Raw genomic sequence first — 57,671 nt, forward strand, 5'->3', positions numbered from 1 at the left:
TTGACCTGAACTTCCCGCTTAACGGTAAAGTTGCTCTGGTAACTGGTGCTGCTTCCGGTATTGGCGCGGCTGTTGCTGAAGCCTTCGCTGCCAAGGGTGCAAAGGTTGCTGTGCTTGATATCAATGCTGATCAGGCGCGCGCCAAGGCAGAAGCGCTTGGAGACGGTGCTAAGCCTTTCGTCTGTGACGTATCTGATCCGTCTTCGGTGAAGGCTGCGGTATCAGGCGTGGTCGAGGCATTCGGACAAATCGATATTGCTGTAAACAGCGCCGGCGTAGTTTTCCTCGCACCCGCCGAAGATCTGACGATTTCCGATTGGGATCGCACGATTGCAATCAACCTCAAGGGCAGCTTCCTTGTTACGCAGGAAGTGGGTCGCGCCATGATCGCTGCAGGCAAAGGCGGCAAGATCGTCAATCTCGCCTCGCAGGCCGGAACTGTGGCGATTGAAGAGCATGTTGCTTACTGTGCGTCGAAGTTCGGTGTCATCGGCATGTCGAAAACCTTTGCTGCCGAATGGGGCAAATACGGCATTACCGTCAACACGATCTCGCCTACCATTGTTCTCACAGAACTGGGCAAGAAGGCCTGGAACGGCGAAAAGGGCGATGCCGCCAAGAAGCGTATTCCAACCGGACGCTTTGCGTTTCCGGAAGAAATTGCAGCCGCCGCAGTCTTTCTGGCGTCAAGCGGTGCGAACATGATAAATGGTGCGGACCTTCTGATTGATGGTGGCTACACAATTCTTTAACAAAGCGACCAATTCTGACACGTCCTGACGATTGTTCGGGTCAGAAAACAAGGCTTTAAAATTACAGAGCGGGAACTGATCTCTCGCCTTCGATAGGTGCAAAATGCAAAGATTTATCAATAACCCGGATGAAGTGGTCGAAGATACCGTCAAGGGTTTCGTCAAGGCGCATAAAGACCTTGTCCGTCTGTCGGCGGAAAACTCGCGCGTGGTTGTCGCTAAAGATGCACCGATTGAGGGCAAGGTCGGCGTTATCACCGGCGGCGGCTCTGGCCATGAGCCAGCTTTCATCGGCTATACCGGCGAAAACCTGCTTGACGCTGTGGCCGTTGGTGAACTGTTCTCCTCGCCAACTGCCAAGAGCTTCTACGATGCTGCTCGTGAAGCCAATGGTGGCAAGGGCGTCGTTTGCCTTTACGGAAACTATGCTGGCGACAACATGAACGTCAAAATGGCGATCAAGCTTGCTGCCAAGGTCGGAATTGAAATCCTGACCGTTGTTGCTAATGACGATGTTTGCTCGGCACCTGCCAGCGAACGCGACAAGCGTCGCGGTGTTGCTGGCGAAATTTTCATGTGGAAGGTTGGCGGTGCAAAAGCTGCATCGGGTGCAAGCCTTCAGGAAGTACAGGCAACAGCACAGAAGGCCATCGACAATTGCCGTTCGATCGGCGTTGGCCTTGGCCCTTGCACGCTGCCAGCTGTCGGCCATCCGAACTTTCAGATTGAGCCGGGCACAATGGAAGTCGGCATCGGTCATCATGGCGAGCCGGGCGTCCGCGTTGAACCATTAAAGCGTGCTGACGAAGTTGCCAGGGATATGAGCAAGATCGTTCTCGACGATCACAATTTGCCCGAAGGCACCGAAGTTGCGGTTCTAGTTTCCGGACTCGGCGCAACGCCGATCAATGAGCTTTATATCCTCAATGATACCATCGAGCAGGAAATTACTGCACGCGGCCTCAAGATCTATCGCACCTATGTAGGCAACTACTTTACGTCGCTCGAAATGGTTGGCGCGACGCTGACAGTCATGGCGTTGGATGATGAACTGAAGGCACTGCTGGATGTAGAAGCCCGCTGCACTGCGGTTTTGTAAGAAAGAAGCATATCATGCAGACATTCAAGAATGCCGGATCGGGTGCGATCGTTCTTTCGCTTGCAGACCGGATTATCGAAAACAAAGCCTACTTAAGCGAAATCGACGGCAAGATCGGCGATGGCGACCATGGTGTGAACATGGCCAAGGGTTTCGGCCTCGCAGCCGAACGCCTGCGGGGCAAGGATGTAACCCTTGCTGAAGGTCTTGATACGCTTGGTACAATTCTGTTGACCGAAATCGGTGGCTCGATGGGCCCGCTTTATGGCGTAATGTTTAACGAGTTCGCAGAAAAGCTGGAAGGCGTGGAAAATATTGACGCAGCCACGTTCAGCATCATGCTTCATGCAGGTCTTGAAGGCATCCAGTCAATCGGTTCAGCAAAGCTTGGTGACAAGACGCTGCTCGACACGCTGATCCCGGCAATCAATGCTTTTGACGAAGCAAATGGCAAGGGCCAGTCTTTTGCTGAAAGCTTGGACGCTTTGTCGGCGGCGGCTGAAGCCGGTCGCGACTCCACACTTAATCTCGTGGCAAAGATCGGTCGCGCAAGCCGTCTCGGTGAGCGTTCGCTGGGTGTCCTTGATGCGGGTGCAACATCCTGCGCACTGATTCTAACTGACCTTTCAGCACAGGCAAAGAGCCGCTTGCAGTAAGGCTTTCTGTCCTGTTTTTAAGTTTGGCGTCTGAAAACTGTGTGGGTTCACACGTTCAGGCGCCAAATTTGTTTCATGATGTTGCAATTGTGTTTGAACGCTTTCATGTTTGCTGCGCAGGAGAGAGGCAACAGAAAACCGCATGACGCTCAAGCCCAACACATCGCGCAAGGTCGGCAAGCCAAAGGCCGTTGCAAGCGAGAATTCGATCACGATTCCCATGCGTTATGGCGACGATCCCTATGTGTGGGCCTGCTGGCTTTATTACGAAGACGGCCTGACGCAGAGCGAGATTGCCGATGTCATGGGCATTTCGCGCGCAACCGTGAACAGCTATTTGGCGGAAGCACGCGATAAGGGTATCGTCAATATCTCTCTTGAGGCTGGACGGCTGGAATCCCTGTCTGTGGCTCAGGAGTTGAAGCGTCATTTCGGCCTGACCGACTGCTTTATCATTCCGCATGATGACAATGCCCGTCCGCTGATTGATCGGCTCGGCGTTGCGGGCGCACATGCGCTTAACAAGGTTCTTAAATCCGGCGATACGCTTGCGGTTGCCTGGGGACGGACGGTGCTTTCGGTCGGCGAGCGGACCGCCATCGGCTCGTTACAGGACATGACCGTCGTGCAGGCGACGGGCGGCACCACGGCGTCATTCTCCTATACGCCTGAACGTTGTGCGACAGCGCTTGCAGAAGCTGTCTCGGCACGCTGCGTGAATATTATGGCACCTGCCGTGGTGCGTTCGCAGCAGACGCGGGATGTGTTGCTCGAAGAGCCTTTGCTTCAAGAACAGTTTGCGACCCTTGAAACTGCCAATCGCATTCTTTTCGGTGTTTCGTCGCTGCGTTCCAATTCCACCATTCACACCAGCGGCTTTTTTGAATCGGTTTCTCTGCAGCAATATCTAGCAGCGGGCGCTGTCGGTGTTGTGGCAGGCCGTTTCATCGATGAACGCGGAAAACCGGTTGCAGGTCCGCTTGATGAGCGGACAATCGGCATTTCACTGGATAAGCTGCGGCAGATTCATACGCGTATTGCGGTTGCAGGCGGTTTCGACAAGGTGCCAGCACTTCTGGCAGCGCTCCGCGGCGGATTCATCAATGTGCTTGTGACCGATGCTGCGACGGGGCTCGGTATTCTGCGCGCCGATGGCGTCCTTGATCTTGACGCGCGTCTTTCGCAGAAACCCAAGACCAATCAAGTTCCTACAGCCTTTCGCGTGCGAGTGAAGAAGCTCCTCAACAATCCGAACGAGGTGGTTGAGGAAATGCTCGACGGCATTGTTCGGGCCCATAGCAAATTCCTGCAGCCGATTGGTGGCTCTAATCGAGCCCTGGTGGCGCGGGATGGTCCGCGCCCCGGCAAGGTGGGGCTGGTGATTGGTGGTGGTGCCGGTCACGAGCCATGCTTTGTGGGTTATGTGGGTAAGGGACTGGCTGACGCTGTTGCGGTCGGCAATGTTTTCTCGTCGCCTCCGCCCGATCCGATCGTGCAATGCGCGCTGGCAGCTTCCAACGGCGAAGGCGTTCTCTTCGTCTATGGCAATTATGCCGGTGACGTGATGAACTTTGAGATGGCAGCTGAAATGGCCGAGGAAAAAGGAGTCAGGATCAAGACGGTTCTGACCACCGATGATATCGCCTCATCACCAATCGACGACAAGGACGGACGCCGCGGCGTAGCCGGCAATTTTTTTGTTTTCAAGGTGGCAGGAGCTGCCTGCGACAAGGGGTTGTCGCTCGATGCCTGCGAGATCGTTACCCGCAAGGCCAATTCGCGCACTTATACAATCGGTGTGGCCCTTGAGCCGGGCTCATTGCCGCAAACCGGTCGGCATAATTTTGAAATCGGCCCAGAAGATATGGAAATCGGCGTTGGCATTCACGGCGAGCCGGGTGTATCGCGTGATCGCATTCGTCAGGCTGATGAAATCGTCGATGGCATCATGGACAGAATCTTCAACGAAATGAAGGCTGATCCAGGTGATCGCGTGGCTGTGCTGGTCAATTCATTCGGAGCGACACCGCTGATGGAACTTTACGTACTCTATCGGCGTGTGGGGCAGCGACTTGAAGCCAAGAATATTCACATTGAAGCCAACTGGATCGGGCATTATTGCACGTCTCTGGATATGGTTGGAGCGTCGATATCAATCATGCATCTTGATCATGAGCTGTCGGACCTGCTGCTGCATCCATGTGAAACGGCAGGCCTCAAAATCAGCTAACGACTGTGTTTGGGTTCTATCGTTTCACTGTGCCTGAAACTAAATTAGCATATGCCATATGACGAGCGACGCGCGTTGCAGTTGTAAGGTTTGAGGAGAAAATCCATGTCGGAAACTGCGGCTCGTCGTCTTGCCCATATGTTTGATGCTGTGTCTGCGTCGCTTGAAGCGGAACGGGATCGGCTGTCCGAACTCGACGGCGCAATCGGTGACGGCGACCATGGAACGACAATGGCCTTGGGCTTTCAGGTCGTGCGCACTGAATTGTCGAAACTTAATCTTGATGAAACCGACATTTCGACGGTTCTCAATACAGCGGCGACCGCATTCATTAATGCGGTCGGTGCATCGACTGGGCCGCTTTATGCCACTGGCTTCCGCCGTGCAGCGCAGGCAACGGCAGGCCGCAACGATCTTGATCTGGCGACTTGTGCGACCATCATTGAGGCCATCGGCGTTGGCATTCGAGAGCGTGGCCAAGGACAGCGTGGCGACAAGACAATGCTCGATGCATGGCTACCTGCTGCTGAAGCCGCTCAAAGTGCGGTGAATGAAAATCAAAGCGCGAGCGAATTCTGGGATAATGTTGTCTCAGCCGCCTCAGCCGGTGCCAACACGACCCGATCAATGATTGCAGCCAAAGGACGTGCCGCGCGTCTTCGCGAGCGTTCGCTTGGACATATTGATCCAGGCGCTGCTTCCACAGTCATAATTCTACAAGCGATGGCCGATCGTTACGGTTATTAATACTCACCCAAGAAAATAGCTATCAATATGTGAAATCTACAAAACGATCGCGTGAAAGAGAATAATAAATCTGGTTATGAGACAGTCTTGTGCTTAACCAGATCCATATCGATTTAACTGGATGAACTTATGACTGCCCAACTCGATCCAAATCTGCTGAACGATTTGTCCTCCTTCGTACAGAAGCTTACCAATGACATAGAACCGCATCTTATTGAGTTGCGCCGAGATATTCATGCTCATCCGGAAACCGGATTTGACGTTGAGCGGACCGCAGGAGTTGTTACGCGCGAACTGGAAAGCTTAGGCATTGAACATCAAACAGGCATTGGTCGCACCGGTGTTGTCGGTCTGATTAAGGGTGGTCGTCCAGGACCGACTTTGATTATCCGCGCTGATATGGATGCGCTGCCAATCGAAGAACAAACAGGCCTTCCATTTGCCAGCGTTCATCCAGGTAAAATGCATGCTTGTGGTCATGACCTGCATACCGCAACACTGATCGGCATCGGCAAGGTTCTCAAAGATATTGCTCCGCGTCTGAGCGGTAATGTGAAGCTGATGTTCCAACCGGCGGAAGAAACGCAGGAGAGTGGAGCGCGTGCCATGATTGCCGATGGTGTTCTCGATGGGGTTGATTATGCTCTTGGCTTTCATAACCATCCTGATGAACAAACAGGCACATTTACGTTTGTCGAAGGTGTTGCGAACGGCTCATCTGACGAGTTTGATATTACAGTCCATGCCGCGTCTGGTCATGCCGCGCGTCCACATCAGGCTATAGACCCGATCGTTGCTACAGCGCAGTTGATAACGCAGTTACAAACGATCGTATCGCGTGAGGTTGATCCAATGCTCTCAGCCGTTCTGACCATTGGTTCGATCCATGGTGGTCATACGCACAACATCATCCCGGATTCAGTATCAATCATGGGAACAGTGCGTTGTCAGGACCGCGAGGCGCGCAACATTATTGAAGCTGCCGTTCGTCGTATCTGTAGCGGGCTGGAAGCGTCATTGCGTGTGCGTTGCGAAATCAACTATGTGCGCGGTGTTCCATCGATGGTGTCGGATCCCTATCTAATCGAGACGACTGGCGCGGTTATTCGCGAGCATTATGGCGATGTGTTCTTCAAGCGCGGCGGAAGCCTGGGTTCTGAAGACTTTGCATTGGTTGGCGAACGAGTGCCATCGTTCCAGCTTGGCATTGGTGCCGCACAGGAAGGCCGCGACGACAAGCTGCATAATTCCGATTATCAGCCGGATGAGCGCTCTATTGCGAATGGTGTTGTGGCACTTTCATTGGCGGCAGCGCGTATTTTATCTTAGAATAAATTGGGCGGCTCTTTAGCCGCCCTTTTTCGTTAAGCGCAAAGATACTGGTTTGATAATGCGTGAATATGGTTGGTGCCAATACCACAGCAGCCACCAATAATGCCCGCACCGTTTCTGACCCAACGCTGCGCCCATGCACCATAGGCATCCGGATCAAGATCAGCGCGAATTTCGGTAACGGTTGCGTTCGCCTCTTCATCGCCTTGTTGCGATGGAAATGCATTGGCATAAACGCCAATCGGAATATCCTTGCCCAGTTCATCAAAGACCTGCTTTGCTGCAAGAATAGCTGCATCCATAACTTCAGGCATTGCGCAGTTGAAAAGCAGCGCTTCCGCTCCAAGTTCAGCCGCAAGCCGCGCACCATCAGCTACCGTTTCGCCTGAACGAAGCTGTGCCTCAGTCATTGCTTCTGGTGCAACATCATCGCGCAATGTGTAAGAAATCCAGAGAGGCTTTCCAGTTGCACGGATGGCTTCGTGTGCCGCTTTGACTTCGATGAGACTGCTCTGGGTTTCGGCAAGCCAGAGATCAACGGATGGTGCTAATCCATCCACCAATACATCAAGTAACTGACCTGCGCGGGCCGGATCGAAAAGCTCCGGCTGATACGATCCAAAAACAGGCGGCAATGATCCGGCGACTTTAACTTCACGGGTTGCTGCATCGGCTGCTTCGCGTGCTAGTGTTCCAGAGAGAGCTGCGAGTTTGTGTCCTTCCGCAGCAAAGCGTTCTTCGCCGATGTGAAAAGGGACAACTGCATAGCTATTGGTGGTTATAACATCAGCACCGGCGGCGATATAATCGTCATGTACTTTACGGACATAATGCGGAGCTTCGATAAGCGCGAGTGCGGACCATTCCGGCTGACGGAATGGTGCGCCGACGCGCTCCAGTTCACGACCCATGCCACCATCAAGAATGACTGTCCTGCTGCTCATGCTTTTATGTCCTTGTTTATATCTGCTGCGATAGTAACTGCTGCGCGCTGCGCAATGATTTGGTCAAGCCAGCCCGGCTTCATTTGCGGAGCTGATGCCAGAAGCTTTGCGGTATAATTGTCATAGGGTGGGTTTAGTACGTCTGATTTTAAGCCATAACGCACCACCTTTCCTTGGTGCATGACGGCAATTTTGTCGGCTATCGCGCGAACAATTGCGAGATCATGCGTGATAAAGAGATATGAGGTCTCTGTTTCGCTCTGCACGCGGCGCAACAGTTCTAGAATGCCCTCTGCCACCAATGGATCAAGAGCCGAAGTTGGTTCATCGCATAACAGCAATTTCGGGCGTGCAGCAAGCGCGCGCGCAATACAGACACGCTGTTTCTGACCGCCTGAGAGTTCTGCCGGATACCGTTCAAGAAGGCTCTTTGGCAGTTCGGTGAGGTCCATCAACTCAGTAACCGACCTGCGCCGCGCATCGCGTGGCATTCCGAAATAAAACTGCAACGGTCTGCTGATGATGTCCGCTATGGTCCGGCGCGGGTTAAGCGCCAGATCGGGCAACTGGCTAATCATTTGGATATTGCGCAGCGTCTCTTTGGAGCGACGTTCCAGACTGGCGGGTAGTATTTCGCCATCGAAACGGATTTCGCCCGCTATTGGCTCAAGAAGTCCGCTTACGACGCGCGCAAGTGTTGACTTACCGGAACCGGATTCTCCTACGATAGCCAGCGTCTGGCCTTTTGCGAGATCAAGGGTAATGTCGGTGAGTACAGGTGTCGCCGGATTATAAGCAGCCGAGATGTTTGCAATGGAGAGCAGAGAAGTAGAGCTTTCTGCGCGGCCTTCGACTTCCTTTTGACGAATGGCCACAAGTTGGCGCGTATAATCTTCGCGCGGTGCATCAAAAATTTCGCGCACCGACCCTTGTTCTACTATTTTTCCGTGGCGCAAAACCATGATGTCATCGGCAATCTGCGCCACCACCGCCAGATCATGCGAAATATAAAGCGCTGCTGTTCTTGTCGTAGTAATTGCCTTCTTGATGGCGATCAACACCTCAATCTGGGTTGTCACATCAAGCGCGGTCGTCGGCTCGTCAAACACCACGAGATCAGGACTGGCACAAAGCGCCATTGCGGTCATGGCACGCTGAAGCTGACCACCCGATACCTGATGCGGATAGCGCTCGCCAAAACGTTGCGGATCAGGCAGGCCGAGTAGCGTGAACAGTTCAACTGCGCGGGCTTTCGCTTCACTGCGTTTCATCAGCCCATGCCAGATGGCGGCTTCTGCCACTTGATCAATCAGCTTATGCGCCGGATTAAACGCAGCCGCAGCCGATTGCGCAACATAGGCGATCTTGCTGCCGCGTAGTTTCTGCGTGCTTTTGCGGGAAAGTGACAGTATATCTTGCCCGTCGAGCGTAATTGTGCCGCCGGTGATCTGAAGTCCGCCACGTGCCAAACCGAGGGCAGCAAGGCCGACGGTTGATTTGCCAGCGCCAGATTCCCCGATCAGGCCAAGGACGCGGCCCTTTTGCAATGTCAGATCAACGCCATCAACGACGAGGCCATTGCCTGAGCTTATCTTAAGATCAGTGATTTTCAGCAATGGTTGTTTGGTGGGATTATCCAATTTTTTGCGTGCCTCGCTTGAGACTGGTCGTGCGCTGTAACGTCCAGTCCACGACAAAGTTCACGCTGATCGCAAGCAAAGCAATAGCGCCTCCCGGAATAAGCGCAGCAAACACGCCGAACATCAGCCCGTCCTTGTTTTCCTTAACCAGACTTCCCCAATCGGCAATCGGCGGCTGAACACCGAGTCCTAGAAAAGAAAGGGTCGAAAGAAACAGGATGGAAAACACAAAACGCAACCCAAATTCTGCAAGCAGTGGTGACAATGCATTGGGCAGGACTTCGTGGAAGATGATCCAGCTTTTGCTTTCGCCGCGTAATCGCGCGATTTCGATATAATCGAGCACCACAATATCGGATGCGATGGCGCGGCTGACCCGGAAAACACGGGTTGCCTCCAGAACTGCGATAACTGCAATGAGAATGAGAATACTTTTTGGTAGAACAGCCAGCACGACGAGCGCAAAAATTAGCGTTGGTATTGCCATCAGCAAGTCGTTCCCACGCGAAAGAACCTGATCCGGCCAGCCGCGCGTGAGCGCTGCAAGAAAACCAAGTGGCACACCGAGTATAAATGCGAGAATTGTGGCTGCTGCGGCAATCGAAAGCGTCAGCCGCGTGCCCCATATGACGCGTGACAGGAGATCACGGCCAATATTATCGGTGCCGAGCAGCGCTTCGCGAGAAGGTCCCTGCCACACGCTGCCGACGACTTCCGAAATGGGATGCGGCGCAAGCCATTCCGCAAAAACTGCAACGAATAAAAAGAAGGCGATTCCGCCAAATCCGATCACGGCTAAGAGCTGGGAGCTTTTGTTGAACTTTTTCATCCTGAGTGCCTCAGCCGCGGATTGGTCAGAATGACGATGACATCAGCAATGATGTTAAGGCCAATGTAAACCGCTGCAAAAATAAGCCCGCAAGCCTGTACTACTGGCACATCGCGTTTGGAAACGTGATCCACCATATATTGCCCCATGCCGGGATAAACGAAGATCACTTCGACAACGACCACACCGACAACCAAGTAGGCGAGGTTGAGCGCGATGACATTAATAACGGGTGAGAGTGCATTGGGTAGCGCATGTTTTAGCAGAATGCGCCAGCGTGGCAGGCCTTTCAGCTGAGCAGTCTCAATATAGGGCGATGACATGACCGCAAGGAGCGAAGCGCGTGTCATGCGTACCATATGTCCGGTAACAGCGATCACGAGCGTCATGCAGGGCAGGGCGATCGCTGTCAGGCGTTGCCAGCCGCTCATCGAAGGATTTACGATGGCGCTCGATGGTAAAAGACCAAGCGAAATCGCAAAATAGGCGATCAGAATATAGGCTACGAAAAACTCTGGCAGCGATATGGTGCTAAGCGTTGCGACCGCGATCCCACGATCAATCGCAGTTCCTGCATAAAGAACGGAAATGATACCCAGCAACAGGGCAATCGGTATTGCAAACAGCGCGGCCATTGCCGCGAGATAGAGCGTATTAGACAGGCGCGGCGCTATGCTTTTTGCAATGTCCTGCCGGTTGGAATAGCTACGGCCGAGATCACCCTGAACTGCATTGCCGAGCCACTCCGTATAACGCTGCATAGCCGGTCGCTGTAAGCCTAGCTCTTTGCGGATGTTTTCGACGGCTTGCGGTGTTGCCTGTTGCCCCAGCATTGCAGTGGCCACATCACCGGGCAATATTTGTGTTCCGGCAAAGATGACAACTGAAATAGCCCAGAGCAATACGACGCCCAGCAACAAGCGCTTGAAGATCAGTCCCGAAAGTGAGTTGCCGCGCAAAAAACCGAGGGAATATCTCCGATCGGAAATTGCGGCTTTATTGCTATCGCTGGGGAATTTGTCTGGTGACATATCTGTCATTGGCGGTCCGGACATAGTCGGTCAAAACGGGGAGGTGTCGCCGGTGTTACCCGTTCGACGCATCAATGCCAAGACCCTTGTGGTAAGCATTACCCCAAAAGCGGAATCGCCTTTGGGGAATGCAATGGTAGCAGAGATAATTATCCGTTATTGCATCTGCTATTCTTCAAGCCAGACTTTTTCAGCCAAACGATAGCCGCTCATATCACCGCCACCCGGCACAGAAACATAACCCTTCACCTTGCCGCTGGCGGCAGCAAGATTATCGGTAAAGACAGGGATCAGTTCTCCGCCATCTTCCACGATCAGGACCTGCATGTCGTGATAAATCTGTTTGCGCTTTGCTTCATCCAGCTCAACGCGGGATGCGGCAAGCAATTTGTCAAAAGTCTCGTTGCTCCAGCCGGTTTCGTTCCATGGAGCGCCAGTCTGAAGCAGCATCGAAAGCATCGCATCAGCAGTTGGGCGAACTGACCAGTTGGAAGCGACGAAAGGCTTTTTCAGCCAGACTTCATCCCAGTAACCATCGGATGGCACGCGCTCTACATCAATCGTGATGCCTGCTTTTGCAGCCGATGCCTGGTAAAGCTGTGCGGCATCTGCCGAGCCGGTAAAGCCGTTATCCGAAACGCTAAGCGGAATTGAACCGGAGAAGCCTGACTTTTTGAGATGAAATGCTGCCTTTTCAGGGTCATAAGCACGCTTTGGAACATCCTTGGAATAAAGCGGGTTCCATGACGGGATTGGGTGGTCGTTGCCAACCGCGCCGGTGCCGACGAGCAAACTTTTCTGTAGCTCTTCGCGGTCGATTGCATACTTGAGCGCAAGACGCAGATCATTGTTTTTCAACAGTTCTGAATCCGTGCGCATCGGGAAGCAATACATCGAGTTTTCCGGCGTACGCAGAATCTGGATGTCAGGACGCGCACTCAGATGGCTGACAAGACGCGGCTCAACAGCGTTGACGATATGTGCCTGGCCGCTCATCAGTGCTGCCATGCGCGCAGTTGTGTCGTCCATAGCGATGGTTTCTACCGAATCCACATTCGCACGATCAGGATGCCAGTAGTTTGGATTGCGGCGGGTTAAGGCGCGCACGCCCGGCTGGAAATCTTCGAGAATGAATGCGCCGGTGCCAATACCTTTGTCGAAGTCTTCGCCGTCAGGTCCGATGCCCAGATGATAATCGACGAAAGCTGCCGGAAAATCGACATTCCCCGCATTGAGCGTTACAGTCACCTCATGCGTGTCAGACGCTACAACGTCGGTGACGGCGAGAAGCACACCCTTGCCACCAGATTTAGTATCGTCACCACGATGATTATTGAGTGAGTAAACCACGTCCTTTGCAGTCAGCTCTTTCCCATTGTGGAAGGTCACGCCCTTGCGCAGGCGGAATACCCATTTGCTTGCATCGGCATTAGCTGGTTCCCAGCTTTCCACGAGAGCGCTCGTGAGCTTACCATCAGGACCAAGTTCTAGTAGCGTGTTGAAGAGCTGAAAGCCTACGGTGTACATGTAAGCCATCGTGTAGGATGCTGGATCCAGATGATCCGAGCTTGAAGCAGAATGCATAGCAATGACCAGATGGCCGCCTTTTTTGGGCTGTGCATCTTGTGCGCGTGCCTGTATGGGCAGCAGCAATCCTGATGCAGTCATCCCTAAACCAGCGGCGACCGCAGCTCCAGCTGACATGCTAAGAAATTGCCGCCGTGAAGGCTGCAGCGAAATGAGTGGGCTTTTCTGGTGGGGCATTTTTCACTTTAACGCTTAAAAGATGAACACGACTTTGAAGCCTTGTTAATCTCATTCGAGGAAATGCTCAACAAGCAATAAATAAAACGATATGGATTAAAAATTAAAATATTATTCCAGTTGGCCATTAATCGATGCTCCATACTGGAACCCGTTAAATCTTTTACGATGGTCGCGATTTATAAGGTAATTGGTATAATCAGCTATGGCCTCAGCATTTTAAAAATATTGCCGCCTATGTTGCGTTCGATCTCGATGATCGCGGCCTGCGCGCGCACAGAATTACCAGCATCATCCAGGGGAGGCGAAAAGGCTGCAATGGCAAGTTTGCCCGGAATAACTGCGACAAGTCCGCCGCCTACGCCGCTTTTTGCAGGCAGTCCCACCGTGTAAGCCCAGTCACCGGATGATGTGTAAAGGCCTTCCATTGTCATTTCCGCCAGCAATGGCGCGACATGTTTCTCCTCGATCACCCGTTCTTTTGTTACAGGATTTATGCCGCCGGCCGCGAGTGTCGCGCCCATCGTTGCAAGTTCAACACAGTCGACCAGTGTCGAACATTGGCGCGTATAGACATCAACCGCACGCATCGGATCGCTGTAGCAGGTGCCCGCACTGTAAAGCAGCCATGCAATGGCTCTGTTATGAAAATTCGTGTCCTGCTCCGAGCGGTTTACCTCATCGCTCAGCTCAATAGAACGTCCCGCAAATGCACTTTGTATGTGGAGGATATTATTCCAGCAACTCTCAGCATCATCACCTGGCACGAGGCTGGCTGCGGCTATCGCGCCCGCATTGACGAGCGGCGACAATGGCTTTCCATCGTGTAGCTCTAGTGCCTGAACCGAGTTGAAAGGCAAGCCCGTCGGGCTGTCGCCAAGCTTTTCTTTCACGGCATCCGCACCTATATTTTCCATCACCAGCGCAAGTGTAAAAACCTTGGATATGGATTCAAGCGCGAATTTATAGGCTGTGTCACCACGCTTAAAGCAGCGTCCATCAGCGGTGATTATAGCAATTCCAAACAAATCACTTGGTAATTTTGCGAGGAATGGAATGTAATCAGCATTCTTTCCACCATAAGAGGCCATACCCGCCTTGTAGCCGGCATCAATTGCATTAATTAATTCTTGTGTCATGGCCCGCCCTCAAAAAATAATATTTAAAGAAAATATTAATTTTACAATGAAAGCAACATATATTTTTATATTAACTATAAAAGAGACGTTTAGGGGGAAGTTAAAATAGGTCAATGGTATTCTTTTAAAAATATAGGTATTGACATATTGTCATTGCTGAAACGTAATTTAGTGTGCGGTTATAAATGGGCTTGATTGCGTCTTTGACGCGTTGGGAGATTCTAGGATGACGACGAGATCTATCAAAGCAACGTACAATGGCCTCGATGATGTTTACGCATCGCTGGAGCTTTCTGCTTGTCTGCCAAAGACAAAATTTCCAGACGAAGAACGCGATCCTCGAAATGTGTTTTCTGCCGTACGCGATGAGCTGATGCTTGATGGCAACTCTCGTCAGAACCTGGCAACATTCTGTCAGACATGGGTTGATGACGAAATTCGCCAGCTGATGGATCTGTCGATCGACAAGAATATGATCGACAAAGATGAATATCCACAGACCGCCGAAATTGAATCGCGCTGCGTGCACATGATAGCTGATCTGTGGAACTCGCCGGATGCTGAAAATACGCTAGGCTGTTCTACCACTGGTTCTTCGGAAGCTGCAATGCTTGGTGGTTTGGCGCTCAAATGGCAGTGGCGCAAAAGGCGGGCCGCAGCTGGAAAAGATACCAGTAAGCCAAATCTGATCTGCGGGCCCGTACAGATCTGTTGGCACAAATTCGCACGTTACTTTGATGTGGAACTGCGCGAAATTCCACTCGAAGGGGATCGTCTGATCATGAGTCCTGAGGAAGTTCTCAAGCGCGTTGACGAGAATACCATCGGCGTAGTGCCGACAATGGGCGTTACTTTTACCTGTCAGTATGAGCCGGTTAAAGCGGTCCATGATGCGCTTGATAAGTTACAGAAAGAAACCGGTCTCGACATTCCCATTCACGTTGATGGTGCAAGTGGTGGCTTTCTGGCGCCGTTCTGCGCATCGGAGATCGAGTGGGATTTCCGTCTGCCACGCGTCAAATCGATCAACGCCTCCGGGCATAAATTCGGTCTGGCTCCACTGGGGGCGGGTTGGGTTGTATGGCGAGAAGCCGCTGACCTGCCAGAAGAACTTATTTTCAATGTAAATTATCTTGGTGGCGATATGCCGACATTCGCATTGAACTTCTCGCGCCCCGGCGGCCAGATTATCGCACAGTATTACAATTTCCTGCGCTTAGGTCGTGAGGGCTACGCCAAAATTCACAATGCTTGCTACGCAACAGCCCAATATCTTGCAAGCGAGATCGGCAAAATCGGACCGTTCGAAATCATCTTCGATGGCGATAGCCAAAAGGGTATCCCGGCACTGGCCTGGAAACTGAAAAAAGACCAGGCGATTGGCGGTTATACGCTTTATGATCTTGCTGACAGACTGAGAAGCCGCGGTTGGCAGGTGCCGGCCTATTCGATGCCAGCAAACCGGGAAGATCTTGTCGTGCAGCGCATTCTTGTTCGCCATGGCGTGAGCCGTGATCTTGCAAGCCTGCTGATTGATGACATCAAACGGTCTCTCGATTATTTTGATAAGCATCCGGTCAGCCAGCCATTGTCGGCGGAAGAGGCTGGCGGCTTCAACCACGGATAACTGAAAGCCTGCTGGATGTTTTCGGCAGGCTTATCTTTTAGCTTCATAAACATGCGCCTACCATCACGCATATTTATGATCTTGGTTGACGTGATAAACTACGTGACTTTTCAGGTGTCGACTTGGGCAGCCTGCAGATACCTGACAGCCAATCGCTTACTCGTGTGCAACGCGCTTTTGAAATGGTGTGAATCCACATCAATCAGGCGCTCCCCTTTGGGAGAAATGCTATGGCGAATGCAAAGACAGCCACTCCGGCTAAACAATTATCAATGATAGGCTTTTTTGCCATTACCGCATCCATGGTCATGGCCGTCTATGAATATCCGACCTTTGCGACATCGGGTTTCAGTCTGGTATTTTTCCTGCTGCTGGGTGGAATTCTCTGGTTTATTCCTGTTGGGCTTTGCGCTGCAGAAATGGCAACCGTTGAAGGATGGGAAGAAGGCGGCGTCTTCGCCTGGGTTTCCAATACGCTCGGTGAAAGATGGGGCTTTGCCGCAATCTCGTTTTGTTATCTTGAGATTGCCATCGGCTTTCTGCCTATGCTCTATTTCGTATTGGGTGCGCTTTCCTATATTCTGAGTTGGCCTGCACTCAATCAAGATCCGGTCACAAAGACAATAGCGGCGCTGGTGATCCTCTGGGCGCTTGCGTTCACCCAGCTTGGTGGAACCAAATATACAGCAATCATCGCGAAGCTTGGTTTCTTTGCCGGGATTCTTCTTCCAGCACTCATTCTAGCAGCACTGGCGATCAGCTATCTTGCGAGTGGCGCACCACTTCAAATTGAAATGTCTGCGCAGACGTTTTTCCCCGACTTCACACAAATCGGTACTCTTGTCGTATTTGTGGCTTTTATCCTCAGCTACATGGGCGTCGAAGCATCGGCAACGCATGTCAACGAGATGGAAAATCCCGGCCGGGATTATCCAATTGCAATGATCATGTTAATGGTCGCTGCCATCGTTTTGAGCTCGATTGGTGGTCTATCGGTGGCTGCAACGATTCCGTCCAACGAAATTAATCTGTCATCGGGTGTTGTGCAGACCTTTAGCGCTTTGATCGGTCATTTTGGTCCGGGTTTTGAGTGGACAGTACGCATCATCGCTGCTCTGCTCCTGCTGGGCGTTCTTGCGGAAATTGCAGCATGGATTGTAGGGCCATCACGCGGAATGCTGGTGACAGCGCAGAAAGGCATCCTTCCTGCGCGCTTTGCAAAGGTAAACAAAAATGGCGTGCCGGTTGCGCTCGTTGTTGCTCAACTGCTTCTGACGTCTGTTGCGATTATAATTCTCACCAACACTGGTGGCGGCAGCAATATGTCGTTCCTGATCGCGCTCGCTCTGACTGTTGTGATTTATCTGTGCACATATTTCCTTCTATTCCTCGGCTATATTCACCTCATCCTGAAGCAGCCGGAACTCAAAAGAACGTTCCGTGTTCCCGGCAATAACGGTTTCAGGATCGGTGTCGCTGTGGTTGGATTCCTCGTCTCACTCATAGCATTCTTCGTGTCGTTTTACCCGCCAACCTCAATCGGAGGGGAAACAGCCGACGAAACCTATGTGACATTGCTCGTCGTCTGCTTCCTCGTTGTGCTGGTGATCCCGTTTATCGTCTATGCACTGCACGACAAACGCGACAAGAAAACGAATGCCACTCTGGTGCCAATCAAAATGCACAATGCACCGGAAGGACATTTTTTCATGCATCCTCGTGCACGTTCACCACATCATGTGATTGTCGATGATGGCGCGTCGCACCACGCGAAAAAGGGCCTCTGATCCAGACTTGCAACAAAGAACTGGGCGTTTCTTCCCATCTGCCACAACAGAAACGCCCTTTTCCAGCTTCCCATGTTCTCGTCTTTAAAAGGCAAACTTTTATGAAAATTTCTACCAATAAACCGAGCAATAGCCATTCTATTCTCGGAAAATCTCTGGCTACGCCGGCAATACGGTCCGATCAGTGGTTGACGGTTCTCTCAGAAGGGCGCTTTTGGGTAAACGGCGACGATAGCCGCATCGACACAATCCGACAGGTACTCGACGGCCTTGAAACAATCGAGCGGTTCTTCGCGTATCCCGGTAGCTCGGTGCTTAACAAACTGCATTCACGTTTGAATGATAGGGATGCGCGCGGCTTTTTGCGTGCGGCGCAAAATATCTCCACCAGCATCCTTTCCCAGAAATATATGGCTGATATTTCCGCATGGGATAACTGGGACGCAGATGACAGTCAGCCAGCGGAGCGACTTCCGCAGGCTATAAGTCATATCGAACGAAAGCCCTATTTTGAAGTGCTTGCGGTCGTGCCACATATCACATCGCGCTGGCAACACATCGCCTATGAAGCGCGTTCCATTCGTCGCCCTGAAGACGAGTTCATTTATGAAACCGTCGTCGCCGGGAATGCAGAAGACGCATTGACTGCTATTCTGGTAAATCCTTCCATCACTTCGGTCGTTCTCTATGAAGGATTTGCGGCAAAGGCAGCCGAAACAAACCCTCTCATCACCGCAATCGCTGAAGTCATCGATCTGGGTGAAATCAAGGACGACAGCCGTCTGGCTCTGCGTACGGGACAAGCCATCAAAAAGATTCGACCCGAGCTCGACATCTACCTGCTCAGCGATCGCGAGATCGAACATCTTGCAGGAGATCCTGACAACGAAATATTTAGCCGACTATTCTATCAGGTTGAAGAGCCGCTTGAACTGCACCTCTCTATCCTTGAAGGCGTGCATAAACGTTATCACACGCCTTTCTTCGACAATCTCAAGCATTATGCGGCGCGGCCAATCGCAACCTTCCATGCGCTGCCCATTGCGCGCGGAAAAGCGGTATTCAAGTCAAACTGGATACGCGACATGGGCGAGTTTTACGGGCCGAACCTGTTTCTCGCAGAAAGCTCTGCAACAACGGGTGGGCTCGACAGCTTGCTGGAGCCCACTGGCAATATCAAGGAGGCACAGGAACTGGCAGCCCGGGCTTTTGGGGCGGATCATGTTTTCTTCGTGACCAATGGCACCTCGACCAGCAACAAGATGGTTCTGCAGGCCCTGCTTGCGCCGGGGGATATCGTTATCATCGACCGGAATTGCCACAAATCTCACCACTATGGCTGCGTCCTTGCCGGTGCACAACCCTATTATGTGGAAGCCTTTCCACTCACCGAATATTCGATGTATGGCGCAGTTTCCATCAATACAATCAAGCAGGCTTTGTTGACACTTCGTGCTGAAGGACAGCTTGATCGTGTCAAAATGATCGATCTGACCAATTGTACATTTGACGGACATGTCTACAACACACGACGCGTCATGGAAGAATGTCTGGCGATCAAGCCTGATCTAGTTTTCCTCTGGGATGAAGCCTGGTTTGGCTTTGCTCATTGGTCGCCTTTCCTGCGGCAGAGAACGGCAATGGGTGCTGCGCAGACCCTGGAATCTTACCTTGCAACACCGGAAGCAAAGAAGGCCTGGCAGGATCAGCAGAAAGAGCTGGGTGAAAGCCCGTCTGACGATGTGCTGCTCAATACACGTCTGATACCCGACCCCGATGCTGTGCGTCTGCGCGTCTATCAGACCAATTCCATCCACAAGTCCATGTCAGCGCTGCGTCAAGGATCGGTGATTTTGGTGCGTGACGTCGAATTCAAGGATGTGGAAGCACAGTTCCACGAAGCCGTTTTCACCCACGCATCGACCAGCCCGAATTTGCAGATCATTGCCAGCCTTGATGTTGCACGCCGCCAGATGGAGCTTGAAGGCTATGGTCTTGTATCCAATGCCCTTCAAATTGCATTGGAAATCCGCAGGCAGATCAACAGCCATCCACTGATCTCCAAATATTTCCGCGTCCTGAATAACGCTGAAATGGTGCCCGCCGCGTTTCGCGTATCGAACGTAACTGACTTCAACGATGCGTCGCTGACCTGGGCTGATGCGGTAAAAGCAGTGCGTGACGACGAGTTTCTGCTGGACCCGAGCCGTATGACGCTAAGCTGTGGCGAGGCCGGTTTTGACGGAACCAGCTTCAAGAATATGCTGGCGGACCGCTTTAACATTCAGGTCAACAAGACGTCGCGCAACAGCATTCTGTTGCAGTCCAATATCAACAATTCCCGCAGCGATGTTGCTTTGCTGGTGCGCGTCTTGCTCGAAATCTCGCAGGAGATTGAGGCGAACTTGAAGGAAGGCGGCGAGGCCCGTACCCGCAGCTTCGCAGAAAAGGTCACAACCCTCGTCAAGGATGTTCCGAACCTCCCGAACTTTAGCAAATTCGACGATATGTATCGTGACAATCCAAAGTCTGCGACGCTCAATGGCGACATTCGCAGCGCGTTCTATGATGCCTATAAGAAAGCTCAGTGTGAGTTTATCCCTCTTCATGACCAAGCCGTTGACGAACGTCTTGAAAAGGGTCCTGCGCTTGTGTCGGCTAACTTCGTCATCCCTTATCCGCCGGGTTTTCCGATCATGGTTCCAGGTCAGGTCATCACGCGGGAGATCATCGAATTTATGCGCAAACTTGATGTCACGGAAATCCATGGATACGACAAGGCAATCGGTTTGAAGGTCCTCAAACGCAGCTGATAACGCAAGAACTTAGAGGCGTCTTCTCTCAAAGAGTGCAGGCGCTTTCGTGAAAGGAACGCCGGAAAAATGCACCTTCTGTCTGAAGCGCTGCGTTTTTTCAGCCGCTATTGGATCAGAAAGAAACACAATGCACTTGTTTGAATGGATAGGTGATGTCCTCCGATCGGCGCCTGAGCTGGCTATATTCTTAGCGCTTGCGGTCGGATTCTGGATTGGTGCTTTGAAATTTGGCTCGATTAGTCTCGGATCTGTTACTGGTACCTTGCTGGTTGGGGTATTGATTGGCCAGTTGGGGATTGAAATTTCGCCGCAGATAAAATCCATTTTCTTCATCATGTTTCTGTTTGCAGTCGGCTTCGGTGTCGGCCCGCAATTTGTGCGCGGTATCGCAAGCGATGGCCTTCCCCAGGCGATTTTTTCCGTCGTTGTTTCCTGCCTGTGTCTTGGCTCAGTGTATTTCGCAGCTATTGTTGCAGGCTACGGTCCCGGTTCGGCAATTGGACTTCTAGCGGGTTCGCAAACCATTTCTGCGTCGATTGGCATGGCATCAGATGCGCTTAACAGATCAGGTCTCAGTCCATCGGAAATCAGCGAGCAACTCAATGCAATCCCTGTCGCTTATGCTGTTACCTATCTTTTCGGGACCGTTGGCACGGGCCTGATCATCGCATTTCTTGGACCCAAATTGCTTCGGATAAATCTCGAGGAAGAATGCCAGCGTTACGAGCGAGAGATGTCAGCCGGTACACCGGAGGGTGGGATTGAAACCGCATGGCACCAATATATCGTCCGCTCTTTCCGTCTGACTGTTCCAGGCATTATTGCGGGAAAAACTGTCGGTGAAGCCGAAAAAATGGCGGGCGCACGGATTTTTCTAGAGCGGCTGCGTCGGGACGGCAGGATTATCCCCTTCGATGATGATACGATGCTTGAAACCGGCGATATTGTCGCTGTATCTGGCCCCCACGATGCGATGGTTGAGTGGTCCAATAGAGCCAACGAAGTTGCAGATCGTGAACTCCTCGATATTCCGATTGAGACAATGGATGTTGTGATAACCAACAAGCGACTGCATGGACGCACGCTGATTGCTCTCTCCCACGAGCCTTTTGCGCGTGGGGTTTATATCAATCGTATCCGGCGTGGTTCGATGAATGTCGATGTACCCGTTCAGGCACAAAGCAAGGTATATCGCGGCGATATCGTTAGTTTGACGGGCAGTCAGAAACACATCGAAGCGCTCATTGCGGAGATTGGCTACGCCGATAGACCGACCAGTGCAACCGACATGGTGCTGGTTGGATCTGGTATTGTTATTGGTGGTCTGCTGGGGTCGATTGTTCTTCCCATCGGAGGCGTTCCTATTACCTTGTCAACGTCTGGTGGGGCACTTATTGTGGGTTTGATCTTTGGCTGGTTACGTAGTTTTACACCAAAGATGGGCAATGTTCCGACCGCGACGGTCTGGTTCATGAATACGGTGGGTCTGAATATCTTCATCGCTGTTGTCGGCATATCGGCAGGGCCAACATTTATCGCGGGTCTGCGTGAAGTTGGCTTTGAAATGTTCCTTTGGGGATTGTTTGCAACATCGGTTCCAATGTTGCTGGCGCCTTTGATTGGGAAGTATATTTTCCGCTTTGATCCCGCGATTAATCTTGGTTGTTGCGGCGGCGCCCGTACTAGCACAGCATCTGCTGCAATGGTGTCGGAAGCCGCAAAAAGCAACGTCCCGATGCTGGGCTATACCGTCCCTTATGCAATTAGCAACACGCTGTTGACCTTGTGGGGTATGGTCGTCGTCTTGCTAACGGTCTGACACGGTTTTCGGGAAAATACACATCAAAATAGTTGATAAGAGCGGCGATCTTGCCCAGTCAGATCGAAATGTGCTCCAGTAAAAGCAAAAATACACGTGTTATCTTTAAAAGATCGCGAATGAATTCATTCACGTCTTAATATTTTGATTTTCCAACTCCATCGTTAATGTTGACTATATTATTCAATTTTAGAGAAAAATCACGGCGATGGAATTAGTGCGACATTTCGCAGCAATATTGGATGTGAATTTCGTAATGCTTATATTTAATATTTGATAGATAGTATGAAATGGGGCACTTTGATTCATAAAAATCTATCTATTAGAGCCCTTTTTGTTGATTATCTGCGGATCAGATAAATAAAAATTAAGGTGGGGCTCATTGTGGTTAATGATCTGGTAGTCGATCTTTCACGAATTCAGTTTGCGGCGACAGCACTATATCACTTTCTGTTCGTCCCATTAACCTTGGGGTTGACCATATTGGTCGCCATCATGGAGACGGTGTATGTAACAACAGGCCGAGAAGTCTATCGCCGCATGACCCAGTTTTGGGGAAAGCTGCTGCTGATTAACTTCGCACTGGGTGTTGCGACCGGCCTCACCATGGAATTCCAGTTTGGTATGAACTGGTCATTCTATTCGAGCTTTGTCGGTGATGCTTTCGGTACGGCACTGGCGATTGAAGGTCTGATGGCCTTCTTCATGGAATCTACATTCCTCGGGCTGATGGTGTTCGGTTGGGATCGTCTCACTAAGATGCAGCATCTCGTCGTCACCTATCTGGTGGCGCTTGGCTCAAACCTTTCAGCATTGTGGATCCTTGTGGCCAACAGCTTCATGCAAAGCCCGAAAGGTGCAGACTTTAATCCAGTCACCATGCGTATGGAGCTGAGCAGCTTCTTCGACATGTTTTTCAACCCGGATGCACAGGCGAAATTCGTGCATACGGTGCTTGCAGGTTATGTGACCGCTGCAATTTTTGTCTGTGGCGTCAGCGCTTTTTATATGCTTCGCAATCGCCATATGGATGTGGCGAAGCGTTCTTTCCGTATTGCGGCTCTGTTCGGCGTGCTCGGGACCGGCGGTGTGCTGACTCTTGGCGACGCGCTCGGCTTTGTCGGTGCGCATGCACAGCCAACCAAGCTTGTGGCAATGGAAGCGCTTTGGGAAACTGAAGAAGCACCAATGTCGTTCAACGCAATTGCCTTTCCTTCGCAAAGCGAGCAGAAAAATCTCTTCGCCATTAAGATACCGGCTATGCTGTCTATTCTTGTGACGCACTCGCTTGAGGGGACGGTTCCTGCGGCCGACGTCTTGGAGGAGCGCGCGAAAACGCGCATTCGAAACGGTATTCCAGCGATTGAAGCCATGCAGGTGCTCAGTTCGAATCCAACGGATCCTGCAGCGCTGGCAAAGTTCGATGCCCATAAGGATGATCTTGGCTATGGCTTCCTGGTTCAGCGTTATGCGCCCGATGGCGACATTACGCGGATCACGGATGCAGAAATTGACAAAGCGGCAAAAGATACCATTCCAGAAGTCTGGATCATTTTCTGGGCTTTCCGTGCCATGGTGGGTCTGGGTCTTTTGATGCTTGGCTACTTTGTACTGTCCTTCATTTTGACACTGACCAATACCGTTCACAACAATCGTTGGTTCTTGAGAGCGTCCGTATGGATGATCCCTGTGCCGTTCATAGCCTGTGAAATGGGCTGGCTGGTGGCAGAGGTCGGACGACAGCCATGGACAGTCTATGAAGTCTTGCCGACATGGCTTTCGGCCTCAACGCATACGGTTGCCTATATGATCGTGTCTCTGTCGGGCTTTATCCTGCTCTACACAATCTTCGCTATCATTGAGCTGTTTCTCATGCTGCATTTCATCCGCAAAGGACCGGATGCATCAGAAACAACCGCCCCTGCAACTGCACCAGCTCCGGCTGCGGCTTATTAATCGGGAGATATTTCATGGATATTTATCTCGTACTTCAGCTTGTATGGTGGTTGCTACTTGGTGTTCTGCTGATGGGCCTCGCCATTATGGTCGGCATGGATATGGGCGTTGGCACATTGCTGCGCTATGTGGGGCGCACCGATACAGAACGGCGTGTCGCGCTCAACATTATCGGCCCGCATTGGGATGGAAATCAGGTCTGGTTCATTCTGGGTGGCGGTGCAATTTTCGCAGCATGGCCTTTGGTCTACGCAACCGCATTCTCGGGCTTTTACATCGTTATGCTGGTCTTGCTGTTCAGCATGATCGTCCGTCCGCTGGGCTTTGAATATCGCAGTAAGATGCCATCTCTACGTTGGAGAAACGCATGGGACTGGACGCTGTTCGTTTCCGGTTTTGTGCCGATGCTGGTGTTTGGCGCGGCTTTCGGCAATGTCATTCAGGGCGTGCCGTTTAACTTCGACTGGCGGATGACATCCTATTATACAGGCAGCTTCATTGAACTGTTCAATCCGTTTGCAATCCTGTGTGGTCTCCTCTCTGTCTCGCTTTCGATCTATATGGGCGGCGCGATGCTGATGAGCGGCGGCGTTGGCAATCTCGCAGATCGTGCGCGAAAAGCTTCGCTATTCGGCGGTATACTGGCACTGGTTCTGTTCACAATTGGTGGATTTTGGGTGTCGGGCATGGACGGTTACCAGATCGTGCAGGGTCCAAATCCGGGCGTGCCACAAACACCTCTTCATCAGGTGGTTGAACGTACACCGGGTGCACTCCTCTCGAACTTTCATGAATATTCCGTACTCTGGGTCATTCCAGCGCTCACCTATATCGGTGTTGCCTTGGGACTGTTGGCACTCCTTGCACGCAAGGCATTGCTTGGCTGGTGGCTCGGAGCCATCGCATGGATTGGCGTTATCGGCACCGCTGGTGCTGCAATGTTCCCGTTCATGATGCCATCAAGCACCAACCCATCGCACAGCCTCACAGTTTGGAACTCTGGTTCCAGCGAGCTGACGCTGATGTGGATGCTGGGCTTTACGGTTGTCTTCATGCCTCTGATCGTCGTTTACACGAGCTGGGCTTTCTGGGTGATGCGCGGCAAGGTCGATCCTGATCATGTCGAGACGTCGCACCACGCATTTTAAGGAGAGCATGATGAGCGTATTCTGGCGTTTTGTGCTGGCAATGATCGTCGCAGTCATAGCGATCCTTATTGGCATCATCCTGGGCGATTACGGTCCATGGTATCTTTCGTGGCTTTTGGGCACAGGTTTCATGATCCTTGTTGCAGCGCTCGGTGGTGTTCTTTTTGAAGAACAGGACGATGCAGCAAGCCAAAAACGGCGCGGTGAAGATACACAGAAGTCGAAGACATCTCAGCGACATCTCGAATATTGAGGGCTTCGATTTTTTACTGAGTATCCCATACGGAGGATCACTCCGTATGGCTTATACGGGGTGTGATGCAGTGTTTTTATCCAATAAGTGCATAAGCTTCGCCTCCGTTTTTTGATTTTATAGGGCATGTTTTCAGATGCTGCTTCAGCGTGTCGGATTCTGCTTTGAGGGGAAAAGCTTATGGCGTCTGGTCTTTCACGTCGCGATTTTATCAAGCTTGGCACGTTTGCCGGTATCACTGTCATGCTTGGACGCGTTCCAACAGCAAATGCTCTGGAAGTGCACTCCGGCCCGACATCAACCGACTGGATCGGTAAGGATGGTAAGGCACGTTTCCGCTGGGATGGTGTGCGCAAAGTAACCGGACAAAAGAACTTTGCCCGCGATTATCGCGCCCGTGACATTCCCGGCTGGCCGAAACAACAAAGCCATGCCTTCATGATCAAGGCGACCCAGGCGGATCGCACGTTTGAGGGCATCGACCTTTCCATTCTAAGCGCCGATCTGCAACCGGACAAAGTTTTGCTTCAGGAGGATCTTGTTCGTGATGGGCTGAATATCCCGCAAGACACGAATATGGGCAAAGGCTTCTACGGCTATAATATCCTTGTCCCGAAAGGTGAAACGCCCCCTATATTGGGTCATCCGGTTGCAATCCTGATATACAAGGATTTTGATCGTTTTGATGCCGCAAAACGACAGCTGCGGTTCGAGGATAGGGCCGTCATTTATGGCGAAAAAACTGGCCCTAAACCGCCGGCAAATTATGGAGCTGCGCGCTATGTGCGGATTGGTGGTGAAACACCGTATGATGCGTCAGTTTTTTCTCCTTATCAGGATGCCGGTATTAAAGGCGGATTTGACGGCAACACTCCTGTCTGGCCGCCTTATGCGCCGGATAAGGCAATTTCCATTCCACCGATTGTCCGGAAAGATCGCGGCGGCGGCTTTATCGAAGCTTTGCATCGGGCAGAAGAAAAGCCTGATACGCAAGGTATAGCAATGGACTATGCGAAGAGCATATCAGACGAGGTGGAAGCCGCGCGCAACAACCCTGACAAAATCGTACTGGAACGACATGGCTTCTCGCAGTCCATCGATCCATGCGCAATGGAGCCAGACAATTGCAATGCCTGGTATGATGCAGCGACAAAAACAATGCATGTTATGACCGCAACGCAGTCACCGACAGGTATAGTCAATGCCGTGGCAATGTTGGCTAAAAACAACAAGCTCTTTCCGGTTGAGAAGATTGTTTTGTTAACAGGCTCAACGGTTGGCTATGGTTCAAAAGATTACTCGGTCTTTCCGTTCTATGCGATGGCAGCGTGTTTTTATGGAGAGGGTCATGCGATCCGGATGGCCAACGACCGTTATGAACAATTTCAGATGGGCATGAAGCGCCACTCGGTTGAGATGGATGTTTCAATCACCGCAGACCGCAAAACCGGCAAGTTCGAAATTCTCAAAGGCTTTTATAACTGTAATGGTGGTGGGCGTGAAAATCTGTCCGTTGCAGTGTCGCATGTTGCCGCGCGCGGTGCGCAGTCAATCTATTACTTCCCAAAATCTGATCTGACGGCGCTTGCCATGGCAACACCGGCCGTCGAAGCGGGTTCGATGCGTGGTTTTGGCTCCCTGCAATCAATGGCCATTACCGAACTTCTGGTTGATGAACTGGCCAGTGAACTAAAGATTGATCCGATAGAATTGCGTCGCCGCAATGCTATTCTGGAAGGTTATCCCAACACGCAAGGCGGCATTATTGCTGGCGATCCACGCAATGTGGAAATGCTCAATCTCGCCGAAAAGCATCCGATCTGGCAGAACCGCGAAAAAGCCAAAGCTGAATACGAAGCCGCCAATCCGGGCAAACTCTATGGGGTTGGCTTTGCTCAGGTTCAGCAGGTTTATGGCTCAAGCGGTGTTCCAACGGCTCTCGTGCTTGAGTTTGATGCAAATGGCAAACTGACCATGCGCCATTGCGTGCAGGAGATCGGGACGGGCGGCACGACGGCACAGCAAGTGATGGTCTGGCAAGCGCTCGGCAAGGCGCCCGATGTGGTTGATTTCGGTGTGACGGAATTCGAACAGCTTCCGCTGCACACAAGCTATGCTGGCCAAAAAGAGCAGGATGAGCTGTCAAAGACCGACCCGTACTGGACACCTGCGCTAATACCGGACATGAGCTCATCGAGCGGAGTTTATTATATCGGCTTCGGCACGCGCCAGGCGGGGCGTTTCCTGCTGGAAAACAGTCTTTGGCCTGCTGCTAAAGCGCTCTGGAGTGAAGGCGTTGGCGGGGGTGCCATCGCAAGCCTCAATGTTGAACTCTCCGACATCCGTGTCGGTCCGGATGGCATCGGGGGAGGCGGGATGACGCCAATCCCGTTTGAGCGCCTTGCCAAAAAAGCTCATGAAATGGGACTGATCACCGGTGTTGCAGTCCATGCTTACAGCAGCTGGCAATGGTCGCGTGCAGAGTTTGACATTCCAACTGTGGGGGAGAAAAATCTGCCGCTTGATGCGATTGCAGTGAAATATGGCGACGGCGCTTCTGATGAGCTCAAAAGCCGTATGACAACAGCAGGCTATGACTTCATCAAACGCAAGATTGCTTATTATCCGCCGACAAAGCGCGCAGGTGCGGATCCGACAACCGTGACACCAGCGGCCTGTCTCGTCGAAGTCAACGTGAATACCTTCACCGGGCAGGTTCAGGTGATGCGCCATCACATGATGATGGCACCGGGCACCATGATTGTGCCGGAGCTTGTGTCGGGGCAGATACAAGGTGGCACGGCGATGGGTATTGGGCATGCTCTAATGGAAGAAATGCCGCTTTATGAAGATGGCCCGGGCAACGGCACATGGAACTTTAACCGCTATACATTGCCGCGTGCCAAGGACGTCGCAGTCTGGAACCAGACAACTGATTATCTGCCTCCACTTTCAGAGACCTCACCACCAAAAGGCATGGCAGAACTGGGCATGATCCCGATCCTGCCGGCAACCAGCAATGCCATTACCCATGCCACTGGCAAACGTTTCTATGAATTTCCGATCACTCCGGAAAAAGTAAAAAGGGCCTTATCATGAGCATCGAAAAACGCCCACTTTCTCTTACTATAAATGGCAAGACTGTTGGCCCTGTTGACGTGCCTGTCGGTATGCCAATGATTGATTTCCTGCATGAATATCTTGATTTAACGGGCACGCATTTTGGTTGCGGACAAGGCATCTGCCATGCGTGCACCATTGTCGAAGTGCAAAAGGATGGTACGCGCACGGAAAGCCGCACCTGCATTTACGATGCGCATTTCTTCAACGGAAAATCGATCATCACCATTGAAGGTCAGGCTGAAACGGACGCGGACGGCAAGGTGACAAAGCTCACGCCGATCCAGCAGGCTTTCATTGATAACTTCTCGTTTCAGTGTGGCTATTGCACGCCCGGATTTGTGGCAGGTGCAACAGTTTTCATCGATCAGCTCAAACGTCAGCCTGTCAAACGTGCCGATCTTGAAGGTGCGATTGAAGAGGCGCTGGATGTCCATATCTGCCGCTGCACAGGCTATGTGCGTTATTACGAAGCCATCCGCGATGTGGCGCTTGCCACACCCGGTTGCGTGATCGGATAGGAGAGGAAACGATGAAAAGCCACAGATTGCGCAATTCGATCTTAGCCATCATCGTGTTGGGTGCCCTTGTTGCGCTTCCCATCCTGTTTGGTCTTTTTCGACAATCCAGTGTTGCACCGCAAGCTCAACAGCCCTTGTCGGCGGAGCAAATGCAAAGCCTCATTCCGCGCGGGCGCGAGCTGGCCCTGGCAGGTGACTGCTTTGGCTGTCATTCGCTACCTGAAGGACCAATGGCCGCTGGCGGCGTGCCCATTCCAACGCCTTTTGGAACGGTTTACTCGACCAATATTACGCCGGATAAAGAATTTGGCATCGGTAATTATACGCGTGCAGATTTCCATCGGGCTTTGCGTGACGGTATCGCGGCGGGCAAAGGCAATCTCTATCCGGCGATGCCTTATGTTTACACGCATATCACCACGCCCGACGACCTCGACGCGCTTTACGCCTACATGATGAGCATTCCGGCGATCCCGGTTGCCAATAAAGCGAATACGGGCGTGTTCGTATTGCCAGTGCGCCCATTCCTGAATTTCTGGAACTTGTTGAATTTCCCCAACCGTGAGGTTCCGAACAATCCGCTGCGTTCAGCGGAATGGAACCGCGGTGCTTATCTGGTTGAAGGGCTGGCGCATTGTGGCGCGTGCCACTCTCCGCGCAATATCATGATGGGTGTAGATTTCTTCCGCTCGCTGCAAGGTGGTGAAGTTGATGGACTGGCTGTTCCCAACATCACAGCGGCGGCACTCACGAAGCATGGCTTCGATGTTGAGACGCTCAGCCAGTATCTTTCAACCGGTATCGCACCGCAAGGCACGTCATTTGCCGGTATGAATACAGTGACGCATTTTTCTACCAGTGTCATGGAACCGGACGATGTCAAGGCGGTCGCCACTTATCTGCTGACGGATGATGAAGGCAATATTGCCCAAGCATCACCGGCGCCCCAGCCCTTGCCCGAAGCACAGAATGCGCAGCCGGGGAGCGTAATGGATCAAGGTCGGCTGGCCTATATTTCCTCCTGTTCGGGCTGTCATGGAATGAACGGGGAAGGCATCCCCAACGTCGCACCCGCTATGAGGGGGAACGCCACGCTGGCAATGGATAATCCGCAAACACTGATCAAAGTGGTTCTGAACGGTATTCCGACACAGACATTCACCAATGGCCAACGCATGTATGCAATGCCACCATTTGCACATGTCCTAGAGGATTCCGAGATCGCAGCACTCATCAGCTGGATGAGAGCCGAATGGGGCGGACAGGCTACACCTGTGACGCCCGAGCAGGTTAGCGCTCAGGAAACAGCCGTTGATTGAGATCGATAGGCCGGGCTGAAGAAACTCAGTCCGGCTTACACGGAATTAAATGCATTTTTAAGGCGTAATCGGATCAACCCCAGGGGGGAATGATGAGTTCGAATATTTCACGTCGCAATTTTATGAAACTGGGAACAATCGCCGGTATCACTGTGATGCTTGGGCGGCTACCAGTGGCTCATGCATTGGAAGTCCAGTCAGGACCAAGCCCATCGGACTGGATTGGAACGGACGGTCATGCCCGTTATCGATGGGATGCTATTCGTAAAGTCACTGGCGAGAAAACCTTCTCGCGCGATTATCGCGCCCGCGATCTCGAAGGCTGGCCCAAAGAACAAGCCCATGCTTTTTTCATCAAAGCAACGGATGCAAAACGAGCCTTTGAGGGCGTTGATCTGACCATATTAGGGGCTGATCTTCAGCCTGATCGTCTGGTTCTGCATGAAGACTTTGAAGCCGATGGCTTGACAGCACCATACGCAGAAGGTCTGGCCGATGAATTTTACGGTAAAACTATTCTGCTGCCAAAGGGCCAGACTGCACCACTTCTGGGACAGCCAGTAGCGCTACTTGTCTACCATGACTTTGATCGTTTTGATGCCGCAAAGCGTCTTTTACGGTTTGAAACCAGCATTGTGAAATATGGCGCAGAAACGGGCGTTAAATCGCCAGCCAATTACGGTGCAGCGCGTTATGTTCGCATCGGCGGTGATACACCGTCTGCATCATCGGCTTATTCGCCGATACAGGATGCGGTGATATTTGGCGGTTTCGATGGTGATACACCAACTTGGCCATCAGAAAGTACAACCGGCGTTTTCGTGCCTGCTTCTGTGCTGACCAAGCATCGCGGCGGCGGCGGGGTGCGCGATCCGGAAGAAGTCGCACGCGAGACCTATGAACCCATGCGGCGCGGTATGAACGCCGCCGAAGATATCGCCAAAGCCATCGAAGAGGCGCGTAAAGACGACACCAAGTTTGTGCTTGAACGGCACGGCTTTTCGCAATCCATTGATCCGAGTGCAATGGAGCCGGACAACGGCAATGCGTGGTATGATGCGAAGTCGAAAACGCTGCACCTGATTGTCGCTGCGCAATCGCCTTATGAGGTTGCACGTGTTGCTGCCGCAATGGTCAAGGACAATAAGCGTTTCCCCGTTGAGACGATCAAGCTATTAACGGGAACCACAGTCGGCTACGGATCAAAAGATCACTCTATCTTTCCGTTTTATGCGATTGCAGCCTGCTTTTACGGTGATGGATTGCCGGTACGTCTGGCCAATGATCGGTATGAGCAGTTCCAGCTGGGGCTGAAGCGCCATTCTATCGAAATGGACGTGACAATTGTTGCCGATCGCAAGACCGGCAAGTTTGAAATCATGAAGGGTTTCTATAATTGTAACGGCGGCGGACGCGCCAATTTCTCATTCTCGGTGGCACAGGTCGCTGCAACCGCCGCGCAGTCGATCTATTACTTTCCAAAATCAGACCTCACTTCCATAGCACTTGCGACACCTGCTGTAGAAGCAGGGTCGATGCGTGGCTACGGCACCATTCAGGTGATGAGCATCACCGAACTGATGGTCGATGAAATCGCAGCCGAGCTTGGCATTGATCCTGTTGAGCTTCGCCTTCGCAATGCTATGCGTGCGGGTGACGAAAATACGCAAGGTGCGCAACCTTTGGGTGATTTGCGCAATGTGGAAATGCTCGAACTTGTGGCTAAAAATCCACTATGGGTCAATCGCGAACAAGCCAAGTCAGATTATGACAAAGCCAATCCCGGCCGACTTTATGGCGTAGGTTTTGCGCAGGTTCAGAAAGACTATGGGTCGGGTGCGGATACTTCTGCACTTACACTCGAATTTGATACAAATGGCAAATTGACCATGCGCCATTGCGTGCAGGAAATTGGCACAGGGGCCACCACCGCGCAGCAGGTGATGGTACGAAACCTGTTGGGCAAAGTGCCAGATGTGGTCGAATTTGGTGTGACCGATTTTGCCGAATTGCCGATGGTGAGCAACTGGTCGCCTTACACGACTACGCAGGAACAGCAGGACGAGTTGCAAATAGACCCGTTCTGGGTTCCCAATGCACTGCCGCCGATGAGTGCTTCCAATAGCGCTTATTTTCTGGGCTTTGGAACACAACAGGCAGCGCGTTTCCTCTTTGAGAATACATTCTGGCCAGCAGCAAAAGCCATCTGGAGTGAAGGTGCATCTGGTGGACAAATTGCCAGTGGCGTTGTCACTCTAAGCGATCTGCGTGTAACAGGAGGCGGCATCGGTGGTGGCGGCATGGAAACGTTATCCTTTGAACGTCTTGCTCGCAAAGCCCATGAAATGGGTTTGGTGACGGGCGTTTCACTTCACTGTTTCAGCCGTTGGGAATGGGCAACTGCCAAATTCGATATACCTGTTATTGGCATGCGCGAACTGCCTGTCGATCTTCTCTCCGTTCGCTATGGTGACGGTGCCTCAGCGGAGCTTAAAAGTCGCATGACCACAGGCGGTTATGATTTCATCAAACGAAGCAGCGTTTATTTTCCGCCAGTACAGCGCAACAATGCGGGTGTCACCACCTATACGCCAGCGGCATGTATCGTCGAACTCAACGTGAATAGCTTCACCGGCGAAGTCGAAATCATGAAGCATCACAGCATCCTTGATCCGGGCAATATTATCGTTCCCGCGCTCGTTTCCGGCCAGCAACAGGGTGGTGTGGCGATGGGTATTGGCCACGCTTTGATGGAAGAGCTCCCGCTTTATGAAGACGGTCCGGGCAATGGCACATGGAACTTTAACCGCTATATGCTGCCGCGCAGTAAGGACGTAGCGGTCTGGACTCAGACGGCTGAATATCTCGATCCGCTTTCCGAGACCTCCCCACCGAAGGGATTGGCAGAAGTGGTTATGATCCCGGTTGTGGCTGCGACGGGCAATGCAATTACCCATGCGACAGGTAAGCGCTTTTATCATCTGCCGATGACACCCGATAAGATCAAGCAAGCTTTGGGTGAGTAAAGCATTCATGTCTCTCGCAATTGATGGTGAACCTGCATGAAACCAACTGAACAGGCAGTTTTCGCGGATATGAAAACTGCCGTCCGCGCGGCTTCAATCAATGAGAATGACTTTCCCTTGATGCCTGCTTTGTCTGCAGAGAGATGTGCACTTGCAGTCATCGTGGGCGTTGAAGGCCCTTCTTACCGTCGTTGCGGTGCCGCAATGATTATTGATGCATCGGGCAGGAGCTGGGGCAACCTCTCTTCGGGCTGTATTGATAAAAATGTGGTGTTGAATGCTAAGTCATCCATGGAAACCGGCAAGACTATGCAAGTGCGTTATGGACGCGGCTCGCCCTATTGGGATTTGCCTCTTCCGTGCGGCGGTACACTTGATGTTCAGATTTTCCCTTATCCTGATAAGGTGCTGCTGAGTACGCTCGCAGACAAGTTAAGAGCGCGAGAGCCTGCAATTCTGAGTTTGGCTGAGGATGGAATGCTGTCTCTCAACCCAACGGGAATGGGGCTGCATTTAACCATTTTGCCACAGATCCGGGTTCTGGTTTTTGGTACCGGAATGGAAGTCATTTGCTTTACTGAATTGGCAGTAGCAGCCGGTTGCAAGGTGGAACTGTTTTCGCCAGACCCAGACGTGTTGACTCGCTTTTCATGGGCTAATCCACTGGTTAAACCCTCTTGGCCTGAAGACGTTTTCGCCGATGAACGAACGGCGATTGTGACCTTTTTCCATGACCATAATCGCGAGCCGCCTATTCTGACAGAAGCCTTGAAGAGCCACGCTTTCTTCGTCGGTGCGCAAGGCAGCAGAAGAGCGCACACGTCACGCTGTCAAGAACTGGTCAGGAATGGTTGCCATGTCGCGGAAGTCGATAGGCTGAAATTTCCACTCGGACTTATTCCCTCCACGCGCGATCCATATACTCTTGGAGTGTCGGTGCTGGCGCATATTCTGCAGAGCGTGAAAGATTCTGCGGCTTCACAAATTTCTGTCGACGACATTCGATGAGTGGGGCTTCTAAAATTGCTGTCATCGTTTTGGCGGCCGGCCAGTCGCGCCGTTTTGGATCTGCGGATAAACTGCTTTCATTTTATAATGGAAAACCATTGGCCGCTCACGTGGCAGCATCTCTGCGGGGGCTGCCCTATGGTTTTGGTGTCGTTGTTGTGCGCAATCCGTCTGTGGCCAAACTGTTTCAACAAACGCGCTTGCAGTGTCTGTATCTCACGAAGGCTTCGTCACAAAGCGATACGTTGAAAGCAGGTTTAGCCTATGTTGAAAGACATGGCGCCAGTCATATTCTTTTATTGCTGGGCGATATGCCAAATGTATCACGAAAATATCTAAAAGACTTGATTTCCAGGGTGGGTTATCAACCGCGGATTTCTTTCAACGGCTCTTTCATTTCGCCGCCTGTCTTTATCCCGCGTGCACTTTTCGGAAAGTTGAAAGCTTTGCATGGGGATGCCGGTGCAGGAAAAATACTTCGCGCTCACCATAGCTGTAAACCTATCCCATTAAGTATAAGCGCATCGTTGGATATTGACGTACCGAATGATAAAAGGAATATGTAAAAATCAAGAAATTTCAGTGTTTATAATTTAATTAGACGCCGTTACCATAACTCCAGCTTAATATTATGTGATGATATCGGGGCGTGACCGAACCTCGTTCTTCGCTTTACCATCGGTATCGTTATCCCGCTGAAATTATCGCGGGATATTCATCACACATAAGACGGTTTACGAATGGGCTGAGAAGTTCGGGCGAGCCTATGCCAATACCATCCGTCGTCGTACGCCACGGCTTGGTGACAAATGGCATCTCGACGAATGTGTGATATCCATCAAAGGTGAGCATCACATTCTTTGGCGAGCCGTTGATGAGGATGGCTTTGTTCAGAAACGCCGCAATAGCAAGACAGCCAAGCGTTTCATGCGCAAGCTGCTCCCTGCTCAGGGCTGTGCATCACGGATTATGGTCACTGATAGACTAAGATCATAGAACGCTTCTAGGCGAGCAATAAGCCTTGGTGTTTGCGATCATCGCAAGCATAAAGGTTTGAACAATCATGCAGAGAATTCACATCAACCGATCCGACGACGCGAGCGTGGTATAAAGCGCTTTAAATTAGCGCGACATGTGCAACGGTTTACGTCGATACATGATCCCATTTACAATCTGCATGACAGGGGAGCCAAAGAATGCCTTATGTCTGTACTCTGTTTAACGTAATAGTGCACTGTTGAGTGTATCTTTTACTGTTGTGGCTTCTTCTTGCATGAGAGTCATGAACTTGGCAATCAACCGTGCATTCTTGCTTTTAAGTGGATGCCATAAGTGCATCGTATATGGGATTTCAACGCTGAAGCGCCGTAGCGCAACGCCCATTTCAAGATAGTCGCATGCTGTCAGAGGATTGACGATGGATACGCCCAGTCCGGCCATGACCATAGAACAAACACTGGCCGCAGTTGTGGTCTCAACAGAGTAGCGGCACATAATGTCGTTCTGCACAAAGATTTCATCGACTTTGCGACGGTACGGATCATCCTGCGAAAATGAAACGTAAGGAACGCAGTCAAAATCTTGCGGGGTTAATACGTTTTTCTGTGTCAGGGGATGATTGATTGGTAAAACACATACCAGCGATCCAACGTCAATTTTCTCGTGGCAAAAGCCTTGGTACTCGAACTGTCCTTCTGTGATGCCGAGGTCGAAAACAGTCGTCATCATTTCGTTTTGTAGCGAGATCTCTTCGTGAGAATGAAGAGACAGGTGAATGCTGGTCTTCGAATTTTGTAGTCTCTTTGCAACCCTTGGAATGATCGATTCCGCATAAGCAGGAATGGTTGCGATACGAAAATTTGCTGCATTATGCGTGCGTATAGCTGCGGCTGCACGACCGATTTCGTCCATTCCAATGAACGCCCGCCGCACCACATCATGCAGAAGAAATGCCTGATCTGTTGGTGTTAAGCGCTTGCCAAACCGAGTGAAAAGATCAAAGCCGATCCGCTCTTCCATTTCACGGAGTTCGCGACTGATGGTGGGTTGCGACGTGTTCAAGTGAGCAGCCGCAACAGTCATATTCTTATTGACCATAATGGCATTGAAAACTTCAATTTGCCTCTGGTTCAGTTTTCTCATCAGCTGCATCCTCTTCATATATCAGTTTTGAATAAAAAAGAGTTTTTAAGCATTTCACAAGCATAAAAAACTTTGGAACACTGTCCTCAAAACACCCCCGACAAGAATTGGGGAAAAATGGGTGACACAATGAAAACGTCTTCGTCGGTTAATCAACGGCAGCCTGATAGCACATGGTTTTCTTACAAAAACGGAGAGCTTCATGCCGAACAGGTTCGTCTTAGCGAAATTGCGCAGGATATTCCGACACCATTTTATTGCTATTCGACGGGTGCCATAAAATGGGCTTATCAAACGCTGGCGGAAGAGCTGAACAAGATTGATGTTTCGATCTGTTTTGCAGTTAAGGCAAATAGCAATATTGCTGTTTTGCGTTTGCTGGCTGAGTTGGGCTGCGGCATGGATATTGTGTCCGGTGGAGAGCTGGAGCGCGTGCTCGCAGCGGGTATCCCGGCCAAAAGTGTCATTTTTTCAGGCATCGGTAAAACGCGTCAGGAAATTAAGCGAGCGCTTAAGGTTGGCGTTCATCAGATTAACGTTGAGTCTGCAGCTGAATTGGACGAGATTGTTGATATCGCACGCTTTCTTAAAGTGCGTGCACCTGTCGCATTGCGGGTCAACCCGGACGTCGATGCAAAAACCCATGCCAAGATTACCACCGCAACGAAGAAGAGCAAATTTGGCATTCCAATTGCCGAAGTGCCGGGCGTTTATGCAGCGGCTTCAAAATGTGAGGAGTTGGAACTTAAGGGTCTAGCAGTACATGTCGGGTCCCAGATGCAGGACCTGTCGCCATTCAGACATACATTCTCAACGATGTCGGATTTGGTTCGCAATTTACGCTCACAAGGTCTTGAGGTTTCGCATCTTGATCTTGGTGGGGGCATTGGAATTTCAGTCGGCGAAAAGCCCGGTCCTGATGTCAAAGAATATGCCGCTATCATTGCTGAAACGGTTGGCAACCTTGGCTGTAAACTGACTGTAGAGCCCGGGCGTTGGCTTGTTGGTAGGGCAGGGCTTCTTGTAACCGAAGTTCTTTATCTGAAAAATGTCGACAGCGATGCTGTTGCTATCATCGACAGTGGCATGAACGATCTTATTCGTCCCGCACTCTATGACGCAACCCATCCGGTTATCCCGATTAATGAACCAGAGCAGAATACGAAGTCACAACATAGGATTGTTGGTCCCATTTGCGAAAGTTCAGATGACTTTGGTTACTATGATGGGCTTGGCAAACTGGCCGCCGGTGATCTGGTTGCCTTTGACTGTGCTGGTGCATACGGCGCAACCATGTCCTCCACCTACAATTCCAGAGATCTCATAGCGGAAGTACTCGTTGAGGATGGTCGTTACCGGCTCATTCGCAACCGGCTGGATATTCGGGAGCAGTTAAAGATTGAAGACAAAGGCGAATGGAAATCTGCCGTTGGCTTTTAGTCGAGCGCGGCGGAAAGCCTCGCCACTTTGAAGTTTGATGAGAAAAAATAAAAGAAAAAGGGGAATGTAATGTTACGAAAAATCAAGATCATTCTGTCGGCAAGTGTCGTCAGTTTCGCTCTTCTCGCACCTGCAATGGCATCCGACCATATGCTGCGTGTATCATATCCTGAAGACCCCAAGACGGCGGATGTTCAAAAAACGACGGACGCCTATACTTTGCCACTCAACGTATTTGATCGGCTGATTGAGGCAGAGACAACGGCACCCGGTAAGTCAGAACTCGTTCCCAGCCTTGCAGAGAGTTGGACGGTCTCTGATGATGGTAAAGTCTACACTTTCAAGCTGCGTCAGGGCGTGCTTTTCCATAATGGCGAAGAATTAAAGGCCGACGATGTCGTCTATACTTTTGACCGTATGCTGGATCCTGCCACCAAGGCGTTAAGCACTGATATTCTGGACTTTGTTGATGGTGCGACCGAGCGATTGAATGGCAGCGCCGACAAAGTGCGTGGCATTGAAGCCCTCGATGATTATACCGTCCGCATAACGTTAAAAGAGCCATATGCGGCGTTCACGGCGCTCATGGCCAGTCCGCAAGCATCGATCTATAATCGCAAATTTACCGAGCCACTTGGTGATCAGTTTGGCCTTTCACCGGAAACCACCAATGGCACAGGCCCATTTGTGTTGCGCGAGTATAATCTCAACGACAACCAAATGCTTGAGGCGAATGAATCCTACTTCAAAGGCAGACCAAAGCTTGATCGCGTTCTCGTCCGCGTTGTGGCAGATTCAGAGACCCTGCGTCTTTTGTTTGAAGCTGACGAACTGGACGTATTCGACCTCGATTACGCAATGAGCCAGACGCCATATTTCTACGGTAGTGACAAATGGAAAGAGCACATTAAGAGCGGGCCGCGCGTTGGTATGTATTATTATCATATCAATCAGGCCAACAAACCGTTTGATGATCCCAAAGTGCGTAAGGCTTTCCAGATGGGGATCAACCGTCAGGAAATTCTTGATAAGAATTTCTATGGCAAGGGTAAACTCGAAAACGGTGTCATGCCACGTGGCTTGATCTGCTATACGGATGCCACACCTATCGAATATAATCCGGAAAAGGCTAAGCAGCTTCTCGCTGAAGCTGGTTATCCGGATGGCGTCGATATTAATCTCGCGCAGGTGAGCAGCTGGTCGTCCAAATGGTCTGATATGAACCAGATCATTCAGGCACAACTCAAGAAATCTGGTTTTAATAGCCAGATTAAAACGATGGATGAATCTGCTTATTTCGATTTGCGAAAAGCAGGAAAGATCGACAATTACACGCAAACCTGGTCGGCAGATTTCAACGATCCCGATAATTTCTTTTACACGTTTTTCAGCAAAAGCGGGACGGGCGTTCGTGGTTTCAACAATAACGACCCTAAAGTCTTTGACGATGTCGAGAAAGCGCGCGTTATCACCGATCCGGCAGAACGGTGTGCAGTTTATCAGAAGCTGACTGAGCAAATTGTTCAGGACGATGCGGCTTGGGTTCCGTTGTTTAGCCTCGACCATAATTATGTGGTCCAGCCAAGGGTCAAGAATTTTACGATCCCTTGGAATGGCTGGAGTGACATGAGCTATTATAAGACCGAAGTCGAATAAGGCTCTTAGAGCACGTTGCTGCGGCAAGGCTGACTGCAACGTGCTCTGTTCGTTTATCACATGCCGTTTTGGAAGGTACTTGGCTCGCGGAAGAACGCGGACCAGCAACTGCCTTTGGTTAATTACGCCGCAAATGCTGTTGGCGCATTGTAAAGGAACTCCTTGCGATGCTGAATTTCGTTATAAAGCGCATCGCGATTTCGATCCCTGTGTTGATCGGAATTACCGCGTTGTTGTTTATCATGCTGAATGTCATACCCGGTGATCCTGTCGCCCTTCTGATGAAGGAACATGCAAGCCCGGACGTGATCGCACGCGTGCGTGCGCAGATGCATCTCGATGATCCACTGATAACGCGCTATTTTCGTTTCCTTTTCGCCGCAGTGCAGGGCGATCTTGGTACGTCGATTAAGCTCAATCGCAGTGTCACGACGCTTATTATGAATGCTTTCCCAAACACATTGCTGCTTGCTGCATGTGCTGCGGTGGTGTCGTGGATGATAGGTATTCCTGCAGGAATTATCTCTGCTGTGCGCCGGGATACAATGGTTGACCATTTTTTCATGGGCTTCTCGTTGCTCGGTGTTTCAATGCCAATTTTCTGGTCGGCTTTGCTGATGCAATATGTTTTTGCGGTTCAGCTCAAATGGCTGCCGGTGTCGGGTTTTTATGGCTATCAATATGTCATCATGCCGGCACTTGTTTTGGGGTGGAGTTCGGCAGGCGTTATTGCGCGCTTAACCCGCTCAAGTTTGCTTGAAGTCATGCGCCACGATTACATTCGCACAGCGCGTGCGAAAGGCCTGCATGAGACCTTTGTTATAACCCGGCATGCGTTGAAAAACTCGCTCATACCAGTTGTAACCATCATGGCTATTCAGGTGGCGAGCCTCTTGTCTGGTGCAGTTATTACTGAAGCAATTTTCGGCATTCCCGGAGTTGGGCGCATTTCAGTCAATGCAATTCAAGCGCGTGACATGCCGCTGCTGCAAGGGTCGGTATTATTTGCAACTGTCCTCGTCATTCTGGGCAATTTGCTCGCGGATATACTCTATTCCGTCCTCGACCCTCGCATCCGTAATCAAATGAAGGGTGGCTCGAAATGACGCAAATGGCACACGTTGTTCAGAATATTGATGAGCAGATTCACGATGCGCAAAGCGACAGCTTTCTCAGTGATACGATCCGCAGTTTCAAAAAAAATAAGAAAGCAATGATAGGCCTTTTCGTCATTGCGGCCCTTGTTTTTATAGCAATTTTTATCCCATGGCTCAGCCCGCATGATCCTTATCGTGTAGAGTTGGACGAACAATTGTTACCACCATCTTTAACCTACTGGCTGGGTACAGATAATTTCGGCCGCGATTTGTTGACGCGAATTCTTTACGGCGCACGCATTTCGTTGCTGGTTGGTATTATTCCAAGCATGATCGCGTTGATCCTCGGCACGATCATGGGGGTAATCAGTGGCTTCTTTGGTGGGCGCGTCGATTTCGTCATCATGCGCTTAGCCGATATGATGATTTCCTTTCCATCGCTTCTGCTTGCAATGGTGGTGATGTACACTTTAGGGGCAAACCTTTTTAATATCTTCATCGCTTTGAGCCTGGTTGGTTGGGCAGGCGTTGCCCGCGTCGTGCGTTCACAAACTTTGGCAGTGCGCGAAAAGGAATTTATTGAGGCGGCTCGTGCGAATGGAACATCTAAGTCGGTCATCATGTTCCGACATATATTCCCCAATGTCGTGCCGACCTTAATCGTGCTTTTTTCACTCAGCATTCCCGAAGCCATTATGTGGGAGTCGAGCCTTAGTTTTCTTGGTGTTGGTGTTCAGCCGCCAGAGGCAAGCTGGGGGCTGCTGGTAGCAAAAGGCAAGGAGTATCTTTTTGCCGCGCCCTTGGTTGCCATCATGCCCGGCGTTGCCATTCTCATAACCGTTCTCGCGTTCAACTTCATCGGTGATGGCCTGCGTGATGCGCTTGATCCTTACATGAAAGATTGAGGCTCAAGTCATGTCGAACAGTGATATTCTTCTCAAAGTGCGGAATCTCTGCACCGACTTTAAAAAGCAAAATGGCTCAGTACGCATTCTTGACCATGTTTCCTTTGATGTCGGCCGGGGAAAAATAGTCGGGCTTGTCGGAGAGTCCGGCTCCGGCAAAAGCATGACCTCGCTTTCCTTGATGGGGTTGGTGCCAACGCCTCCCGGTAAGGTGACAGCAGACAGCATCACGTTGGATGGCTCGGATTTGAGTAAACTTAAGCCGGATGAGATGCGCCGCAAGCGCGGCCGCGAAATTGCGATGGTCTTTCAGGAGCCGATGACGGCGCTAAATCCTGTGAAGACAATGCTTCAACAGGTCGGCGAGCCACTCGAAATTCAAGGACAGTTGAGCAAACGTGAAATCCGCAAAAAAGTTTTGCAGATGTTTGAAATGGTTGGAATTCCAGAGCCAGAAGCGCGTTTGAGTGCCTATCCACACGAGCTATCCGGCGGGCTTCGTCAGCGCGCAGCTATCGCCATGGGGCTGATCTGTGAACCAAAATTGTTGATCGCAGATGAACCCACAACAGCGTTGGATGTCACCACGCAGGCACAAATTCTTCGATTGATGCTTGAACTGCGCGACCGGGCATCAACGGCAATTCTGCTGATCACCCATGATCTGGGCATTATTGCTGAGATGTGTGACGAGGTGAATGTGATGTATGCGGGCCAAATTGTCGAGCAGGCAAATGTGTTTGACCTTTTTGACAGACCTTCCCACCCATACACACGTGGTCTTTTGGCTTCGATACCCAAGGCGACGGAACGACCAACAGGCAATCGTCTCAATAGTATCAAAGGTATGGTGCCCAATCTGGCTCACTTGCCAAAAGGCTGCCGCTTTAGCCCGCGCTGTGCTGACGCAATGCCAATTTGTCACGTGCAATCCCCCGATATCTTCGACATCGGAAACGGACATAAAGCCCGTTGCTGGCTTCATGAGAGAAAAGGAGTGGCAGCATGAGCGAGGCGTTAATTTCCACCAAAGACGTCAGCAAATACTATCATATCAAGAGCGGATTTTTTACATCGAAGGAAAAGGTTGTCCGCGCGGTCGATGGTATTACGCTTGATATATACGAGCGTGAAACCTTTGCGCTTGTTGGAGAGTCCGGTTGCGGAAAGACGACTCTTGGACGAGTTATTCTGCGGCTTTTGGAAAAAAGCAGTGGCGGTATTCGTTATCGCGGGCAGGACCTGCACGACTTGGACGACGATGCAATGCGATCCTTACGCAAGAAGCTCCAAATCGTCTTTCAAGACCCTTATGCGTCGCTCAATCCCCGTATGCGTATAAAGCATATCCTTGCGGAGCCTTTGCGTGCACACAAGTATGGCTCGTCTGAACAGATCGAAGCAAGATGTCGGGAATTGCTGGAAATGGTTGGCCTTCGCGCCGATCTTCTGAACCATTATCCGCATCAGTTCAGTGGCGGCCAACGCCAGCGCATTGGCATCGCACGCGCACTGGCTAATAACCCTGAATTTATCGTGTGTGACGAAGCCGTGTCGGCACTTGATGTTTCAATTCAAGCACAAGTCCTTAATCTCCTGAGTGATCTACAGGAGAAAATGAAACTCACCTATTTGTTCATTACCCATGATTTGAGCGTCGTGCGGCAATTTGCGGATCGCGTAGGGGTGATGTTTTTAGGCCGTCTTGTGGAAGTTGGTACAACCGAAGAGCTTTTTACAAATCCGCGTCATCCCTACACCATGTTTTTGATTTCAGCTGTTCCGCGTCCAGATCCACATCAGCGAAAACGTGAAAGGCTGATTTTGAAGGGGGACATACCAAGCCCGATGAACTTACCTTCGGGTTGTCGGTTCCATACACGCTGCCCCTATGTACAAGATGTTTGCCGTGTAGAAGACCCCGTTTTGGAAATGCACCAAGCGAGAAGCGTGGCGTGCCACTTTCCGTTGAACGAGAGTCCTATGCTATCCATGTAAGAGTGCCCTCTATAACATGGTGGCACATCGACGATGATGACTTATGGCTGAAGAGTAGAAAAATGGACCTGTTGATCAAAAAAGTGGATGATAATCTCTGGCATGCACAGTTCGGCGATAAGATTTGGCGCTGTGCCGTTGGTAGAGGTGGTATTCAACAACATAAGGAAGAAGGGGACGGTGTAAGCCCCATTGGACGTTGGCCTCTCCGCCGTTTATTCTACCGAGCTGATCGCATTTCAAAGCCGGAAACAGTCATTGATTGTCGTGAAATGACCGCTCTTGATGGATGGTGTGACGATCCTGCAAGCCCTGCTTATAATAAGCATGTGACTTTGCCTTTTGCAGCACGGCATGAAGTTTTCTGGATGGAAGACGATATTTACGACTGCGTTGTTGTACTTGGGCACAATGACAGCCCAATTGTTCCCGGTGCGGGTAGCGCAATATTTCTACATATCGCAAGGCCAGAATATACACCGACGGCAGGTTGCGCAGCGTTAAGCAAAGAGGATCTATTAGAATTTCTGAAACTGGCGCAAAAGGACACACATCTGCAATTTCTTGATAGATAACTCAGCTATTCAAATCAGCATTGTTTGATTGTCGATGGTTTGGGCACCGTTACTTTAACGCCGGCGTTATATTACGTGACGATATCGGGGCGTGACAGAACCTCGTTCTTCGCTTTATAACCGCCATCGTTATCACGCTGAGATTTTTGCAGAAGCCGTATGGTTGTATTTCCGCAAGGTTTGAACAATCGTGCAGAGAATTCGCATCGACCGATCCGGCGACGAGAGCGTGGTATAAAGCGCTTTAAATCAGCGAAACATGTGCAACGCTTTACGTCGATACATGATCCGATCTACAACCTAAATTATTTCCCCCCGAAATCAATTCAATGTCGCTGACTATCGTGAGTTACGGCAAGCCGCCACAAACATGTGGCGCGAAATCGCTCGCTTGAAATAAGCATAACAGATGTGTCAAAGAATACGTTACGTCTGCACTCTCATTAAAGTAACAGTGCCGTCGAAGCTTCATCGCCTTATTCGCTTTAAAAGATAGTGTTCAATGGTCTGAAAGGCGTCGAAGATGAGAATTGCTAGAACTGCTACTACTATGCCGCCTTGCAGCACAAAGGCTATATTGTTTGAAATCAGACCTGCGATAATCACTTCGCCAAGCGTCTTTGCAGCAACTGTCGAGCCAATCGTTGCTGTGGCAAGCCCGATGACCGCGGATAGCCTGACGCCTGCAAGAATAACCGGGCTTGCCAGTGGGATTTCGATTTTCACAAGACGTTGGCTGTTTGTCATGCCCATGCCGCGGGCTGCTTCCACAACGGGCGTGGGAAGGGCCGTCAGACCGGTTAGTGTGTTTTCGAATATCGGAAGCATTCCGTAAAGAAACAGTGCGATCAGCGTCGGCTTGTCCCCAAAGCCAAAAACCGGAACTGCGAGTGCCAGCACCGCAACGGGCGGAAATGTTTGCCCGATATTGACCAGGCTTCGCGACAGCGGCAAAAACTCCGCTCCCCATGAGCGGGTGACGGCGATTGCCATTGCAATGGCAATCAAAGCAGATGCAAGCGTTGCAGCAGCAACAAGCCCGAGATGCTGAAGTGTCAGTGTCATCAGGTTCGCACGATCATAAATGACGGGCGTTCCTTCACTCACAAGCGGTCGCAACAGCGGCTCAAACAGATGCGGTTGCAAGAGGAACAGCAGCAACACCAGCAAAAGCAATAAACGAGGCGTGAGTGACAAAGCCAGCTTCATGCGGGGCGCTCGGCTTGATGCAGAAGCTTTTCCAGTGTTACGCGGCCCAATAGCCTGCCATCATGGTCTTGAACCGGCAGTGCGGTTCTGCCAGACCACAAAAGCTCTGCAAGTGCGTCGCGCTGCGATGCGCTGACGACAATGGGCGCGCCCGAAGCTTCACCCGATTGAAGTATAGTTTTGAGGTCCGCCAAGGACAGTAGCCGGAAAGGCCGCTCGCCAGTGCCGACAAGCTTTTCGATGAATTCCGTTGCAGGATGTGCGAGTATTTCCGCAGGAGTGCCATATTGCAGCAGCTTTCCATCATCCATCACTGCGATATGATCTCCAAGCTGAATGGCTTCTTCCATATCATGGGTCACCAGCAGAATAGTCGTCCCGAGCCGTTTTTGAATGGCCTTGAGATCTTCCTGCGCTTTGGCCCTGATTACTGGGTCCAGTGCGCCAAAAGGTTCGTCCATCAGCAGAATATTTGGTCCGGCGGCAAGGGCGCGGGCGACGCCGACACGCTGCGCTTGACCGCCAGATAGCTCGTGCGGATAGCGATCGCGATAGTCTTTGGGTTCAAGCTGAAACAGATCGAGTAATTCATCGATACGGGTATTGATACGGCCTTTCGGCCAGCCAAGCAGTGCGGGAACCGTACCGATATTGCTCGCAACGGATCGATGCGGAAAAAGTCCATGCTGCTGAATGACATAACCGATACGTCTGCGCAATTCATAGCCTGGTTCATCGAGGTTGCTTTTGCCGTCAATGCGGATTTCGCCTGCATCGGGTTCTACAAGCCGGTTGACCATGCGCAGCAACGTCGTTTTCCCGGACCCCGATGTCCCCACGATCACGGCAATGCTGCGTGATTTGATCGTGAAGCTCACATTATCAACCGCCGGACGGCCATTGTAGTGCTTGGTTATTTGGTCGAATTCGATCATGCGGTCTGCCCTCTGGCTATCTGAATAATGGCGTCAAGAATGACGCCCGCGGCAAAAGCCAGCAGAACTGTCGGGAGCGCGCCCAGCAGCACCAGATCCATCGCAGTCTGCCCGATGCCCTGAAAAACAAACACACCAAATCCACCGCCGCCAATCAGCGCCGCAATGGTCGTCAGCCCAATATTCTGCACCATCACGATACGAATGCCTGTCAGGATAACCGGGAATGCCAGCGGCAGTTCCGTTTTGAACAAACGTTGCAGCCGTGTCATGCCCATGCCGCGTGCAGCGTCGGTTACAGCCTCAGGCACATTGGTAAGACCGGAGACTGTGTTGGCGACAATGGGCAGGAGAGAATAAAGGAACAGCGCCACGAAGGCTGGTGCTGCTCCAATGCCGCGAATGCCAAGCTGTGCCGCCCACGGAAACTGAACTGCGATCCAGCCCATGGGTGCGATCAACAGGCCAAAAAGTGCCATGGAGGGGATCGTCTGAACAATGTTGAGGCTATTGAGAACAAAAGCGCGCGCACGCGGCAGACGATAGCAGATCAGGCCAATAGGTATGCCAATAAGGGTTGCGGCAATGAGCGATCCTATTGCCAGCGCGACATGACGTTGCGCCTCGTTCCAGAAGCTATCTGCGCGGCTTTGATATTCCTTTATGAAAGAAATATTGTCCCAGAGACCGGAACCCAACAACATTGCAAAAAGAAGCGTTGCTATAAGCAGCAATCCTATGCGCAACAACGGGCGCACGTTAAGACGCACGAGACTGTCGGCAACATAAAGGGCGCTAGCGAAAAACAGCAGCCAGAAGCCCGACGCTGGCGACACGCGTGCATAATTGTTGCCATCGGTTGATAGATAAGAAGCGGACATGCCGATCATCACGAGCAGAACTGCAAGCAAAACACTACTCGCTACAAGCCTAAGTGCTGGCCGACGGACAAAAGTTGCAACGATCATACTAAGTATGATCGTTGCAACAAGCAATGCGGAAACCATAGTCGGTAAAGCATCGAGCAGATATCGCCCGTCGCCCTGCACAATGCGATTAGCTCGAAAAAGAGCAAAAGGCAACGCTAAGCTGGCCCCGCTCAAAAGAGCGAAGGCCATCCCAAGCCTGTCAAAGACATGCAATCTACCGTAGTAGGCAGACCGATCATCCGTGATGGTGTCTGACAAAATTACGCGGTCCTGTCAGCGTGAAGCCTCATTGAATGAAGCCATTTTTCTTGAGAAAATCCTCCGCGACAGCTTTTGCAGGTTCGCCACCAAGCTGCACGCGACCATTCAAATCCTGAAGCGTGATAAGATCGAGCTTTTCAAAGACCGGCTTTAAAAGCTCTTCAATTTTCGGATTTTTTTTCAATACCTCTTCGCGAATGATGGGCGCTGGCTGATAGACCGGCTGCACATGCTTGTCGTCTTCAAGCACGACGAGGCCCGAAGGTGCGATCCCGCCATCGGTGCCGTAAACCATCGCCGCATTGGCACCGCTTGTTTGATTAGCTGCGGCTGCAATCGTTGCTGCCGTGTCGCCCCCCGAAAGCGTAATCAACTGATTTGGCTTGAGAGTAAAAGCATAGGCCGTCTGAAAGGCAGGCAATGCTGCCGCTGAGTTTACAAATTCGGACGATGCCGCGAGCACAACCTTGCCGCCATCAGCAGCATATTTCCCGAAATCGCTAAGGCTTGCGAGTTTTCCTGCGTCCGCTACATCTTTGCGAATGGCAATTCCCCATGTGTTGTTGGCAGGCGAAGGAGCAAGCCAGACAATTTTATTGGTATCGTAATCCAGCTTCTTTGCCGTCTCAAAGGCATTGACAGGGTCTTTCCAGAGGGGATCATCCGCCTTGTTGAAGAAGAAAGCAGCATTGCCGGTATATTCCGGATAAATGTCGATTTCGCCTGCCGTGATAGCCTGACGCACAACGGGCGTCGCTCCAAGCTGGATACGATCTGTGGTTTCGATGCCGTTGGCGTTGAGCATCAAGAGAATGATGTTGCCGAGAACGCCGCCTTCAGTATCGATTTTAGACGAAACCACGACCTGTGCTTGAGCCATACCCGCGAACATCGCTGTCGCACTGGCGAAAATGGAGAATGCGAGGGCAGCCCCCTTCAAGGATTTGTGATAAGACATGTCTCTCTTCTCCCACTGCGCTGATTTTCTTCTGCTCAAGTAAGGTATGGCGCGCACGAGAAAAGAAAAGTTGGCATCATAATCTCTCCTGACAACCAACTGGCAGGAGAGGATGTGTCGGGCAGAAGATCAGGAAATAAAATTGCCCTGTTGGGCCGGGCGTTCTGTTTGATTGACCGAACAGCGAGATGCTTAGCGGGGAATGAGGCCGAAGCGATGCGCATCATCAAGGAGATTGCGAACAGAAGAAGGTTGCCATTTGCGCCCTTCATGCACTGTCTTCTCTCCCAATTTATCAAGCTCTGTTGCAATATCACGCAGCGATAGTCTTTGATCTGCGATCGTGATCACAACGTTCGGGCACCGTTACCTTAACGGTTATGTCGAAATTTTTCACTTCTGTTGCGTTATTCCCTGATCCGTTCGAAACATCAGGCGCGGTACAAAGAAATAGCCATCACTTTCAAAGGAGCGCATTTTCCCAAAAGTGTCTTGCTTTATGCGGTGTTCTTTTACCACCGCTATCCGGTTTCCTATTGTGACCTTCAGGAAATAGTGGCTGAACGCGGCGTTGATGTTGATCATGCGACATTGAACCGGTGGGGTGTTCGATACGCCCCGTAGATTGCGGGTCAGGCACAGAAGCGTAAGCGGCCAACGCTTGGCTCCTGGCGGGTAGACGAGACATCTATAAAGGTCAAAAGCAGATGGACTTATCTCTATCGTGCCGTTGATCGCGCCGGACAAACCTTTGATTTCATGCTGTTTAAACGCAGAAACCTCGGTGCTGCAAGGCGTATCTTTAAGAAAACCAACGCAAGCAATGGCGTCCCAAAGAAGATTGTCATCGACAAAAGTGGAGCCAATCTGGCTGGTGCAGAGGCTGTAAACACGACCCTGAAAATCACGGGCACGGGCAAGATGATGGGAATCCTGCAGGTTAAATATATCAACAACATCCTTAAGCAGGATCATCGGTTCATTAAACGGATCACCAAACACATGTTAGGCTTCAAAGCATTTCATTCAGCTGCAGCTACCATTGCCCGAATTGAAGTGGCGCATATGATCCGCAAAAACCAATTCGTGAATGGCAATCTCTCGCCATTCACAGTCTTTGCAGAGCTCGCAGCATAATTGCGTCTAGGGATAAGGCTGATCTGCAGCCGCTGAAATTTTTGCGACACAACCGTTAATCTCTATATTTTTTTACACACTGCTTAGAAGAATACTGGTCTCGCTGTTCAGCACACCTTCAATCGTCCGCACTTCACGTAACACGCGATCAAACTCATGAAGACTTTCAGCGCGGATTTCCGCGACCAGATCCCAGGAACCATTCGTTGTATGCAATGTGCGTATCTGCGGTAGTCCCCGCAAAAGCTTGATAACTTTGGTCGTCGAGCGCCCTTGTACCTCGATCAACATAATCGCATGTACGACACCATCATCATAATCCTGCCGAACCCGGATCGTGAATCCAAGTGCGGCGCCTGTCTCAAGCAGCCGGTCGAGGCGCGCCTGAACAGTTCCGCGCGAAACCCCAAGGATTGTTGCCAGCTTGGAAAGTGGCGCACGGCCATCCTCCCGAAGAATGGAAATCAGTTTGTGATCCAGTTCGTCAAAAATATGCATGGCACTTTTTATAGTCTTACCGAGCAAATTGCCAGATTTTTTACAATTTGTAAGACATTTTTATAATTTTAACTGACGTTATGCCCACCTAATCTGATGTTGAACTACAAATCGTGGAGAATGTGGTGATGCATCATCTCGCACTCAAAGCGTAAGCCGGGATTGGCTTTCACTGACGCGACGATGGGCACTTTGAATTTTTGTTTACGCATGCTTCGTGCTGCATGCTAACGGTGAGAACAGTCTGAGAATGAGCAGACCATCTGTCCAAAGTCCGAAATCGGTCGTGATGATCCGACCACATCATTTTACGCCAAATGCGCAAACCGCAAAGGATAATGCGTTTCAATCTGTTGATGAGCGTCGCTCCGCGGAAGCATTGGCGAAGGCTGCATTCGATGAAGTGTCACTTATGGCTAAGGGGTTGGCCGAGGCGGGCGTGACGGTGCATCTGTTTGAAGATGAAACGCAGGCATTGCCGGACTCAGTGTTCCCGAATAACTGGTTTTCCACGCATTCGGGCGGGCATGTCGCCATCTATCCGATGTTCTCGGAAAGCCGTCAGAACGAGCGCCGCCCCGATATAATCGAAATGCTCAAGCATGATTATCGCGTTCAGGATGTGATCGATTATTCCGGTCTTGAGCGTGATCACGTCTATCTTGAAGGCACGGGCGCTATGGTGCTTGATCACATCGGACGTGTGGCTTATGCGGCGCGTTCCAACCGCACCAACGAGGTGGCGCTGGAGCGCTTCTGCACGCATTTCAACTTTGAACCGATGGTCTTTGATGCCGTCGATTCGTCAGGGCGTCCGATTTATCATACCAATGTCCTGATGTGCATCGGGACAGATTACGCGCTGCTCGGTACAGAGATGATCACAGATCCGGCACGCCGCCAGGAAATCGTTGTTCGGTTGCAGGAAACCGGACGTACGGTCATCCATCTTACCGCTGAGCAGATTGGCGAATTTGCGGGAAATGCCATTGAGCTTGAGGGCCGGGACGGGCGCGTGCTTGCACTTTCTGCCCGCGCTTATGCCTCTTTATATGAAGAACAGATCGAGATAATCAAGCAAACAGCAAAACTGTTGCCTTTCGATGTGCCAACGATTGAACTGGCAGGCGGATCGGTTCGCTGCATGCTTGCGGGCGTTCATCTTTCGCGCCGCACAACAAATAGCACACAACTGCTTTACGCAACAACAAGAGCCAGCTAGATAGGCTCCAGCTTAAATGAGGGTAACCTTTAATGTCTTCTAACAGACCCGTTTATGAATTTAATTCGATCATCGTTCGTGAGCCATCCCGCTCTGTGGTCAATGGTCTACGTGCACTTGATACCGGCAATCCGACCTATGAAGGCGTCAAAGCCGAACACGACGCTTATATTGCTGCGATGAGCGCTGCTGGCGTTGAAGTGACAATTCTTCCGGCCCTAGAAGAATTTCCAGATTCTATCTTCGTTGAAGATCCGGCACTCGTTTTCACGGAAGGCGCAATTCTGCTGCGTCCGGGCGCAGTAACGCGCGTTGGTGAAACAGCTGTTATTGAACCAGTTCTGCGCAAAATGTTTGACACGGTCGTTGAGCTTCCTGAGCCGGGCTTCGCTGACGGTGGAGACGTTCTGACAACCCAGAAAAGTGTGATGATCGGCCTGTCGGCGCGTACGGACAAAGCGGGTGCCGCAGCGCTTATCGCAAGCCTTGAGAAGATTGGTCGTAAGGGTGAAGTCGTCGCAACACCCGAAGGTGTGCTTCATTTTAAAACCGATTGTTCACTGGTGGATGAAGAAACCGTCCTCTCCACAAGCCGTCTAGCGAAATCGGGGGTATTCTCCGGCTTGCGTCAGTTGATCGTGCCGGAAGGTGAAGAAGCTGCCGCCAATGCGTTGCGCGTCAATGATGTTGTGATGGTCGGCTCTGACTTTCCACGCACAATCGAGCTGCTGGAGAAGAGCGGTTATAATGTGGTTCCGCTCAAGACTACGGAGATCGGCAAGATCGATGCAGGTCTCTCCTGCATGTCGCTTCGCTGGTATCGCAAGTAATTGAAATGGCTCAGGAGCAACCGCTCCTGAGCCATTTGCTGTATATATCTTATGCCAGCCCCAATTCACGACGGGGCCAGAAAATTATAAGGAGAACGGGAACATGTTGCGTTTTAAAGGGAAACTTGCAGGCGCTATCGCGCTTGTTGCACTGGCAAGTGGTGCTGCTCAGGCTGAAAAACTTCGTTTGGGCATGACGCCTGAGCCATATATGCCATTCACGCAGGTGAATGCTGCAGGTGAATGGGAAGGGCTTGAGGCAGACCTCTCGCGCGCCGTGTGCGAGAAACTCGCCGATCATTGTGAATTCAAGTCGATGGCATGGGATGGCCTTATCCCGTCACTCACCGAAAACAAAGTCGATTTCATTATCGGTGCATTTTCCGTGACCGATGAGCGTCGCAAGGTTGTCGATTTCAGTACGCCTTATTACACCGAAGGTACGGTTGTTGCTGGGGCAAAGTCGGATGATGCCAAGATCGGCACCGTCGCAGCAAGCGACGGTTCGGGTGAGGTGGTTGATCAGGCCGCCTTGGCTGACAAGATCGTCGGTGTTCAGACATCGAGCGTTCAATCTGCCTATATGACCAAGTATCTGCCCGACGTCTCAGTCAAGAGCTATGACACGGCTGACAATTCGGTAGCAGATCTTTTTGCAGGTCGCGTTGATTATGTTCTGGCGCCGGATCTGTTTGTGCAAAATTTCCTGAAAACCCCGCAAGGAGAAGATTACGAAGTCAAGCTTGTGACGCCGAAGAGCATTGTTCTGGGCGAGGGTGTGGCCTATGCCGTGCGTAAGGGTGACACTGCAACGCTTGAAAAAGTCGATGCAGCACTTGCCGAACTCGATAAAGATGGCACGCTCAAGACGCTGGTTGATAAGTGGATTTTCGAAAAGAAGTAATCTTCATCGGTAACGGACGCTGATAGCGGCGTCCATCTTCTTACAGCATTGCCCTTTTGATCGGATTAATCTGAATGGATTCTTATTGGCAACTGCTCGCATGGGGGAATGAGGGCTGGGGCGACGAGTTCGCCTATGGACTTCTGATGACATTGCAGGTCTCGGCAGTGGCCTTTGCAGTATCATTTGTCTTTGGACTAGCCGGTGCTTCGGGAAAACTCTCCCGCAATCGCTTTACCAAGGCCATCGCAGATATCTACACAACGGTGGTTCGCGCTCTGCCGGAATTGCTCGTAATTCTGTTGCTCTATTTTTCTGTAGCAACGGGTGCTGAGAAGCTGCTCAAAGCGACCGGGCTTGTCGGAAATGATTTCCAGTTCAGTGCATTTTGGGCTGCAATCATTGCGCTGGCTTTTGTCAATGGCGCTTTCATGACGGAAGTCTTGCGTGCCTCCTATCTGGCTATTCCGCGAGGTCAGATCGAAGCAGCGGTTTCCATTGGTATGCGCCGTCGCCAGATATTCGCACGTGTGACCTTTCCGCAAATGATGCGTCACGCTGTGCCCGGAATTGGAAACCTCTGGCTCTCAATCACCAAGGAGAGTGCCATTATCTCGGTGCTGGGCTCTTTCCATGAGTTGCTCTATACGGGCTACCGTGCGGCTGCATCCACCAAGCAATATGTCTTCTTCTACGGCCTTACGGCGTTTCTGTTCCTTTGCATTACCCTTGTGTCGGTTCTTGGGATCATACAGCTGGAAAAACGTCTGAGCCGGGGGCACGGATGATGGAATCGATCATAAAAATCTTTGAGTTCCTGCCTCCGCTTATCAAGGCCTTGCCGCTGACACTTTTTTTGACAGCAACTGCAGGTGTTGTTGGTCTTATCTTTGGTACGCTGAGTGCGCTGGCATTGCTTTCAAAAAGGCGTGTTCTGAAATGGCCGGCCTTTGTCTATACCTTCATTTTCCGGGGCACACCGCTTCTGGTACAGCTCTATCTGATCTATTACGGGCTTGGGCAAATCTTGCCAGGCACGTGGGTCAGACACAGCTTCCTTTGGCCTTATATGCGCGACGGTTTGTGGTATGCAGTGTTTGCGCTGAGTCTTAATCAGGGTGCTTATAATGCAGAAGTCATTCGTGGAGCCATCAACTCAATCCCGCGCGGGCAGGTTGAAGCCGCGCTGTCGATTGGCATGAATAGGTTCAAGATTTTACGCCGCATAACCCTGCCACTGGCTTTCCGCCATTGTATGCCGGTTCTGACCAGTGACCTGATCATCTTGCTCAAGTCCACCTCGCTCGCTTCAACGATTACAATCATGGAAGTGATGGGAACGGCCCGTGCGCTTCAGCGAAGCTCGCTATCGATCTTTGAACCTCTGATTGCAGCCGGCATTATCTATTTTACTGTTGTGTTCATCTTAACCCGCATCATGAATGTGGTTGAACGGCGCATGAGTGGCTCACGTGCGTCGATGGTCTGATCCTTCCAGGAGCAATTCAAAATGACGTCTATGGCGCTCAAAGTCCAAAACATCCACAAGAGCTTCGCGGGGGTTGAAGTTCTCAAAGGCATCTCTTTTGAGGCTAAGAAAGGAGATGTCGTATCGCTGATCGGCAGCAGTGGTTCCGGCAAAAGTACCCTGTTGCGTTGTATTAATTATCTTGAGACCCCTGATGAGGGGACGATCACCGTTGCGGGTGAACTGATCCGTACGAAGGTTGGAAGTGACGGGAAATCCCACGCCGCCGACCCTCGCCAGCTTGAGCATATCCGCACGCGCCTTGGCATGGTTTTTCAAAGCTTCAACCTCTGGTCCCATCGTACGATCGTTGAAAACATTATCGAGGGGCCGGTTCATGTCTTGGGTATGTCAAAAGCGGAAGCCTTGGCTGAAGCCGAAATCCTCATGGAGAAAGTTGGCATCACACCCAAACGGGATCAATATCCGAGCCACCTTTCTGGTGGCCAGCAGCAGCGTGCTGCAATTGCGCGCGCGCTTGCCATGAAACCTGAGGTCATGTTGTTTGACGAACCGACTTCAGCGCTCGATCCTGAACTGGTGACGGAAGTGTTGCAAGTCATCAAGAAGCTCGCAGAAGAAGGCCGTACGATGGTGATGGTGACGCATGAAATGGCACTTGCCCGCGATATTTCAAGCGAAGTGCTTTTCCTGCATCAGGGCCTTGTTGAAGAACGCGGTTCGCCAGATACTGTAATGCGCAATCCGCAGTCACCACGGTTGCGCCAGTTCCTGCATATGAGTTGAGTAAGCTATGATGACCCATAACAAGCCGGTAGCATTCGCTGACGAACTCAAAGCTATTCGCCAACATCTTCACAGCATTCCAGAGCTGGGACTGGAGGAAGTTGAAACGTCCGATTACATCGCTTCCCGGCTTAACGAATGGGGTTATGAAATAACCCGCGGTCTTGCGAAAACCGGAATTGTTGCCTCTCTTCGCAGAGGCAGTTCTAACCGTTCGATCGGTTTTCGCGCTGACTTCGATGCACTGCCAATTCGGGAAGAAACTGGCCTGCCTTACGCAAGCAGGAATGCCGGCAATATGCATGCCTGTGGCCATGATGGCCATACAGCGATGCTGCTGGGCGCCGCATGGTCGCTTGCACAGGACGAAGACTTTTCCGGAACAATCCATTTTATTTTCCAGCCCGCTGAAGAAAATTATGGTGGCGCACAAATCATGATTGAGGAGGGTCTGTTTGAACGCTTTCCCTGCGATCAGATCTTTGCGCTGCATAACTGGCCGGGTTTGGAAGCCGGAAAGTTTGCATCCAAGGCTGGCCCGATTGCGGCGTCCATAGATGCACTGACACTTACGGTTAAAGGCAGTGGCGGACATGGTGCTGAACCTGAAAAGACTGTTGATCCGATCGTGGTTGCTTCAAGTATCGTAATGTCCCTGCAGACCATTGTTTCGCGAACCGTCTCGCCACATCAGGCCAGCGTGATAACTGTTGGTGCGTTCAATGCGGGATCAGTCTGCAACGTCATACCAGACACGGCCAGGCTTGAAATCTCGATGCGCGCGACTGATCCAGAGATCCGCAAGATTCTGAGTGAAAAGGTCGAGCAGGTCGCAAATATGCAGGCTGCAAGCTATGGTGCGGCAGTGGGCTTTGACTGGATGGTGGGTTATCCGGCCACCATCAATGACGCGGCCGCATTTGATCAGGCCAAAGCGACAGTGATTGCCCATTTTGGGGAGGAAGCTTTTGAAGAGTTGGATCGACCATTCATGGGCAGCGAAGACTTTTCCTTCATGCTCGAGAAGGCATCTGGCGCTTATCTGTTGATCGGAAACGGCGAAAGCTCGGGTCTGCACACTGCGACCTATAATTTCAACGATGAAATATTGGAGCGCGGCATGTCGTTTTTCCATAATCTGGCTAAGGACAGTTTGAAAGTCTGATACGCTTTTGAATTGTATAGCTTATTGTGAAGACGTGTTTATGAGCAGTATGTCCGCCACGGCGTACCCCAAACGTTCATGAGTTTTGCCGTCGGATCACAAGCTGATAGGCGTTAGTACATGGGACGGATTCCAGACGGAATCCAGCCTTTGATGCAGGATTATGTGGTTTCAATGTTGATTTCCGCTGAGAAGTGCCCCGTTGGGGGTGCGGGGGTGCGGATAAAAACTTGGACTGGTTTTACGTCACAATGCCAAGACTGTTTCGATATTCGATTGGGCTTCGAGCGCCAAGCGATATCTTGATCCGTTTCTCGTTGTACCATCGAATGTAGCCATCAACTTCATTGATAAACTGCTCGAGTGTGGTGTTCCTCCAATCGCTGGGATAAAAGAACTCCGTTTTTAGCCTGCCAAAGAAACCTTCGCATGCGGCGTTATCTGGGGAGCACGCCTTGCGGGACATTGAGCGCACCAGCTTCGCATCACTAATCCTCGATAGCCAACCCGGCCAGCGATAGTGTGCACCCCGATCAGAATGCACTATTGGCCGCTTATCTGCGCCGGTCACAGTTTCTATGGCGGCATCAAGCATCATATTGACCAATTCCGCATCTGGTCTCGTTCCGATAGACCAGCTGATAACCAAACCATCGAAACAGTCGATGATGGGTGAGAGATACACTTTGCCAGCCGGGATATGGAACTCCGTGATATCGGTCAGCCATTTCTCATTTGGGGCTGAGGCCTGGAAGTCGCGATTAATAAGGTTCTCGGGTGCCGGACTGATTTCTCCAAGATAAGAGCGGTATCGACGCCGCTTTGGCGTGGCAACGATCAGGTTCTCCTGCTTCATCAAGCGCTGCACAACCTTCTCCGAGATTGTAACGCATTGTTTGGCCAATGACGCCTGCAGCCTGCGGTAGCCATAGCATCGACGGTTAGCTTCGAAGATTTCGGTGATGTTCTGAC

At 51.2% G+C, this 57,671-nt stretch carries 46 protein-coding genes and 4 pseudogenes (1 of these 50 running past the window's edge); 36 read left to right on the top strand and 14 right to left on the bottom strand.

The features are described 5' to 3' along the window. From U2P60_RS18895 to U2P60_RS18920, 6 genes are all read left to right on the top strand, one after another. The coding region (locus U2P60_RS18895; protein ID WP_413573886.1) for an SDR family oxidoreductase at positions 1–752 on the top strand (752 nt) is incomplete at its 5' end. A 103-nt stretch (positions 753–855) separates the two neighbouring features. Then, positions 856–1,851, top strand: a complete 996-nt coding sequence (locus U2P60_RS18900; protein ID WP_413573888.1) for a dihydroxyacetone kinase subunit DhaK — start codon at positions 856–858, stop codon at positions 1,849–1,851. A gap of 14 nt (positions 1,852–1,865) precedes the next feature. Next, positions 1,866–2,507, top strand: a complete 642-nt coding sequence (gene dhaL / locus U2P60_RS18905) for a dihydroxyacetone kinase subunit DhaL (protein WP_413573890.1) — start codon at positions 1,866–1,868, stop codon at positions 2,505–2,507. 142 nt (positions 2,508–2,649) lie between these two features. Then, entirely contained in the window at positions 2,650–4,737 is a 2,088-nt protein-coding gene (locus tag U2P60_RS18910; RefSeq protein ID WP_413573891.1) for a bifunctional sugar-binding transcriptional regulator/dihydroxyacetone kinase subunit DhaK, read from the top strand. Between the two features lie 105 nt (positions 4,738–4,842). Then, positions 4,843–5,484, top strand: coding sequence for a dihydroxyacetone kinase subunit DhaL (gene dhaL / locus U2P60_RS18915; RefSeq protein ID WP_313830351.1), 642 nt, complete (start codon positions 4,843–4,845; stop codon positions 5,482–5,484). 129 nt (positions 5,485–5,613) lie between these two features. Then, the gene (locus U2P60_RS18920; protein WP_413573892.1) at positions 5,614–6,813 is read left to right on the top strand and encodes a M20 metallopeptidase family protein; all 1,200 of its coding nucleotides are present in this window, start codon (positions 5,614–5,616) and stop codon (positions 6,811–6,813) included. A gap of 35 nt (positions 6,814–6,848) precedes the next feature. Here the strand turns inward: U2P60_RS18920 and U2P60_RS18925 are convergent, their stop codons facing one another. The 6 genes from U2P60_RS18925 to glsA all read right to left on the bottom strand — a co-directional run bounded on the left by U2P60_RS18925 (position 6,849) and on the right by glsA (position 14,163). Further along, on the bottom strand, positions 6,849–7,760 hold the full coding sequence (locus tag U2P60_RS18925) for a homocysteine S-methyltransferase family protein (RefSeq protein ID WP_413573893.1): 912 nt from the start codon (positions 7,758–7,760) through the stop codon (positions 6,849–6,851). After that, entirely contained in the window at positions 7,757–9,376 is a 1,620-nt protein-coding gene (locus tag U2P60_RS18930; RefSeq protein ID WP_413574341.1) for an ABC transporter ATP-binding protein, read from the bottom strand. Before U2P60_RS18930 ends, U2P60_RS18925 begins: the two co-directional genes overlap by 4 nt. A gap of 16 nt (positions 9,377–9,392) precedes the next feature. Continuing rightward, positions 9,393–10,229 carry an ABC transporter permease gene (locus U2P60_RS18935; protein ID WP_413573894.1) on the bottom strand — a complete coding sequence of 279 codons (837 nt, stop codon included), beginning with the start codon at positions 10,227–10,229 and terminating at the stop codon, positions 9,393–9,395. Further along, the gene (locus tag U2P60_RS18940; RefSeq protein ID WP_413573895.1) at positions 10,226–11,269 is read right to left on the bottom strand and encodes an ABC transporter permease; all 1,044 of its coding nucleotides are present in this window, start codon (positions 11,267–11,269) and stop codon (positions 10,226–10,228) included. The genes U2P60_RS18935 and U2P60_RS18940 overlap by 4 nt, the downstream gene beginning before the upstream one ends. A gap of 159 nt (positions 11,270–11,428) precedes the next feature. Next, entirely contained in the window at positions 11,429–13,024 is a 1,596-nt protein-coding gene (locus U2P60_RS18945) for an ABC transporter substrate-binding protein (protein WP_313830340.1), read from the bottom strand. Between the two features lie 203 nt (positions 13,025–13,227). Beyond that, positions 13,228–14,163: a glutaminase A gene (gene glsA / locus U2P60_RS18950; RefSeq protein WP_413573897.1), complete on the bottom strand. Its 936-nt coding sequence runs from the start codon at positions 14,161–14,163 to the stop codon at positions 13,228–13,230. A 226-nt stretch (positions 14,164–14,389) separates the two neighbouring features. On the opposite strand from glsA, the gene U2P60_RS18955 reads away from it, so the two are divergent. The 14 genes and pseudogenes from U2P60_RS18955 to U2P60_RS19020 form a co-directional block, all read left to right on the top strand. Next, the gene (locus U2P60_RS18955; RefSeq protein ID WP_313830336.1) at positions 14,390–15,790 is read left to right on the top strand and encodes a glutamate decarboxylase; all 1,401 of its coding nucleotides are present in this window, start codon (positions 14,390–14,392) and stop codon (positions 15,788–15,790) included. Positions 15,791–16,020: 230 nt separating this feature from the next. Beyond that, positions 16,021–17,577 (top strand): glutamate:gamma-aminobutyrate antiporter, encoded by a 1,557-nt coding sequence (gene gadC, locus U2P60_RS18960; protein ID WP_313830334.1) that lies wholly within the window; start codon positions 16,021–16,023, stop codon positions 17,575–17,577. Positions 17,578–17,678: 101 nt separating this feature from the next. Then, positions 17,679–20,390 (top strand): decarboxylase, encoded by a 2,712-nt coding sequence (locus U2P60_RS18965; RefSeq protein ID WP_413573898.1) that lies wholly within the window; start codon positions 17,679–17,681, stop codon positions 20,388–20,390. A 130-nt stretch (positions 20,391–20,520) separates the two neighbouring features. After that, complete coding sequence (gene aspT, locus U2P60_RS18970; RefSeq protein ID WP_413573899.1) at positions 20,521–22,212, top strand: aspartate-alanine antiporter; 1,692 nt, start codon at positions 20,521–20,523, stop codon at positions 22,210–22,212. 384 nt (positions 22,213–22,596) lie between these two features. Beyond that, positions 22,597–24,168, top strand: a complete 1,572-nt coding sequence (locus U2P60_RS18975) for a cytochrome ubiquinol oxidase subunit I (RefSeq protein WP_413573900.1) — start codon at positions 22,597–22,599, stop codon at positions 24,166–24,168. 14 nt (positions 24,169–24,182) lie between these two features. Then, entirely contained in the window at positions 24,183–25,316 is a 1,134-nt protein-coding gene (cydB, locus tag U2P60_RS18980; protein ID WP_413573901.1) for a cytochrome d ubiquinol oxidase subunit II, read from the top strand. A 10-nt stretch (positions 25,317–25,326) separates the two neighbouring features. Next, complete coding sequence (locus tag U2P60_RS18985) at positions 25,327–25,569, top strand: hypothetical protein (RefSeq protein WP_413573903.1); 243 nt, start codon at positions 25,327–25,329, stop codon at positions 25,567–25,569. A 180-nt stretch (positions 25,570–25,749) separates the two neighbouring features. Then, a complete protein-coding gene (locus tag U2P60_RS18990; protein ID WP_413573905.1) occupies positions 25,750–28,668 on the top strand; it encodes a xanthine dehydrogenase family protein molybdopterin-binding subunit in 2,919 nt (972 codons plus the stop codon). Then, positions 28,665–29,210: a (2Fe-2S)-binding protein gene (locus tag U2P60_RS18995; protein ID WP_413573907.1), complete on the top strand. Its 546-nt coding sequence runs from the start codon at positions 28,665–28,667 to the stop codon at positions 29,208–29,210. Before U2P60_RS18990 ends, U2P60_RS18995 begins: the two co-directional genes overlap by 4 nt. Before the next feature lie 11 nt (positions 29,211–29,221). Continuing rightward, the gene (locus U2P60_RS19000) at positions 29,222–30,529 is read left to right on the top strand and encodes a c-type cytochrome (RefSeq protein ID WP_413573909.1); all 1,308 of its coding nucleotides are present in this window, start codon (positions 29,222–29,224) and stop codon (positions 30,527–30,529) included. A 92-nt stretch (positions 30,530–30,621) separates the two neighbouring features. After that, a complete protein-coding gene (locus U2P60_RS19005) occupies positions 30,622–33,555 on the top strand; it encodes a xanthine dehydrogenase family protein molybdopterin-binding subunit (RefSeq protein WP_413573910.1) in 2,934 nt (977 codons plus the stop codon). Positions 33,556–33,675: 120 nt separating this feature from the next. Next, on the top strand, positions 33,676–34,563 hold the full coding sequence (locus tag U2P60_RS19010; protein WP_413574342.1) for an XdhC family protein: 888 nt from the start codon (positions 33,676–33,678) through the stop codon (positions 34,561–34,563). After that, positions 34,560–35,129, top strand: a complete 570-nt coding sequence (locus tag U2P60_RS19015) for a nucleotidyltransferase family protein (protein WP_413573912.1) — start codon at positions 34,560–34,562, stop codon at positions 35,127–35,129. Before U2P60_RS19010 ends, U2P60_RS19015 begins: the two co-directional genes overlap by 4 nt. A 139-nt stretch (positions 35,130–35,268) precedes the next feature. After that, positions 35,269–35,790 (top strand): annotated as a pseudogene (locus tag U2P60_RS19020) (IS6 family transposase); the annotation flags it as partial. Here U2P60_RS19020 and U2P60_RS19025 read toward each other — a convergent pair. Further along, positions 35,782–36,705 (bottom strand): LysR family transcriptional regulator, encoded by a 924-nt coding sequence (locus tag U2P60_RS19025; RefSeq protein WP_313830312.1) that lies wholly within the window; start codon positions 36,703–36,705, stop codon positions 35,782–35,784. The pseudogene U2P60_RS19020 and the gene U2P60_RS19025 sit on opposite strands and share 9 nt — an antisense overlap. A 129-nt stretch (positions 36,706–36,834) precedes the next feature. Here U2P60_RS19025 and lysA point away from each other — a divergent pair, with 129 nt between their 5' ends. The 8 genes and pseudogenes from lysA to U2P60_RS19065 all read left to right on the top strand — a co-directional run. Beyond that, entirely contained in the window at positions 36,835–38,145 is a 1,311-nt protein-coding gene (gene lysA / locus U2P60_RS19030; protein ID WP_413573913.1) for a diaminopimelate decarboxylase, read from the top strand. A gap of 69 nt (positions 38,146–38,214) precedes the next feature. Continuing rightward, the gene (locus tag U2P60_RS19035) at positions 38,215–39,801 is read left to right on the top strand and encodes an ABC transporter substrate-binding protein (RefSeq protein WP_413573914.1); all 1,587 of its coding nucleotides are present in this window, start codon (positions 38,215–38,217) and stop codon (positions 39,799–39,801) included. Between the two features lie 167 nt (positions 39,802–39,968). After that, positions 39,969–40,907: an ABC transporter permease gene (locus U2P60_RS19040; RefSeq protein ID WP_310015569.1), complete on the top strand. Its 939-nt coding sequence runs from the start codon at positions 39,969–39,971 to the stop codon at positions 40,905–40,907. Continuing rightward, on the top strand, positions 40,904–41,803 hold the full coding sequence (locus U2P60_RS19045; RefSeq protein WP_313830307.1) for an ABC transporter permease: 900 nt from the start codon (positions 40,904–40,906) through the stop codon (positions 41,801–41,803). Before U2P60_RS19040 ends, U2P60_RS19045 begins: the two co-directional genes overlap by 4 nt. A gap of 10 nt (positions 41,804–41,813) precedes the next feature. Next, the gene (locus U2P60_RS19050) at positions 41,814–42,812 is read left to right on the top strand and encodes an ABC transporter ATP-binding protein (protein ID WP_413573915.1); all 999 of its coding nucleotides are present in this window, start codon (positions 41,814–41,816) and stop codon (positions 42,810–42,812) included. Further along, the gene (locus tag U2P60_RS19055) at positions 42,809–43,801 is read left to right on the top strand and encodes an ABC transporter ATP-binding protein (RefSeq protein ID WP_413573916.1); all 993 of its coding nucleotides are present in this window, start codon (positions 42,809–42,811) and stop codon (positions 43,799–43,801) included. Before U2P60_RS19050 ends, U2P60_RS19055 begins: the two co-directional genes overlap by 4 nt. 62 nt (positions 43,802–43,863) lie before the next feature. Next, the gene (locus U2P60_RS19060; protein WP_313830303.1) at positions 43,864–44,376 is read left to right on the top strand and encodes a L,D-transpeptidase family protein; all 513 of its coding nucleotides are present in this window, start codon (positions 43,864–43,866) and stop codon (positions 44,374–44,376) included. 180 nt (positions 44,377–44,556) lie between these two features. Beyond that, positions 44,557–44,676, top strand: a pseudogene (locus U2P60_RS19065) (IS6 family transposase); the annotation flags it as partial. Positions 44,677–44,844: 168 nt separating this feature from the next. On the opposite strand, the gene U2P60_RS19070 reads toward U2P60_RS19065, so the two are convergent. The 5 genes and pseudogenes from U2P60_RS19070 to U2P60_RS19090 all read right to left on the bottom strand — a co-directional run. Continuing rightward, on the bottom strand, positions 44,845–45,585 hold the full coding sequence (locus tag U2P60_RS19070) for an ABC transporter permease (RefSeq protein ID WP_313830301.1): 741 nt from the start codon (positions 45,583–45,585) through the stop codon (positions 44,845–44,847). Beyond that, positions 45,582–46,520 (bottom strand): ABC transporter ATP-binding protein, encoded by a 939-nt coding sequence (locus U2P60_RS19075; protein WP_413573919.1) that lies wholly within the window; start codon positions 46,518–46,520, stop codon positions 45,582–45,584. The genes U2P60_RS19070 and U2P60_RS19075 overlap by 4 nt, the downstream gene beginning before the upstream one ends. Then, complete coding sequence (locus tag U2P60_RS19080; RefSeq protein WP_413574343.1) at positions 46,517–47,527, bottom strand: ABC transporter permease; 1,011 nt, start codon at positions 47,525–47,527, stop codon at positions 46,517–46,519. Before U2P60_RS19080 ends, U2P60_RS19075 begins: the two co-directional genes overlap by 4 nt. A gap of 208 nt (positions 47,528–47,735) precedes the next feature. Next, positions 47,736–48,668: an ABC transporter substrate-binding protein gene (locus U2P60_RS19085; RefSeq protein WP_413573920.1), complete on the bottom strand. Its 933-nt coding sequence runs from the start codon at positions 48,666–48,668 to the stop codon at positions 47,736–47,738. A gap of 192 nt (positions 48,669–48,860) precedes the next feature. Continuing rightward, positions 48,861–49,016, bottom strand: a pseudogene (locus U2P60_RS19090) (recombinase family protein); the annotation flags it as partial. A 102-nt stretch (positions 49,017–49,118) separates the two neighbouring features. Between U2P60_RS19090 and U2P60_RS19095 the strand changes: the two are divergent. Then, positions 49,119–49,805: pseudogene (locus tag U2P60_RS19095) on the top strand (IS6 family transposase). 72 nt (positions 49,806–49,877) lie between these two features. Here the strand turns inward: U2P60_RS19095 and U2P60_RS19100 are convergent. After that, positions 49,878–50,303: an Lrp/AsnC family transcriptional regulator gene (locus tag U2P60_RS19100; RefSeq protein WP_313830298.1), complete on the bottom strand. Its 426-nt coding sequence runs from the start codon at positions 50,301–50,303 to the stop codon at positions 49,878–49,880. A 250-nt stretch (positions 50,304–50,553) separates the two neighbouring features. On the opposite strand from U2P60_RS19100, the gene ctlX reads away from it, so the two are divergent. The 7 genes from ctlX (at position 50,554) to U2P60_RS19135 (ending at position 56,699) form a co-directional block, all read left to right on the top strand. Continuing rightward, positions 50,554–51,525 (top strand): citrulline utilization hydrolase CtlX, encoded by a 972-nt coding sequence (gene ctlX / locus U2P60_RS19105; RefSeq protein ID WP_413573922.1) that lies wholly within the window; start codon positions 50,554–50,556, stop codon positions 51,523–51,525. Positions 51,526–51,557: 32 nt separating this feature from the next. Continuing rightward, positions 51,558–52,355, top strand: a complete 798-nt coding sequence (locus tag U2P60_RS19110) for a dimethylarginine dimethylaminohydrolase family protein (protein ID WP_413573923.1) — start codon at positions 51,558–51,560, stop codon at positions 52,353–52,355. 103 nt (positions 52,356–52,458) lie between these two features. Further along, positions 52,459–53,259 (top strand): transporter substrate-binding domain-containing protein, encoded by an 801-nt coding sequence (locus tag U2P60_RS19115; protein ID WP_413573924.1) that lies wholly within the window; start codon positions 52,459–52,461, stop codon positions 53,257–53,259. 74 nt (positions 53,260–53,333) lie between these two features. Next, a complete protein-coding gene (locus tag U2P60_RS19120) occupies positions 53,334–54,047 on the top strand; it encodes an ABC transporter permease (RefSeq protein ID WP_413573925.1) in 714 nt (237 codons plus the stop codon). Further along, positions 54,044–54,748: an ABC transporter permease gene (locus tag U2P60_RS19125; RefSeq protein ID WP_413573926.1), complete on the top strand. Its 705-nt coding sequence runs from the start codon at positions 54,044–54,046 to the stop codon at positions 54,746–54,748. Before U2P60_RS19120 ends, U2P60_RS19125 begins: the two co-directional genes overlap by 4 nt. A gap of 21 nt (positions 54,749–54,769) precedes the next feature. Continuing rightward, positions 54,770–55,534, top strand: a complete 765-nt coding sequence (locus U2P60_RS19130) for an ABC transporter ATP-binding protein (protein ID WP_413573927.1) — start codon at positions 54,770–54,772, stop codon at positions 55,532–55,534. 10 nt (positions 55,535–55,544) lie between these two features. Then, positions 55,545–56,699: a M20 aminoacylase family protein gene (locus tag U2P60_RS19135; protein WP_313830290.1), complete on the top strand. Its 1,155-nt coding sequence runs from the start codon at positions 55,545–55,547 to the stop codon at positions 56,697–56,699. A 241-nt stretch (positions 56,700–56,940) separates the two neighbouring features. Here the strand turns inward: U2P60_RS19135 and U2P60_RS19140 are convergent. After that, positions 56,941–57,671, bottom strand: a protein-coding gene (locus U2P60_RS19140) for an IS3 family transposase (protein WP_413573928.1); it runs 809 nt beyond the window's last position. Within the gene, positions 56,941–57,671 belong to an annotated coding region that runs on past the window's edge; the region does not span the whole gene.

Source organism: Brucella sp. H1_1004, assembly GCF_047308065.1.
Classification (GTDB): domain Bacteria; phylum Pseudomonadota; class Alphaproteobacteria; order Rhizobiales; family Rhizobiaceae; genus Brucella; species Brucella pseudogrignonensis_B.

What these genes read in the sequence shown, in the direction of transcription:
- U2P60_RS18900 (WP_413573888.1), top strand. Translation starts at nt 856, where the DNA reads ATGCAAAGATTTATCAATAACCCGGATGAAGTGGTCGAAGATACCGTC.
- dhaL (WP_413573890.1), top strand. Translation starts at nt 1,866, where the DNA reads ATGCAGACATTCAAGAATGCCGGATCGGGTGCGATCGTTCTTTCGCTT.
- U2P60_RS18910 (WP_413573891.1), top strand. Translation starts at nt 2,650, where the DNA reads ATGACGCTCAAGCCCAACACATCGCGCAAGGTCGGCAAGCCAAAGGCC.
- dhaL (WP_313830351.1), top strand. Translation starts at nt 4,843, where the DNA reads ATGTCGGAAACTGCGGCTCGTCGTCTTGCCCATATGTTTGATGCTGTG.
- U2P60_RS18920 (WP_413573892.1), top strand. Translation starts at nt 5,614, where the DNA reads ATGACTGCCCAACTCGATCCAAATCTGCTGAACGATTTGTCCTCCTTC.
- U2P60_RS18925 (WP_413573893.1), bottom strand. Translation starts at nt 7,760, where the DNA reads ATGAGCAGCAGGACAGTCATTCTTGATGGTGGCATGGGTCGTGAACTG.
- U2P60_RS18935 (WP_413573894.1), bottom strand. Translation starts at nt 10,229, where the DNA reads ATGAAAAAGTTCAACAAAAGCTCCCAGCTCTTAGCCGTGATCGGATTT.
- U2P60_RS18940 (WP_413573895.1), bottom strand. Translation starts at nt 11,269, where the DNA reads ATGACAGATATGTCACCAGACAAATTCCCCAGCGATAGCAATAAAGCC.
- U2P60_RS18945 (WP_313830340.1), bottom strand. Translation starts at nt 13,024, where the DNA reads ATGCCCCACCAGAAAAGCCCACTCATTTCGCTGCAGCCTTCACGGCGG.
- glsA (WP_413573897.1), bottom strand. Translation starts at nt 14,163, where the DNA reads ATGACACAAGAATTAATTAATGCAATTGATGCCGGCTACAAGGCGGGT.
- U2P60_RS18955 (WP_313830336.1), top strand. Translation starts at nt 14,390, where the DNA reads ATGACGACGAGATCTATCAAAGCAACGTACAATGGCCTCGATGATGTT.
- gadC (WP_313830334.1), top strand. Translation starts at nt 16,021, where the DNA reads ATGGCGAATGCAAAGACAGCCACTCCGGCTAAACAATTATCAATGATA.
- U2P60_RS18965 (WP_413573898.1), top strand. Translation starts at nt 17,679, where the DNA reads ATGAAAATTTCTACCAATAAACCGAGCAATAGCCATTCTATTCTCGGA.
- aspT (WP_413573899.1), top strand. Translation starts at nt 20,521, where the DNA reads ATGCACTTGTTTGAATGGATAGGTGATGTCCTCCGATCGGCGCCTGAG.
- cydB (WP_413573901.1), top strand. Translation starts at nt 24,183, where the DNA reads ATGGATATTTATCTCGTACTTCAGCTTGTATGGTGGTTGCTACTTGGT.
- U2P60_RS18985 (WP_413573903.1), top strand. Translation starts at nt 25,327, where the DNA reads ATGAGCGTATTCTGGCGTTTTGTGCTGGCAATGATCGTCGCAGTCATA.
- U2P60_RS18990 (WP_413573905.1), top strand. Translation starts at nt 25,750, where the DNA reads ATGGCGTCTGGTCTTTCACGTCGCGATTTTATCAAGCTTGGCACGTTT.
- U2P60_RS18995 (WP_413573907.1), top strand. Translation starts at nt 28,665, where the DNA reads ATGAGCATCGAAAAACGCCCACTTTCTCTTACTATAAATGGCAAGACT.
- U2P60_RS19000 (WP_413573909.1), top strand. Translation starts at nt 29,222, where the DNA reads ATGAAAAGCCACAGATTGCGCAATTCGATCTTAGCCATCATCGTGTTG.
- U2P60_RS19005 (WP_413573910.1), top strand. Translation starts at nt 30,622, where the DNA reads ATGAGTTCGAATATTTCACGTCGCAATTTTATGAAACTGGGAACAATC.
- U2P60_RS19010 (WP_413574342.1), top strand. Translation starts at nt 33,676, where the DNA reads ATGCCTGCTTTGTCTGCAGAGAGATGTGCACTTGCAGTCATCGTGGGC.
- U2P60_RS19015 (WP_413573912.1), top strand. Translation starts at nt 34,560, where the DNA reads ATGAGTGGGGCTTCTAAAATTGCTGTCATCGTTTTGGCGGCCGGCCAG.
- U2P60_RS19025 (WP_313830312.1), bottom strand. Translation starts at nt 36,705, where the DNA reads ATGAGAAAACTGAACCAGAGGCAAATTGAAGTTTTCAATGCCATTATG.
- lysA (WP_413573913.1), top strand. Translation starts at nt 36,835, where the DNA reads ATGAAAACGTCTTCGTCGGTTAATCAACGGCAGCCTGATAGCACATGG.
- U2P60_RS19035 (WP_413573914.1), top strand. Translation starts at nt 38,215, where the DNA reads ATGTTACGAAAAATCAAGATCATTCTGTCGGCAAGTGTCGTCAGTTTC.
- U2P60_RS19040 (WP_310015569.1), top strand. Translation starts at nt 39,969, where the DNA reads ATGCTGAATTTCGTTATAAAGCGCATCGCGATTTCGATCCCTGTGTTG.
- U2P60_RS19045 (WP_313830307.1), top strand. Translation starts at nt 40,904, where the DNA reads ATGACGCAAATGGCACACGTTGTTCAGAATATTGATGAGCAGATTCAC.
- U2P60_RS19050 (WP_413573915.1), top strand. Translation starts at nt 41,814, where the DNA reads ATGTCGAACAGTGATATTCTTCTCAAAGTGCGGAATCTCTGCACCGAC.
- U2P60_RS19055 (WP_413573916.1), top strand. Translation starts at nt 42,809, where the DNA reads ATGAGCGAGGCGTTAATTTCCACCAAAGACGTCAGCAAATACTATCAT.
- U2P60_RS19060 (WP_313830303.1), top strand. Translation starts at nt 43,864, where the DNA reads ATGGACCTGTTGATCAAAAAAGTGGATGATAATCTCTGGCATGCACAG.
- U2P60_RS19070 (WP_313830301.1), bottom strand. Translation starts at nt 45,585, where the DNA reads ATGAAGCTGGCTTTGTCACTCACGCCTCGTTTATTGCTTTTGCTGGTG.
- U2P60_RS19075 (WP_413573919.1), bottom strand. Translation starts at nt 46,520, where the DNA reads ATGATCGAATTCGACCAAATAACCAAGCACTACAATGGCCGTCCGGCG.
- U2P60_RS19080 (WP_413574343.1), bottom strand. Translation starts at nt 47,527, where the DNA reads ATGGTTTCCGCATTGCTTGTTGCAACGATCATACTTAGTATGATCGTT.
- U2P60_RS19085 (WP_413573920.1), bottom strand. Translation starts at nt 48,668, where the DNA reads ATGTCTTATCACAAATCCTTGAAGGGGGCTGCCCTCGCATTCTCCATT.
- U2P60_RS19100 (WP_313830298.1), bottom strand. Translation starts at nt 50,303, where the DNA reads ATGCATATTTTTGACGAACTGGATCACAAACTGATTTCCATTCTTCGG.
- ctlX (WP_413573922.1), top strand. Translation starts at nt 50,554, where the DNA reads ATGAGCAGACCATCTGTCCAAAGTCCGAAATCGGTCGTGATGATCCGA.
- U2P60_RS19110 (WP_413573923.1), top strand. Translation starts at nt 51,558, where the DNA reads ATGTCTTCTAACAGACCCGTTTATGAATTTAATTCGATCATCGTTCGT.
- U2P60_RS19115 (WP_413573924.1), top strand. Translation starts at nt 52,459, where the DNA reads ATGTTGCGTTTTAAAGGGAAACTTGCAGGCGCTATCGCGCTTGTTGCA.
- U2P60_RS19120 (WP_413573925.1), top strand. Translation starts at nt 53,334, where the DNA reads ATGGATTCTTATTGGCAACTGCTCGCATGGGGGAATGAGGGCTGGGGC.
- U2P60_RS19125 (WP_413573926.1), top strand. Translation starts at nt 54,044, where the DNA reads ATGATGGAATCGATCATAAAAATCTTTGAGTTCCTGCCTCCGCTTATC.
- U2P60_RS19130 (WP_413573927.1), top strand. Translation starts at nt 54,770, where the DNA reads ATGACGTCTATGGCGCTCAAAGTCCAAAACATCCACAAGAGCTTCGCG.
- U2P60_RS19135 (WP_313830290.1), top strand. Translation starts at nt 55,545, where the DNA reads ATGACCCATAACAAGCCGGTAGCATTCGCTGACGAACTCAAAGCTATT.